The sequence below is a fragment of the Sphingobacterium phlebotomi genome (assembly GCF_008180195.1).
Lineage (GTDB): Bacteria > Bacteroidota > Bacteroidia > Sphingobacteriales > Sphingobacteriaceae > Sphingobacterium > Sphingobacterium phlebotomi.
Genome location: NZ_VTAV01000024.1, coordinates 1 through 44,422, shown reverse-complemented (window position 1 = coordinate 44,422; position 44,422 = coordinate 1). Strand labels below are relative to the sequence as shown.

55 protein-coding genes and 1 pseudogene are annotated in these 44,422 nt (G+C 39.1%); 37 read left to right on the top strand and 19 right to left on the bottom strand.

Features of this window, described 5'->3' with window-relative positions:
* Window positions 1-231: pseudogene (locus FXV77_RS22230) on the top strand (hypothetical protein); the annotation flags it as partial.
* A 249-nt stretch (window positions 232-480) separates the two neighbouring features.
* On the top strand, window positions 481-603 hold the full coding sequence (locus FXV77_RS22590; protein WP_262713636.1) for a hypothetical protein: 123 nt from the start codon (window positions 481-483) through the stop codon (window positions 601-603).
* A gap of 350 nt (window positions 604-953) precedes the next feature.
* Here FXV77_RS22590 and FXV77_RS20920 read toward each other — a convergent pair whose 3' ends face one another.
* The 10 genes from FXV77_RS20920 to FXV77_RS20875 form a co-directional block, all read right to left on the bottom strand.
* Window positions 954-1,679: a superoxide dismutase gene (locus FXV77_RS20920; RefSeq protein WP_148921197.1), complete on the bottom strand. Its 726-nt coding sequence runs from the start codon at window positions 1,677-1,679 to the stop codon at window positions 954-956.
* A gap of 19 nt (window positions 1,680-1,698) precedes the next feature.
* On the bottom strand, window positions 1,699-2,187 hold the full coding sequence (locus tag FXV77_RS20915) for a c-type cytochrome (RefSeq protein ID WP_148921196.1): 489 nt from the start codon (window positions 2,185-2,187) through the stop codon (window positions 1,699-1,701).
* Window positions 2,188-2,210: 23 nt separating this feature from the next.
* Complete coding sequence (locus FXV77_RS20910; protein WP_148921195.1) at window positions 2,211-3,161, bottom strand: transporter family protein; 951 nt, start codon at window positions 3,159-3,161, stop codon at window positions 2,211-2,213.
* A 10-nt stretch (window positions 3,162-3,171) separates the two neighbouring features.
* On the bottom strand, window positions 3,172-4,239 hold the full coding sequence (locus tag FXV77_RS20905) for a cytochrome-c peroxidase (protein ID WP_148921194.1): 1,068 nt from the start codon (window positions 4,237-4,239) through the stop codon (window positions 3,172-3,174).
* Between the two features lie 15 nt (window positions 4,240-4,254).
* Window positions 4,255-5,154, bottom strand: coding sequence for an MbnP family protein (locus tag FXV77_RS20900; RefSeq protein WP_246162546.1), 900 nt, complete (start codon window positions 5,152-5,154; stop codon window positions 4,255-4,257).
* A 5-nt stretch (window positions 5,155-5,159) separates the two neighbouring features.
* Window positions 5,160-6,281 (bottom strand): cytochrome-c peroxidase, encoded by a 1,122-nt coding sequence (locus FXV77_RS20895; RefSeq protein WP_148921193.1) that lies wholly within the window; start codon window positions 6,279-6,281, stop codon window positions 5,160-5,162.
* Window positions 6,281-7,153 carry an MbnP family protein gene (locus FXV77_RS20890; protein ID WP_148921192.1) on the bottom strand — a complete coding sequence of 291 codons (873 nt, stop codon included), beginning with the start codon at window positions 7,151-7,153 and terminating at the stop codon, window positions 6,281-6,283. Before FXV77_RS20890 ends, FXV77_RS20895 begins: the two co-directional genes overlap by 1 nt.
* 32 nt (window positions 7,154-7,185) lie before the next feature.
* The gene (locus tag FXV77_RS20885) at window positions 7,186-8,031 is read right to left on the bottom strand and encodes a FixH family protein (protein WP_148921191.1); all 846 of its coding nucleotides are present in this window, start codon (window positions 8,029-8,031) and stop codon (window positions 7,186-7,188) included.
* Between the two features lie 97 nt (window positions 8,032-8,128).
* The gene (locus tag FXV77_RS20880) at window positions 8,129-8,344 is read right to left on the bottom strand and encodes a hypothetical protein (RefSeq protein WP_148921190.1); all 216 of its coding nucleotides are present in this window, start codon (window positions 8,342-8,344) and stop codon (window positions 8,129-8,131) included.
* A gap of 179 nt (window positions 8,345-8,523) precedes the next feature.
* Entirely contained in the window at window positions 8,524-9,177 is a 654-nt protein-coding gene (locus FXV77_RS20875) for an SCO family protein (protein WP_148921189.1), read from the bottom strand.
* Between the two features lie 133 nt (window positions 9,178-9,310).
* On the opposite strand from FXV77_RS20875, the gene FXV77_RS20870 reads away from it, so the two are divergent.
* From FXV77_RS20870 to FXV77_RS20855, 5 genes are all read left to right on the top strand, one after another.
* A complete protein-coding gene (locus FXV77_RS20870) occupies window positions 9,311-9,988 on the top strand; it encodes an SCO family protein (RefSeq protein WP_148921188.1) in 678 nt (225 codons plus the stop codon).
* Between the two features lie 34 nt (window positions 9,989-10,022).
* On the top strand, window positions 10,023-10,388 hold the full coding sequence (locus FXV77_RS20865; RefSeq protein ID WP_148921187.1) for a hypothetical protein: 366 nt from the start codon (window positions 10,023-10,025) through the stop codon (window positions 10,386-10,388).
* A 39-nt stretch (window positions 10,389-10,427) separates the two neighbouring features.
* Window positions 10,428-11,297 carry a helix-turn-helix domain-containing protein gene (locus FXV77_RS20860; RefSeq protein ID WP_148921186.1) on the top strand — a complete coding sequence of 290 codons (870 nt, stop codon included), beginning with the start codon at window positions 10,428-10,430 and terminating at the stop codon, window positions 11,295-11,297.
* A 272-nt stretch (window positions 11,298-11,569) separates the two neighbouring features.
* The gene (locus FXV77_RS22585; protein ID WP_262713635.1) at window positions 11,570-11,692 is read left to right on the top strand and encodes a hypothetical protein; all 123 of its coding nucleotides are present in this window, start codon (window positions 11,570-11,572) and stop codon (window positions 11,690-11,692) included.
* 60 nt (window positions 11,693-11,752) lie between these two features.
* Window positions 11,753-12,334, top strand: a complete 582-nt coding sequence (locus tag FXV77_RS20855; protein WP_148921185.1) for a lysophospholipid acyltransferase family protein — start codon at window positions 11,753-11,755, stop codon at window positions 12,332-12,334.
* Window positions 12,335-12,374: 40 nt separating this feature from the next.
* Here the strand turns inward: FXV77_RS20855 and FXV77_RS22225 are convergent, their stop codons facing one another.
* From FXV77_RS22225 to FXV77_RS20840, 4 genes are all read right to left on the bottom strand, one after another.
* Window positions 12,375-12,551 carry a hypothetical protein gene (locus tag FXV77_RS22225; RefSeq protein ID WP_187444205.1) on the bottom strand — a complete coding sequence of 59 codons (177 nt, stop codon included), beginning with the start codon at window positions 12,549-12,551 and terminating at the stop codon, window positions 12,375-12,377.
* 32 nt (window positions 12,552-12,583) lie between these two features.
* A complete protein-coding gene (locus FXV77_RS20850; protein ID WP_148921184.1) occupies window positions 12,584-13,030 on the bottom strand; it encodes a DUF6934 family protein in 447 nt (148 codons plus the stop codon).
* A gap of 196 nt (window positions 13,031-13,226) precedes the next feature.
* A complete protein-coding gene (locus tag FXV77_RS20845; RefSeq protein ID WP_148921183.1) occupies window positions 13,227-13,553 on the bottom strand; it encodes a hypothetical protein in 327 nt (108 codons plus the stop codon).
* Window positions 13,554-13,578: 25 nt separating this feature from the next.
* Complete coding sequence (locus FXV77_RS20840) at window positions 13,579-13,866, bottom strand: hypothetical protein (RefSeq protein WP_148921182.1); 288 nt, start codon at window positions 13,864-13,866, stop codon at window positions 13,579-13,581.
* 157 nt (window positions 13,867-14,023) lie between these two features.
* On the opposite strand from FXV77_RS20840, the gene FXV77_RS20835 reads away from it, so the two are divergent.
* The 21 genes from FXV77_RS20835 (at window position 14,024) to FXV77_RS20745 (ending at window position 27,602) form a co-directional block, all read left to right on the top strand.
* Window positions 14,024-15,409 (top strand): serine hydrolase domain-containing protein, encoded by a 1,386-nt coding sequence (locus FXV77_RS20835; protein WP_148921181.1) that lies wholly within the window; start codon window positions 14,024-14,026, stop codon window positions 15,407-15,409.
* A 1-nt stretch (window position 15,410) separates the two neighbouring features.
* Window positions 15,411-15,884, top strand: coding sequence for an RNA polymerase sigma factor (locus tag FXV77_RS20830; RefSeq protein WP_148921180.1), 474 nt, complete (start codon window positions 15,411-15,413; stop codon window positions 15,882-15,884).
* A 4-nt stretch (window positions 15,885-15,888) separates the two neighbouring features.
* Window positions 15,889-16,431, top strand: coding sequence for a hypothetical protein (locus FXV77_RS20825; protein ID WP_148921179.1), 543 nt, complete (start codon window positions 15,889-15,891; stop codon window positions 16,429-16,431).
* 417 nt (window positions 16,432-16,848) lie between these two features.
* Window positions 16,849-17,805: a lysophospholipid acyltransferase family protein gene (locus FXV77_RS20820; protein WP_148921178.1), complete on the top strand. Its 957-nt coding sequence runs from the start codon at window positions 16,849-16,851 to the stop codon at window positions 17,803-17,805.
* Window positions 17,806-17,838: 33 nt separating this feature from the next.
* Window positions 17,839-18,006 (top strand): hypothetical protein, encoded by a 168-nt coding sequence (locus tag FXV77_RS22220; protein ID WP_187444204.1) that lies wholly within the window; start codon window positions 17,839-17,841, stop codon window positions 18,004-18,006.
* Window positions 18,007-18,018: 12 nt separating this feature from the next.
* Complete coding sequence (locus FXV77_RS20815) at window positions 18,019-18,522, top strand: hypothetical protein (protein WP_148921177.1); 504 nt, start codon at window positions 18,019-18,021, stop codon at window positions 18,520-18,522.
* 91 nt (window positions 18,523-18,613) lie between these two features.
* The gene (locus FXV77_RS20810) at window positions 18,614-19,069 is read left to right on the top strand and encodes a helix-turn-helix domain-containing protein (protein WP_148921176.1); all 456 of its coding nucleotides are present in this window, start codon (window positions 18,614-18,616) and stop codon (window positions 19,067-19,069) included.
* Complete coding sequence (locus FXV77_RS20805; protein ID WP_222867841.1) at window positions 19,059-19,319, top strand: hypothetical protein; 261 nt, start codon at window positions 19,059-19,061, stop codon at window positions 19,317-19,319. The genes FXV77_RS20810 and FXV77_RS20805 overlap by 11 nt, the downstream gene beginning before the upstream one ends.
* A gap of 74 nt (window positions 19,320-19,393) precedes the next feature.
* Entirely contained in the window at window positions 19,394-19,726 is a 333-nt protein-coding gene (locus tag FXV77_RS20800; RefSeq protein WP_148921175.1) for an ArsR/SmtB family transcription factor, read from the top strand.
* 60 nt (window positions 19,727-19,786) lie between these two features.
* Complete coding sequence (locus FXV77_RS20795) at window positions 19,787-20,251, top strand: DUF6428 family protein (protein ID WP_148921174.1); 465 nt, start codon at window positions 19,787-19,789, stop codon at window positions 20,249-20,251.
* A gap of 19 nt (window positions 20,252-20,270) precedes the next feature.
* Window positions 20,271-20,885 carry an arsenate-mycothiol transferase ArsC gene (locus FXV77_RS20790; RefSeq protein ID WP_148921173.1) on the top strand — a complete coding sequence of 205 codons (615 nt, stop codon included), beginning with the start codon at window positions 20,271-20,273 and terminating at the stop codon, window positions 20,883-20,885.
* A 3-nt stretch (window positions 20,886-20,888) separates the two neighbouring features.
* Window positions 20,889-21,935, top strand: coding sequence for an ACR3 family arsenite efflux transporter (gene arsB, locus FXV77_RS20785; protein ID WP_148921172.1), 1,047 nt, complete (start codon window positions 20,889-20,891; stop codon window positions 21,933-21,935).
* Between the two features lie 237 nt (window positions 21,936-22,172).
* Window positions 22,173-22,295: a hypothetical protein gene (locus tag FXV77_RS22580; protein ID WP_262713634.1), complete on the top strand. Its 123-nt coding sequence runs from the start codon at window positions 22,173-22,175 to the stop codon at window positions 22,293-22,295.
* 60 nt (window positions 22,296-22,355) lie between these two features.
* Complete coding sequence (locus FXV77_RS20780; RefSeq protein ID WP_148921171.1) at window positions 22,356-22,901, top strand: hypothetical protein; 546 nt, start codon at window positions 22,356-22,358, stop codon at window positions 22,899-22,901.
* On the top strand, window positions 22,852-23,217 hold the full coding sequence (locus FXV77_RS20775; protein WP_148921170.1) for a hypothetical protein: 366 nt from the start codon (window positions 22,852-22,854) through the stop codon (window positions 23,215-23,217). Before FXV77_RS20780 ends, FXV77_RS20775 begins: the two co-directional genes overlap by 50 nt.
* A gap of 37 nt (window positions 23,218-23,254) precedes the next feature.
* On the top strand, window positions 23,255-23,716 hold the full coding sequence (locus FXV77_RS20770; RefSeq protein WP_148921169.1) for a hypothetical protein: 462 nt from the start codon (window positions 23,255-23,257) through the stop codon (window positions 23,714-23,716).
* The gene (locus tag FXV77_RS20765; RefSeq protein ID WP_148921168.1) at window positions 23,716-24,009 is read left to right on the top strand and encodes a hypothetical protein; all 294 of its coding nucleotides are present in this window, start codon (window positions 23,716-23,718) and stop codon (window positions 24,007-24,009) included. Before FXV77_RS20770 ends, FXV77_RS20765 begins: the two co-directional genes overlap by 1 nt.
* A gap of 149 nt (window positions 24,010-24,158) precedes the next feature.
* Complete coding sequence (locus FXV77_RS20760; RefSeq protein ID WP_246162545.1) at window positions 24,159-24,560, top strand: helix-turn-helix domain-containing protein; 402 nt, start codon at window positions 24,159-24,161, stop codon at window positions 24,558-24,560.
* Window positions 24,550-25,113 (top strand): PIN domain-containing protein, encoded by a 564-nt coding sequence (locus FXV77_RS20755; RefSeq protein ID WP_148921166.1) that lies wholly within the window; start codon window positions 24,550-24,552, stop codon window positions 25,111-25,113. The genes FXV77_RS20760 and FXV77_RS20755 overlap by 11 nt, the downstream gene beginning before the upstream one ends.
* 367 nt (window positions 25,114-25,480) lie before the next feature.
* A complete protein-coding gene (locus FXV77_RS20750) occupies window positions 25,481-26,086 on the top strand; it encodes a hypothetical protein (RefSeq protein ID WP_148921165.1) in 606 nt (201 codons plus the stop codon).
* Between the two features lie 229 nt (window positions 26,087-26,315).
* Window positions 26,316-27,602, top strand: a complete 1,287-nt coding sequence (locus FXV77_RS20745; protein WP_148921164.1) for a TlpA family protein disulfide reductase — start codon at window positions 26,316-26,318, stop codon at window positions 27,600-27,602.
* A gap of 139 nt (window positions 27,603-27,741) precedes the next feature.
* Here FXV77_RS20745 and FXV77_RS20740 read toward each other — a convergent pair whose 3' ends face one another.
* Window positions 27,742-28,149: a VOC family protein gene (locus FXV77_RS20740; protein ID WP_148921163.1), complete on the bottom strand. Its 408-nt coding sequence runs from the start codon at window positions 28,147-28,149 to the stop codon at window positions 27,742-27,744.
* Window positions 28,150-28,449: 300 nt separating this feature from the next.
* Window positions 28,450-28,647, bottom strand: coding sequence for a hypothetical protein (locus FXV77_RS20735; protein WP_148921162.1), 198 nt, complete (start codon window positions 28,645-28,647; stop codon window positions 28,450-28,452).
* A gap of 472 nt (window positions 28,648-29,119) precedes the next feature.
* Between FXV77_RS20735 and FXV77_RS20730 the strand changes: the two genes are divergently transcribed.
* The 5 genes from FXV77_RS20730 (at window position 29,120) to FXV77_RS20710 (ending at window position 34,350) form a co-directional block, all read left to right on the top strand.
* Window positions 29,120-30,076 carry a lysophospholipid acyltransferase family protein gene (locus tag FXV77_RS20730; RefSeq protein WP_148921161.1) on the top strand — a complete coding sequence of 319 codons (957 nt, stop codon included), beginning with the start codon at window positions 29,120-29,122 and terminating at the stop codon, window positions 30,074-30,076.
* A 37-nt stretch (window positions 30,077-30,113) separates the two neighbouring features.
* On the top strand, window positions 30,114-30,719 hold the full coding sequence (locus FXV77_RS20725; protein ID WP_148921160.1) for a hypothetical protein: 606 nt from the start codon (window positions 30,114-30,116) through the stop codon (window positions 30,717-30,719).
* A gap of 12 nt (window positions 30,720-30,731) precedes the next feature.
* Window positions 30,732-31,238, top strand: coding sequence for a hypothetical protein (locus FXV77_RS20720; protein ID WP_148921159.1), 507 nt, complete (start codon window positions 30,732-30,734; stop codon window positions 31,236-31,238).
* Between the two features lie 28 nt (window positions 31,239-31,266).
* Window positions 31,267-31,554, top strand: a complete 288-nt coding sequence (locus FXV77_RS20715) for a hypothetical protein (RefSeq protein ID WP_148921158.1) — start codon at window positions 31,267-31,269, stop codon at window positions 31,552-31,554.
* 90 nt (window positions 31,555-31,644) lie between these two features.
* Window positions 31,645-34,350: a S8 family peptidase gene (locus tag FXV77_RS20710; RefSeq protein WP_148921157.1), complete on the top strand. Its 2,706-nt coding sequence runs from the start codon at window positions 31,645-31,647 to the stop codon at window positions 34,348-34,350.
* A 14-nt stretch (window positions 34,351-34,364) separates the two neighbouring features.
* Here FXV77_RS20710 and FXV77_RS20705 read toward each other — a convergent pair whose 3' ends face one another.
* A complete protein-coding gene (locus tag FXV77_RS20705) occupies window positions 34,365-35,390 on the bottom strand; it encodes an AAA family ATPase (RefSeq protein ID WP_148921156.1) in 1,026 nt (341 codons plus the stop codon).
* 244 nt (window positions 35,391-35,634) lie between these two features.
* Between FXV77_RS20705 and FXV77_RS20700 the strand changes: the two genes are divergently transcribed.
* The 4 genes from FXV77_RS20700 to FXV77_RS20685 all read left to right on the top strand — a co-directional run bounded on the left by FXV77_RS20700 (window position 35,635) and on the right by FXV77_RS20685 (window position 42,610).
* Complete coding sequence (locus tag FXV77_RS20700; protein ID WP_148921155.1) at window positions 35,635-36,249, top strand: hypothetical protein; 615 nt, start codon at window positions 35,635-35,637, stop codon at window positions 36,247-36,249.
* Between the two features lie 273 nt (window positions 36,250-36,522).
* Complete coding sequence (locus FXV77_RS20695; RefSeq protein WP_187444202.1) at window positions 36,523-38,412, top strand: AAA family ATPase; 1,890 nt, start codon at window positions 36,523-36,525, stop codon at window positions 38,410-38,412.
* A gap of 56 nt (window positions 38,413-38,468) precedes the next feature.
* On the top strand, window positions 38,469-39,836 hold the full coding sequence (locus FXV77_RS20690) for a hypothetical protein (protein ID WP_148921153.1): 1,368 nt from the start codon (window positions 38,469-38,471) through the stop codon (window positions 39,834-39,836).
* A 278-nt stretch (window positions 39,837-40,114) separates the two neighbouring features.
* Window positions 40,115-42,610, top strand: a complete 2,496-nt coding sequence (locus FXV77_RS20685) for an HD domain-containing protein (protein WP_148921152.1) — start codon at window positions 40,115-40,117, stop codon at window positions 42,608-42,610.
* Between the two features lie 229 nt (window positions 42,611-42,839).
* On the opposite strand, the gene FXV77_RS20680 is transcribed toward FXV77_RS20685, so the two are convergent.
* Both FXV77_RS20680 and FXV77_RS20675 read right to left on the bottom strand, forming a co-directional pair.
* The gene (locus tag FXV77_RS20680; RefSeq protein WP_148921151.1) at window positions 42,840-43,538 is read right to left on the bottom strand and encodes a hypothetical protein; all 699 of its coding nucleotides are present in this window, start codon (window positions 43,536-43,538) and stop codon (window positions 42,840-42,842) included.
* A 29-nt stretch (window positions 43,539-43,567) separates the two neighbouring features.
* A complete protein-coding gene (locus FXV77_RS20675) occupies window positions 43,568-44,236 on the bottom strand; it encodes a hypothetical protein (RefSeq protein ID WP_148921150.1) in 669 nt (222 codons plus the stop codon).
* Between the last annotated feature and the right edge of the window lie 186 nt (window positions 44,237-44,422).

The window sequence follows — 44,422 nt, the reverse complement described above, 5'->3', positions numbered from 1 at the left end:
GCGGAGAGCATTCGGATTACGGCTGTGAGGCAAGGTTTGGAGGAAGGACTTCAGAAAGGACTTCAAAAAGGACTTCAAAAAGGTCTCCAGAAAGGTCGATTAGAAGAACGAGCCAAAGCGGAGGCTGAGAAACTGGAATCCGCATTAAATTTTAAAAAGATGGGCGTTCCGGTAGAAGATATAGCGAAAGGTCTGGGACTCAGCGTTGAACAGGTCGAAAAACTGAAATAGTTTTTTATCCATAAATAATATATAGCACAGGCACTTTCTGATAAAGGAAGTGCCTGCTTTAATTTTCCGCCCAAACCCCCACTTTTCTTCCGTTCAGCCTTTTTCCGCGGGGCCGAAACTGCTGTTTTTCTACTGTTCAACATTTTTTTAGGAATTCTCTATCCTTATACAGCATATTTGCTGCGTGATCACACAGCAATCTATCCAGGATCGATAGGTGCTTTTTATAAACTAAAACATACATTGAACATGGAACAATTTATTCATGAAATCCAACACATAGCAGCGGTAGCCTCGAATGTACTCGATGCAAACGAAGGTCTTGCTTTACTGTCAGACAGTAAAGAAAAATGTAATCTGTATTATCTTTAAATCAAGTTAATTCTACGATAAGGGTGATCCGGACACCCTTTTTAACGAACTAAAACCAACTATGAACAGCACACCAAATACTTTACCGGCAATACCTACGGCAAAAAATGATCACATCCTCTGGAACCAAAGTGTCAAGGCGGCTTCCATGCTATACTGCTGGAAATTAGTAGACCGCTACGAATCCATATTGCGGATCATCAGCATCCATCAACAATATCTTCAACAGGAATATTTCAAACACGACAATACCTTCCTACCACAGCTGGAAGAACAGCTACCCAGGGTGAACGGTACCAAGATATGGGCATGCTTCCATATTGGGCCATATGCATTGATGGCGCATGCACTTATCCGACGCGGACATGGTATTGCGAAACTTGCTCCCAATTCACTACTTCCCACCATTTATGGATATAGTCGGCGCGCTTGTTCTGATAGTTCAGATAATAAGCATGCTCCCACACATCGAGTCCCAAAATAGGAGTTCCTTTAAATGGAGACAAATCCATCAACGGATTTTCCTGATTTGGCGTTCCACCAATTTTTAATTGATTACCATCTTTGACCAACCATGCCCATCCGGAACCAAACTGTCCCATTGCCGCTTTTGAAAATTCTTCCTTAAATGATTCGAACGAACCGAAACTGCTGTCAATAGCCTGAGCAAGTGCTCCGGTCGGCGCATTGTTTTGCGTCGGCTTACGGAGAATAGACCAAAAAAGCTCGTGGTTAAATGCTCCGCCTGCGTTGTTACGGAGTTTGGTAGAATAGTTGGATATCACCGAAAATAAATCCTTTGCATTGCCTGCCGATATGTTTTCTTCCATAATCGCTTCGTTGGCATTCTTAACATAGGTACCATAATGACGCTCATAATGAATCTGCATAGTCGCTGCATCGATGACAGGTTCAAGACCACTAAAAGAATAGGTAAGCTTTGATAACTCGAACCTAAATTTGTTCTTTCCCCTTAATCCTAGAATACTACCTGCGAATGTCTTACTGGTCAGCAATAGGCCTGTAGCGAGTGTTAAACTTCCTTTTACAAAGTTCCTTCTATTTGTTGTTTTCATGATAAATAGATTTTAGTTATTAATTTGTTTTTGCGTCTTCCTGTCTTAAGTATTCCAGTATAGATTTGGCTTCCTGTTCGTTCAGACCCATGCTTACCATCGCGCTTTCATATGTATCCTTCAGAGCTAAGGCATCAGGATCTTTTTCGAACATTTCTTCGGTATTCAGCATAAGATTCAGAATCCATTCAGGCGTCCGCTTTTTTGTAATGCCTTTCAAAGCTGGACCTAGTTTGTCTTCGCCATACTCATGGCACATGGTACACTTCACGATAAAGAGCTTGTTGCCTTCATCTGCGACAGCTTGGTCAAATTCAGGCTGCGTAAACGAGGTAATTGGTCCGATTCCTTTATTACCTTCTTTGAGATAGTCGTGGAGAACCACGTCTTTGGGTTCCTCTGTTTTTATCTCCTGTGGAGTTTCTGAACCGCTGGTCTTCGGATTGTTATTGCAGGCAATCGCGATTGCGAGAAGACTAGCAGTTAATAATACATTTAATCTCTTCATATCTATTTATTTTAGTTTCCAAATTAAAAGGAGAATGACACATGGGTCATAAAACGATTTTCCGCCTTTATACGTCCATCTGCAAGATTTTGGCTGATCGGCGTCTGAAAATTTCCACCGATTGAGATTGCCCCGACATTGATCTCGACACCTGCAATACCCATAGCGGAATGTCCACCGGACTGCGCAATATCAAAGCGGTTGTAAAGCACATCTTTCGGCTGGGTTTCATATAGCACACCTGCATTGGGTGAAATACGGATCTTATTTTTGATATTAAACTTATAGTAGGCCAGTGCATTTACCGTTAATTTGTTGGCATACCGATAGTCGTGCTTGTTTTCTGTATTGATCTTATACGTAGCATTTACATTGAGACCTGCATCCATCAAGCGGATGTCATAAGCGGCATTGACCATAAAATCGGTACTTACCGTGCCCAATTGAAAGTTGTTCGGAGCGCCCATCTCTGCACTGGACTGCTCGCTAGTATCGTATTCACCCGTAGGAGTTTTTATCCCGGCACCAACCCATAGGGACTGCATGAGCAATTTATAAGATGTCGTCGTCCGTGCATCATCAAATACTTTATAATGCCCCATAATAACGACATCGCCGAGACCATTCTTCTTCCCGGTTTCCAGGCCACTGTTTCCGATACTTCTCTCGTTGAAACTGTACGGAACGATCGCCATCGCCCGCCAGCGCTCTCCAAAGTTCCACGCGCCCCACAATTCCATGGTTCGATAGATTTCATTGGTTGAGTTCGGTGTACGGATACCATTAGAGCCCAAATGGGTCTGTAATCTATTCTGCTGATAACGTAACCCAATAAAACGTTTGTTAAAATCCGGCAGGATGCCTAAGTAGTAGCTTCCTACACCGCACCCGCAAACATCACAAGCTGCTGTCTTCGGTATATTCGCTATAAATGCGGCAACGCACAAAATCGATAGTATAATTGTTTTTCTCATATTCAAATAGTTAATTGACTATAAAATCAGAGCCGAACGGTTCTGAAAGTAATTTTTTTGACAGAAAGGCCGGGTCTTCCAATGTTTTCAGAAAGGCCATCAAATCCGTTTTCTCTTCCTCAGTCATGGTAATACCCAATATGCCGGTCGTTTGTCTGAATAATGGGTCTAATGTTGGTGAATCAACCATGTCATGACGGTAATGATCGAGCATACGGCTGACGGTAAGGTAACGCCCATCATGTGTATAGGGCGCCGTAAAGGAGAGATTCCGCAATGAAGGCACCTTAAATTTGTATTCGTCATTCTCGTTTCCGGTTACAATAGCGCGTCCTTTGTCATCACTTCGGTTGGGTCGTATCCCATTGTTTCGGTAGCTCAGATCCGTGAACAAGGGCTCTTTGTGACAACTTCCACAATTATTCTTAAAAAATAAATAGCCGCGTGTCTCCGATTCAGAAAAAGTAGCTCCGTCTTCCTGACGCATCACCTTATCGTATTTGGAATCACTGCTGGTAGCCATAAGCATAAACTGTGACAACGCCTTAAAAAACAACACATCGGTAATCTCCTCCGTGCCGAAAGCTTTCTTGAAAAGTACCGGATATTCCGGGCGTGCTCTTAGTTTCAGCAAAACGTTGGTCACGGTCTCATCCATTTCTACTTCACTGTGTATCGCATTTACCGCAGAAAAATCAAGATCATATACCCCTCCATCCCAAAAGAACTCGCTGTGCCAAGCTAGGTTCATGATGGGCATGGGGTTACGTGTTCCAAGTCGGTCATCGATCCCATGGCTGACGTCATGGCCGTGGTGCGTAAATCCAGCACCCTGTATATGGCAGCTCCCGCAAGCGATGGTGTTGTTTCTCGAAAGTCGCGGCTCATAGAATAACTTTTTTCCCAATTCAAAACCCTCTTTGGTCACCGGATTTCTGGAAAGATCATAGGCGGGTTTAGGAAAGTTCGAAGGCTGCACAAAGCCAACAAATATTTCCTCATCCTCTATAATGTCATTCCCTTTCTTACAGGCCCATATCAGACCAAGAATCAAAGTAAGTACCCATATCTTTTTCATCCCTTCTTTGTTTAATTAATTCGAGGAGAGTTCTTCCTCACTTCGCACATAGTTCTCACTATGGTCGTGCGTAAATAGGGAAGCAAAATTACCAGCGATATGACCACTGTCCTCTTTGTTGAACATCACGTTGGGTTTATCCGCGATACTCAACTTATACGGGCCGTTAAAGATCTGCATCACATCGACCATTAAATGTACATTGCTTCTCAAACCTTCCCGGACATGTGCCAAATGGTCTCCACTTGTCTTCGTTAAGTCTACGGTGATGATCTTAATATTATTCATCGCTTCGGGGTCATCAAAAGGGTAACCGAAACCTCCGATATGATATTTGAATTGCTTGTTTCCTGTCGGATCACCACTTTGATCGTCGGATACCACATCACTGTTTCCCTCCAGTTTGAAGAAGATGTAGCCTTGGCTCCACGTCCAGAACATGCCTGCATGTCCTTCTCCCGGATTGAAAGAGAGTACGCCGGTCCTGCGTTCCATGGGCATCATGTTTCTTTCCTGATCGACCCCGATCATAAACTCAACTTTCGTATAGTCACCTTCTGGTACTTTGACCTTCGTAAAACGAGTGGTCCTGTCTGCTCCATTTACCATAAAGTAACTGTTGTCCTGCGGAACCGTATAGCTGCTTCCGTCTGCTTTGTAAAGTTTGATGTTGCTGATATAGTACATCAGGATGCGAATGCTGAACTGTTCGCCTTTGGCATTTCGGTACAGATAATTGGGATCGATGTAGAACCGGTCTTCTCCGACAATGTGGTCAAATTCAATGGAAAAATCGCCCATTTTATTTTCGTCGATAATATCGTCATCCTTTTTACAGGCAGATAGTAGAAAGCAGCACGCTATAAAAGCGGTTAGCATATTCTTCCAGTTTATTTTTATCTTGATCTCTCTCATATAAGTTAATTAAAGGGATTTGAAAACTCTCTGTTGTTCAAAAATTTATCATCGGTCAACGCATTTAAAAATGCTTTTATGTCTTCAGCTTCCCGGTCTGTCATAGGTATGCCGACCTGTTCACCGTTCTGGTATAATACAGCGACGGTAACAGGGGTGTCTTTGATACCAAAACGATAATGGTTCAGGACTTCATCTATTGTTTTGAAACGTCCGTCATGCATATAGGGCGCGCTCACCATCACGTTGCGCAGCGTGGGTGTTTTGAAAGCCCCTAAATCCAATGGATTGTAGGTAATACGGTATCTGCCCCAATAAATACCCTCATGCGATCCATCACCGAAATCATCATCTATACCGTTGTTATGAAAACTATTATCTGTAAACAGCTCGCCAGCGTGGCAACTGCCACACTTTTGACGAACGAGACTTAGTCCACGAAGCTGATCGGCAGATAGTGCATCGGGCTGTTCCCCCCGACGATATAAGTCGTATGGGGTATCTGCGGAAACCAGTATCCGTTGAAATTGCGATAGTGCCATAGCAGTCCGGTGTTCGCTGGGTAATTCTCCGAACGCTTTTAGAAATAACTCCACGTATGTGGCATCCGCTAGTAAACGCTCTACAAGAACAGGTAAATACATGCCCATCTCATCCACATGTGTCAGCGGACCAAATGCCTGCGACTCCAGATTGGTTGAACCGCCGTCCCAAAAAAAACCTTTGTCGGTCCATGCCAGATTGATCAATGTGGGCGAGTGCCGCTCCAAAGGCTTACCCGATACTCCGGCAGTTGTGATCGCCAGCCCATCGGAAAAGGCCTTGCCCTGATGATGACAGCTCCCACAAGAAACTTGCTTATTGGCTGATAGGATAGGGTCAAAGAAAAGTCTTCGACCCAATTCAACTCCCGCTTTGGTGAGTGGGTTTGAGGGCAGACCCGTTTTCGGATCAACAGCAGATTCGACCGCTTTGGGAAAAAATGTAGGTTGGCGCAAAGTAAAAGGAGTCTTCTCCTCATCGGCAATCACCGGATCATCGTCCTTTGAACAGGAGAATAATCCCAGCAGAAATACCAACACGATGAAGACTCCTTTGCTATATTTATCTTTTCTCGTTACTGACATTAATCAGCTTCAACAGAAACAGAACCCGCTTCTTTGAATGTTAAAGATTTACTTAAGAAAGCGTCACGAAAAGCGATCATCAGATCTTTTTTGTTCTGACCAATGCTGTTGTTGACCCAAGGTAGATCTGTAGCGGAAATCAGCTCTTTTACATCTACGTTAAATAGAACTTTACCTGAATTTTGGGCATCGATTTTCAGCGGTGTTGTCAGCTCCACTGTTTTTTCGGCCCCATCAAACAGTTCATTTGAACCGGTCTCCCAAGATAGCGCTTTCGAATTCGGTGTCCCTTCTGCCCAATAAATGGTGCCGGCCAGGGTTAGGAATTTATAACTGGTAAACCACATCCAGCCATCGCTGACACCCATACCGTTCAGTGATCCGAGTTCACCTGCTGTCAAAGCGATATTATCATTGTATTTTTGATCTACACCGATAGAGAATTTAATGGCTTTATATTCACCCGAAGGAATGTCTTTGATCGTTACTTCCTCGCGCTTAGTTGCCGGATATTTCTCTCCACCGACCAAATGCTGTACAGCAATCTCATTGGTTTCTTCGACCAAGTAATAGGAATCAGGTATGGCGTGCTCCTTGTTATCTTTGTCAACCAGTTTGACATTGCTCACCCAATAGCGTAGACGGCTAAATTCGAACTCCAGGTCATACGTTCCGTTCGAATTGACGAGTTGATGAGGATATTTTTTGTTCAGTTCAAAATCTGCGTCGGCATATCGTGCGTCAAATGACAATGCCAATGTTCCCGCCTGCTCAGCGTAAACGATTTTTTCAACTTCTTTAATTTCGGTTTTTTCACAGGATGTGAAAACCAATGTGGCAGCAGCCACAAAGAATAAATTCTGCTTTTTCATTTCTCTAATTATTGTACGAATTGATTTGTTACTTATTTAACCTCTACAGGAAATACCAGCTCCTCCTGCGATACCTTTTCTCCGTTTTTGAACAGACTCACTTTCATTGTCCAAGAGCCCTTCATGGTAAAATTGACTGTACCTTTATATCTCCCATTCCCCTTGCCTGTGGCGGCTTCGTTGTTAGGCGAGCCATGTCCCATGTCGGGCATGATAGGTTCTACCTCAATTGTATAATTATCCAGAGCAGGAAAAACGTTGTGCTCCATTTTGTGCAACGTAAAGTCAACGGGTTGGCTTCCGGCTTTTACTTCATTAGGTAGCAATAGACTAACGAATACACGTCCGTCATCTTTGGTCCCAACGGGGATAGTCCGTGCATATTTAGCCTCTGAAACGGGGAGTAGAAACGATAAACTATCTTTTTTGTCAAGCACGGCATTCAACATCCAACCCTTGCCCATGTCATCCATATTGGCCATGATGAAGACCACTTCGGCTTTATACACTCCATTGCCCAGATCGACCAACGGGTAATAAAGCCCTCCATGGGACATCATGCCCATGTCCATGATGACATCATAGTCAACGTCGGCATCTGCAACAGGATTTCCTTCGAGATTTGTGACCTGCATATAGATCGTTTCGTTTTTGCTGGTCAGACTGTCCTGCGCAAATACACTGACCTTCATGTCACTTAATGTGGTATCTGCAATTTTGGTTAAAGCGTTCATATCAACAGGGGTACCTGTCGTGTCGATCGTTTTATTTTCCTGTTGGTTCTGTGTATTGTTTCCGCACCCGGTCAAACTGTACACCAATGCCATAGCCGTTACGCTAAAAAGCATAGATGTCTTTCTAAAGTAAAATGGTTTCATTTTCGATTTTATTCAATGCCAAAATCGCTGTATTGCCTACCGACAAGATAAAAGCATCTTCGGCCAGACACAGCACTAGTAATGTTCTAGGAATAAATTAGGCGTTGAATCGAGGAGGGCGAAAGTTATTTTTATAATGTATAAAGCTGTAGTAAGCGTTATAATACGTTATATATTTATTCTCTAAAGGAATAGATATTCCTTCGGGCATGGCCAGCCAGTCCTGGATCACGCAAAGGAACGTTTCGTATTTTACATGCTGGGGTAGATTCTTTTCTGATGATTTCTCTTCCAGCGCTTTGAGTTTTTTCATGAGTACACATTGCCCATTGCAATGCATTTCGGGTCTGGCTCTGTTTTCACAAAGCACTTTCGCAATATAGGATCGGTTGCTTTCAAACCACACAAATATCCCCATACTTCCCAAACATTGGTAAGCCAGTGATAAAAGTAGTATGAATGAAAGGGTCCTTTTCAACGCTATTTAAATTATTATAGTTGTGCCAATAATTTTCGTATATCTTCTATTGCTTTTTTTGCTTCTTCTTCACGGGTGCCATCGTAGACACCCCGAACATGGCCATTGGTATCTACCAAAGTAAAAGCACCGCTATGGTCAAAGCCTCCTGGAATATCAGGGGTTTCCTCAGCATACGAAAAGTAACCGTCTTTTCCAGCTATGTGGTAAACAGCCTCCTGAGGGCCGTTTAAAAACCGCCAGTTTGACGGTGCTCCAAGTTTTTGTGCGTAATCACTTAGCACAGCCGGGGTATCATGTTTCTCATCAATAGTATGTGACAAAATGACAAAACGCTTTTCATCCGCGAACTCCTTTGCAATAATCAGCATGTTTTTGGCGAGCAACGGGCATATTGTAGGGCAACGGGTGAAGAAAAAATCTGCTAGATATATCTTGTCCGCTAAGTCATCATTAGAAACCCAAATACTATCCTGGTCAACAAAACGGAATGCAGGTATGCTATGGTAGATGGTATCGGTCGCGGTCTTACCATCTTTTTCGACCGAAACAATTTCGTTCTCCCCTAATATAGGAAGATCCTTGTCGTTTCCCTGCCCCACACAAGAATAGAGGATAAGGGTACCAAAAAGCAACGACCATGATGTGAAAAATTGAAAAGACTGCATATATTTTTACTTTATATTCGATCGCTTTAAAATCGCATACAAAGTTACCACTCTATATATTTTCAAATATTTACATAAGCGTGTCATTGATTTAGGTTTTCGTGCAAAATGCATCTTACATTACATATCTTGTATGATCATCAAAAGAATTCAGGAGAAGAAATCCTATATTTGGATGAAATTCCATCGTATTTATTCGAGCTTTATGATGACGAGAATCTTTCTACTGTTATGGATAGCGTTCAGTTTAACCTGTTGCCAGGAGAGCAGGTTGCCCTATTTAGGCACTCCTATAGTGCATGGAGATACGACCATTTATCCGGTAATCGATTCGTTTGCGATGCTTAATCAAGATAGTGTGGAAATTTCCAAGAATAGTTTAAAAGGTAAGATTCACGTCGCTTCGTTTATTTTTCTGTCATGTCCCACCATTTGTCCACAGATGAACGTTCAGATGAAAGAAGTGCAGGATAAAACCCAGAACATGGACGATGTGGTTCTGCTTTCCTACAGCATAGATCCAAAACGTGACAGCATTCCCGCCTTAAAAGCTTACGCAAATAGAATTGGAGGTACACGTGACAAATGGCATTTTCTCTATGGAAATCAAGAAGAAGTTATGCGTTTGGCGGAAAAATCCTACTATGCTATTGCACACCCCGACAGTTTGGCTCCCGGCGGTTTTACGCACAGTGGCGGACTTCTTTTAGCAGACAAAGAATTTCATGTCAGGGGTGTATACGATGGAACCCGAGAAGACGAAACAAAAAGACTTTTGAAAGACATCGCCATACTAAGAAAGGAAAATTAAATTTTATTAGATTCGCACAGTTTTGAGAAAATTCATGTACATATCGTTGCTTTTGGCTGTTATCATTCAGTCTACGGGTAGTATATGGATTTATCTGGGCTTTAAGATCAACCACGATTACATCACAAGCCAACTATGTATCAATCGATTTGAGACCATTCCGGTATGTAAAGGGTCCTGTTATCTGGAAGAGAAAATTAAAGAGGAAAAAAATAACAGTGATACACAGATTAAGATTAAGTTGCTCGAGGTTGTTATGGTCTTGCCTGTCTTCGATCTGAACCACAAAAAGTCCACCCAACAGCCTGTTCAGGCTATTTTTGTTACGCCAATTTCTTCTGAACCGCTCTCTGAGGGATTCTGTTTTGGTATTTTCAAACCGCCGGTATTACTTAGCTAATTAATCTATCGATTATTATTAAGTTAAGGTACTACTATTATGGTTGTCAGAACAGAAGAAATCAACGTTTTGACACTGGAGGATTTGGAAAGCTCCAATATAGGGTTTATCATTTCGCCACTTCACAACTTTAACCAACAGTATAGTATCCTGTCCTTACCCCATCAAAGAATGTTCTATACGATCATTTATTTTGAAGACGAAGACGGGAGATTTGCCATCGATCAGTCGATCGTAGAGGTTCAAAAAAGAGAGGCGTTGAGCATTGACCCTTCCAGTGTCTGCACATTTGAAATACATAAGGAAGCGAAAGGTTGGATTTTGCTTTTTACGGACGCGTTTTTTACAAAGCGATACAATGATAACGTTTTGCATGATTTCTCTTTTTTAAAGGGAAGTTCGGTTTACAAACATCTAGAGAATACAATAGATGTACCAAGATGGCGTGTAATGATGGATGCCATGTATGATGAGTTTAAACGCTTGGGAGCAGATTCGAAAACAATCTTACGCTCTTACCTGAACATCGTACTCGGCATGTTGGACCGTTGCACCGATATTAAGGTAGATACACCTTATAATAGAGAACGTGAGAATAAAGTCCGTTTACTCGAACAATTGCTTGAACAGTATTACAAAAGCGAACGGTTCCCTTCATTTTATGCCGAAAAGTTGAACATCTCAACGAATTACCTGAACCGTATCTGTAGGGAAAGAAGAAATAAGAGCGCAGGTGAGTTGATCCGGGACAGGATATTAATGGAAGCAGAGCGACTGCTTTATCACACGTATAAGAACGTATCCGAGATTTCATTTGAATTAGGGTTTGACAGTTCTTCGTACTTCATCACCTTCTTCAAAAAGAAGTATGGTCTCAGTCCAGAGGAATTCCGAAAAAGGCAACGTTAACCCTATTTGCATTGTTTAAAATAATTTAAGCAGTTCTATGGTTTTCTGTTGCACTAGTAAGTCCAAGTTCGATCAAGAGCTTGATTCCCCCCCAAACCCCCACTTTTCTTCCGTTCAGCCTTTTCCCGCGGGGACGAAACTGCTGTTTTTCTACTGTTCAACATTTTTTTTGGAATTCTCCGTTCACATACAGCATATTTGCTAGGTGATCACACAGCAATCTATCCAGGATCGATAGGTGCTTTTTATAAACCAAAATACATACATTGAACATGGAACAATTTATTATTGAAATCCAAAACATAGCAACGGTAGCCTCGAATGTAGTCGATGCAAACGAAGGCCTTGCATTACTGTCTGCCAGTAAGGAAAAATGTAATCTGTATTACCTTTAAAGAAAGTTAATTCCAAATCAAGGGTGATCCGGACACCCTTTTCACGAACTGAAACCAACTATGAACAGCACATCAAATACTTTACCGGCAACACCTGCGGCAAAAGATGACCATATCTTCTGGAACCAGAGTGTCAAACTAGCTTCGATGCTATACCATTGGAAATTAGTGGACAGCTATGAATCCATATTGACGCTCATCAACATCCATCAACAATATCTTCAACAGGCAACGTTTAAGCCCGATCGTATCTTTCTGCCACCACTGGAGGAACAGCTACCCAAGGTGGACGGTCCCCGGATATGGGCATGCTTCCATATTGGGCCTTATGCGTTGATGGCGCGTGCACTTATCCGGCGCGGACATGGTATTGCCATCTTGCTGAAAGACGAGGTGTTCGAAGAGCAATATCCGATGTATATGCAGCAGTTCAAAAAGAGCTTCGGGCGTGAGCCCAAACCTACCGAACTGCAGTTTGTACGCTCCAGCAGCTCAAGATCCCTTATACAGCTAAAGCAACTATTGAAAAAAGGATACCATGTTATCTGTTATGTCGATGGGGAGGAGGGAGGAGAGAAAGGATGGACACAGATCCATGTACATAACTTCGGTATGGTCAGAAAACGACAAAAGCCATTCTAATTCGTGAACGGCTTTTCCTTTAATTTTTTAATAAATTATTTTATCCAACAAGGCTAGAATTCTTATTTTTCTTGTCAAGGAGTTCTTGGGGAAAACCGTGTTTCTCTAAGAAAACTTTCGACTTATTTGCTTTTTTAACAAAATATGGGTCGTTTCCATAATCACTCACTGTATTTTGGATACTGTCCCTGTTTTTTTTATTTTCAAGATTTTTCATATCAAACCTCCTGTTATATACAAAGATAACTATTATTTGCGTGAGACCAAAAAAGCCTCATAATTTACTTTTGTTTCGAAAAGTTGCCACTTTCCGTTCGTATACCCGTACACGTGCAGTATTTCCTGTATTTCATCAATATTTCCGGATATCCCCATTTGGTATAGCCTAGTTCTTGCAGGTGTGCTACCTTGGGCATATACCATCACATCTGGAAAATGTTCGGTAAATACCAATACTATACGTGCAATCGTCGTTAGAATTTTCTCCCTATCCCCATTATTCGATTTTGATAAATCGCTGATAATACCAGTTTCGGTATCAAGATCTCCGAAACCAAGGTTAAAGTAAGTTATTCCGTTTGCATTCTGAGGACTGAAACGGACAATTTTTTTGATTTTACCTTTTGGTCCCACACTTTCGGATTCGAAGTCAAGATGACTATGGTTTGTCTTAAATTGGTAATGTTCTAAATTCATAATCAGTTAGTTGTTGAACAAATATAGTAATCTTATGACAGCAAAAATAATTAAAGTCAAAATAAATTGTATTTTTATATCTGTCAAAAAACGTAGATAACCAATCATTATAAAACGTAGATAATAACATGCTGGAAGCAATTTTTGGGCTTATCGGCGTATTCGTCGGTTCTGCCATTTCATGGTTTCAAACTTCTTAGAACAACAAATTATTTAAAATTGACTCGAATTCCTCTCTAGGCTTGAGCGTACCATTTTGTTGTGCATTTTTTAACGAAAGACATACAATTTCCTTCATGGCGTTAACCATATCTCGTTCTTCATTTAATTGAGCCATGCCTTTAAGCGATTTGGAGTACAGTCTCAACGCACAGATGGATTTGGCGAATAGAAAGTTGGCAGTATACGAATCAATTTCCGCCCCATTTATCAGCCTAAAGCAACTAAGAACAGGTTCCCATGCATTTTGAACTGCTCCAGCTCCAATAAGTATAGCTATTTTATTTTGTTGAATTGCCATCATGATGAAAGTGATTAGCTATTGATAACTATAGCGGTTTCAAAAAGTCCCCGTCTTTTGTTATTTTCTGACTTTCTATGGCATAATTAATAGATTCTAATATTGATCTTCGCATATCCTCCGTTACTCTCGAATAACCGAAGATTTTCGCGATTAAAGGAACAGCACTTTCGGGTTGTATTGCTATCGAGTTCTCTACCACTTTAGCAATAGCAAGATTCATTTCTTCGGGAGCAAGGTAAATTAGTTTTCGTGAATTAGGGTTCAGAAAGCTTCTATCGCGAATAGTGGCTGTATCATTTTTTCGGGATACCATAAGAAGTCATCTTTTCTAATGACTAATCCATTATCGACAGCATATGAGGTTGCATTCGTAATTGCCGCACGAATGCAAGTTAGGATAAAATAAAAAAATCGGGTTGATCTGTAAGTTTTTGGAGATTTCGACTACCTATAATACAAAAAAAGAAAATATGAAAGGATATATAAAACTTCTTTTTGTTGGCTTTTTAAGCGTCTCACAGTATTGCATGGCTCAAATCGTTGATGATAATAATATCAAATTGTTAAAAGAGTATTTAACAATTCAACAGAAAAGAATTGGTTTTAATGGTGTAGTATTAATTGCTAAAAATGATACAATTCTTTTTAATGAAGCTTTTGGCAAATCCTCTTACGAAAACAACACTTCCCTCACTATTGATTCTAAATTCAAAATAGCCTCAATAACGAAGTCTTTCACTGTGATGCTAACTGCTTTGGCGGTAAAAGAAGGAAAGCTGAATTTTGAAGATTCGCTTGCAATGTTCTATCCTGAATTAAAAGATTCATCATGGCGGAAGATAACCATTGAACAAATGCTTTCGCATAGTTCAGGAATCCCTCATAACGAAGGAATAGCTGACTATTGGTCTTCGACGTCATTCTTACCTTTGAATAATCAACAGGCTCTTGATGAGATTTTTAAAATGAAATTAATGTTTGTTCCTGGCACAGACGTCAAATATTCAAGTCCAGGTTATTTTTTGCTGGCGTCTATATTGGAAAATACATACAAGAAGAGCTATACGAATTTACTCGAGGAAAAGATTACAACTCCTTTAGGCATGGGCGAAACAGGAATCTTCAACACTAAAGCAATTATAACTAACATGTCTTATTCATACCATCTTTTGGGAGACAGTTTGATCGTAGCCCCCTACCGGGATTTCTCTTTAATGAAAGGTTCAGGAGATATGTATTCAAATGCACATGACCTGTTTAAGTGGTTAAAAAGTTTCGGAGGTAATATGTGGGCAAAGGAAATTAGAGAGCAAATTTTTACCTCTTATACAAAAGGTCTAAATAATAATGATCATGGCTACGGATACGGCTGGTTTATTCGTCCCGCTAATGATCACCATAAATTAGCATATTACGTTAGAGGTGGAACCTTTGGTTGTTCCGCAATTTCTGCTTGGTATCCTACTGAAGAAATGGCAATCATTATTCTAAGTAATATATCAACATTACCCGTAAATGAACTTTGGAGTGACTTGGAAAAAATCATATTCAATCAATCATTTAAATTGCCCGAAATAAAAAGGGATTTAAAAATAAGTTTCGATCAATTAGAGAACCTAAAAGGAAGTTATATTTCCAGTAATGGTGATGCTAAACTACTCATCATATCGGAAAATGAAAATTTGTACGCAAAACTTGGAAATAATCCGATATTCCAAATTTATAGCGATTCATTTTTAGGGTTTTACGGAAAAAAAGTAAACGTAAAATTTACGTTCCAGCAAAATACCGAAGGTCAAATAATCGGTCTTGTGGCAGAAGGTAGAGGTCAAGTTCTTATCTTTAATAAAGAATAATATGGATGAATCACAATTTTTACTTCTTATTAAAGAGCATCAGGGAATAATTTACAAGATATGTCAACTGTATCGTGATGTAAAAGAGGATCGTGAAGATCTTTTTCAGGAGATTACTTTTCAACTTTGGAAATCACGTCAAACCTTTAAGAGCGACTCAAAAATAAGCACATGGGTATATCGCATTGCCTTGAATACTGCTATAGCTGCTTTTCGTAAAAAAAGACATGCAGTGGAATATCTTCCTCATTTGCCGGATTTTCCAGAAGAAACACCCAACGACGATATGGTTTTAAGGCAAGAGCGCCTATTTGCGGCGTTAAAACAACTTAACGACAGCGATAAGGCCATAGTAACTCTCTATCTTGAAGATTTGAGCTACCAACAAATTGCAGACATAATTGGTATTAGCGAAACCTATGTAGGCGTTAAGTTAAATAGGATAAAGGCAAAAATTCAAAAAATAATATTTTAATAAAATGGAGTTCAACGAATTAAAATCAACTTGGGACGCTGTAAAAACTCCCACTATTTCAGCTATCGAATTTCAAAATATGCTCTCGGAGAATAAGCATCCCGTCTTGAAAGCTTTAAGAAAACAATTTGCTATTGAAATAGCAGGATGGTTCATTTTTTTAGCCTTCTATTATTCTATGCTTGATGGTGCCGAAAAGCCATTGTGGATCAATCTGTTGCTTGTTTTTTCAATTCTATTGCCTTTTGTCCATAACTTAATGGGCTATCGTTTGTCAAAGAACCTTGTATATGGTAGCAATATCTATGAATCGTTAAAAAATTTCCTATCCAAAGTTAAAGCTTACGCTATAGTTTCTATAATTTCAAGACAAATCTATTTAATGGGACTTCTGATATTTTTAACATATGGAACCAACATAGATTCTAATAAATATCTCTCCTTAATTATTATTATCTCATTTTTTCTGCTTCAGCTTGTTGTTTTGTTCAATATTTGGAAAAAACGACTGAAAAGTCTTGAAAATACAATAGCGACGTTTTGTTGATATCCAAAAGAAAGTTATATTAAGAAGCGCCTGTTTTAATTTACTTCTTTCCTCCCAAACCCGCACTTTTCTTCCGTTCAGCCTTTTTCCGCGGGGCCGAAACTGCTGTTTTTCTACTGTTCAACATTTTTTTTGGAATTCTATATCCTTATACAGCATATTTGCTGCGTGATCACACAGCAATCTATCCAGGATCGATAGGTGCTCTTTATAAACCCAAATAATTAATTGAACATGGAACAATTTATTCATGAAATCCAGCACGTAGCTCAAATAGCCACAAACATACTAGATGCGAGAAAAGGTCTGGATCTACTGATCGGCAGCGATCGAAAATGTAATTTTTACTACGTTTAAATCAAGCTAATTCTAGATCAAGGGTGATCCGGACACCCTTTTTACTAACTGAAATCAAATATGAACAGCACTCCAAATATTTTACCGGCAACACCTGCGGCAAAAGATGACCATATCTTCTGGAACCAGAGTGTCAAACTAGCTTCCATGCTGTACCACTGGAAATTGGTAGACAGCTACGAATCCATACTACGGTTGGTACACATTCACCAACGCTATCTTCAACAGGAACATTTCAAACTCGACAATACCTTCCTACCACAATTGGAAGAACAGCTGCCCAAGGTGGAGGGCCCCCGGATATGGGCATGCTTCCATATCGGCCCTTATGCGATCATGGCGCGAGCACTTATCAGGCGAGGATACGGTATCGCCATCTTGCTTAAAGACGACGTGTTCGAAGAGCAATATCCCATGTATATGCAGCAGTTCAAAAGAAGTTTCGGACGGGAGCCGAATGCGAGCGAACTGCAGTTTGTAAGATCCAGCGGCTCAAGATCCCTTATACAGCTAAAGCAACTGTTGAAAAAAGGATACCACGTTATCTGTTATGTCGATGGGGAAGAAGGAGGGAATGGAGAGAGAGGATGGACACAGATCCATGTACATAACAAGCCTTTGGATGTACGCATGGGAATGGCCATACTAAGTCAATTGAGCGGTGTGCCCATCTGTCCGGTTGTTCTTACAACGGAAGGCGAAAAACTGACGGTACGGAGCAGGGGAGACCTATTCGTAAACAACCGGGAGCAATATTCCGCCGCTATGCAATACTGTTACCAAATGTTAGAAGAACTCTCTGCGGAGGAAATCCTGCAGTGGGAATGTATTCCCAGACTAATCGATAAAATTGTACCCGATATGCAACACACTGCTGAAAAGCCCGTATGGTTGCCCGTCTACGCAAAAGAGAAAAATATGCTATTGGATATTGTCTCCGGGAAATATGCAGAAGTTTCCACTAGTCAGTTTAACAAAATGGAAACGCTGAGACGAGAATTCCTTAAGCAGATATAATAACCGTAAATTAAGAATGAGAGTAGAGAGCTTTTGAGCCACTGTGAAGATGGGGATGAAGACAGCACCCCGCTACAAACCTATTCTTTGGACGATTATGATTTCAATGCAATACGAGGACATATCGAGAAATACTTGACCGATGAACTGTCTTATCTGCATGAAAATTTTAAGGTACGGAGTGAAGAGTGGGAAGATTAAATAAACAAAACGATGATGTTCAACTTTTTCAAAAGAAACAACAACAAAGCTACCTCTAGAAAGAAAGACCTAGACAGGGAAGCCATCCAAAAGCGGGGACTGGAACTAGCAGAGGTCACCAAGAAGCGGGATGCGGCCGGCTTTCCACAGCAAGCGAAGTCGCAGGAAGATTTAACGGCCGTGATGTATGTATTTACCGATCAATGGGATTACGCGATAATGAAGATCGGTATTGACGTTCCACTTCTGGACGACGGCAGCCTGCGGCCCAGTTTAAGAAAGAAAGGATTTCTGCCGTTGAATGATAGTATTTATATACATATAAATCAGGTGAGATCTGTCGATCTAGAAGCACTACAGATAGAGATTGTTCCAGAACTGGACCGGAACATGCTGAGAAATCTTAGGGGAGATGATGTTATTGAGAAGCTGCAGCACTGTCGGGAGGAGGATTCCAATATTTTCGATATTGATAGAGCTTGCGTGGATGAGATAAGGGCAATTATTGAGCGATAAGGTTACTGAAGTAATGTTATCAATAAAACATTTTTTTCGTTTATTTCGAATATTTCGTTTATTTTTGTAGTGAAAAAGAAACACGATCGACATGGAAACCTTAGATAGAATTAACAGACCTTCAAAAGCAGAACAGAAAGTTGCCATGGAATCATACGATTCATTGGCATCTGTTATTGAACAGCTAAGTGCAGAAAAGACTGAAATTGAAATAGAAGAGACTAAAGACAAAATAGTGGTGCCTTTACGGGCGCTTAAGCTATTTGGCGGTATTCTGAAAGCTATGTCCGAGGGAAAGCCGATCTCGATTGTGCCGCTCGCTACGGAGGTGACTACGCAAAAGGCTGCCGAAATGCTTGGCTGTTCCCGCCCTCACTTGGTTAAGCTACTTGAAGAAGGGAAGATCCAATATACAAAAGTAGGAAAGCACCGCAGAATAGTTTTCGAAGACGTGGTAGAATACAAAAAGCAGATGAAAGCTGAGCAGAAAAGCCATCTGATCGATATGATGAATCTTGACGAAGATCTTGGGCTCTATGATTCATAGTGTAAGATTTACGGCTGTCCTGGATACGAATGTCATCTATCCGGTCATTATACGTGATCTCTTGCTTTGGTTCGCACACTATGACCTCTATACTCCAAAATGGAGCGCAAATATCTTTGACGAATGGAAAACAGTTATGATGCGGAGAGGTATTTCGGAGGAAGAAGCAGAAAAGAGGGTTCAAGCTCCAAATTTGTTATCCGAACCAGGCTTTTTTATTTCTGCAATTTTACTAACCTTTAGATTATGAATAATGGTAAAGGGTGGAATTCATTTTGATGTTTAAAAATATTATCGTAATATTGCGATATTAAATTAGGAACGATGGGGCTTACTAAAACAGAAATATTTACGGACGAACAGAACAGATTGGCTTCTTTGTTCAAGGTTTTAGGACATCCTGCACGGGTCGCCATTCTCCAATATATCATCAATCAGAAAGCTTGTATCTGCAATGATTTGGTGGATGAATTGGGCTTGGCACAGGCAACCATTTCACAGCACTTAAAAGAGCTAAAGAACATAGGTATCATACAGGGAACAATCGAGGGCAAATCTGTATGTTATTGTATTGATGAAAAACTGTGGAAGCAAATTCAAGCGGAATTTAATGTGTTCTTCAATCAAGAGGTCAAAATAACAGGTTGCTGTTCATAATATTTTTTTGACCCTTATTATCGTAATATTGCAATATATAAATTTTCAAATCTTACTTTTATGAAACTATCACAAATCAAAGAAATCCTGCCAACATTGGGCAATGTTGAATTTCAATTGGAGAACGGAACATTTGTTCCCGAACATTTCCACGTTACGGAAATAGGACAAATCACCAAACATTTTATTGACTGCGGTGGTGTAGTCCGTACAGAGAAAGCGGTAAACTTCCAATTGTGGGATGCCAACGACTACAACCACAGGTTAAAGCCGACCAAGCTATTGAACATTATCAAGCTATCCGAAGAAAAATTGGGCATTGAAGATGCCGAAATCGAAGTGGAATACCAAAGTCAAACGATTGGCAAATTTGACTTGGACTTTGACGGTCAGCATTTCATCCTAAAGAACAAACAGACGGCTTGCTTGGCAAGTGATGCCTGCGGTATTCCTGCGGAGAAACAAAAAGTAAAATTATCGGAGCTGAACAGCACTTGCTGTACACCTCATTCGGGATGTTGCTAAACACTAAAGAGCAATCGCAATGTATAAGAATTTAGTCGAAACCATAAAGGGGATTATTGATGTCCAAAACGTAAGTGAGGAACGCAAAAGGATACTGCAACCGCTGATAGATTATGTACAGCAGAAAGCAAATAGCGGTGCGGATATAGACCTCAATTTTATCTGTACCCATAATTCACGTAGAAGCCATTTAGCACAGGTATGGGCGCAGGTTGCAAGTGCGTATTTCAATATCCCGAACGTACATTGTTATTCGGGCGGTACAGAGGAAACTTCACTATTCCCGAAAGTGGCAGAAACATTGACCAATCAAGGTTTTACTATTTTCAAGATTGCGGAAACCGATAATCCTATATATGCCATAAAATACGGGGATAATGCGTTGCCTATTATTGGGTTTTCCAAACAATATGATAGCCCTTTCAACCCTGCATCGGCATTTGTCGCCATTATGACCTGTTCGCAGGCAGACGGCGGATGCCCTTTTATCGCCGGAGCGGAAAAGAGAATACCCATCACATTTGAAGACCCCAAGATTTCAGACGGATCACCCGAACAGGCACAGGTATATGCCGAAAGAAGTTTACAGATAGCAACAGAGATGTTCTATGTTTTTTCAATGATTAAAAGTTAGCTGATGCAACCTAAACTCAAATTCCTTGACCGTTACCTTACCCTTTGGATATTCCTTGCGATGGCGACAGGCGTAGGCTTGGGATATTTCTTTCCGAACATTTCCAATGCTACCGATGCCCTATCCGTAGGCACGACCAATATTCCTTTGGCGATAGGACTTATATTGATGATGTACCCACCATTGGCTAAGGTGGATTATTCATTGTTGCCCAAAGCTCTTAAAGACACCAAAGTAATCGGCATATCATTAGTACTGAATTGGGTTATCGGCACAATATTGATGTTCGGTTTAGCCGTTCTGTTCCTGCGGAACGAACCCGATTATATGACAGGTCTGATAATGATTGGTTTGGCAAGATGTATCGCAATGGTCATCGTATGGAGTGACTTGGCAAAGGGGAACAGGGAATATACGGCATTATTGGTCGCACTGAACAGTATCTTTCAGATAATAAGTTACAGCTTCTTTGTTTGGCTGTTCATCAATGTATTGCCGAACAAATTAGGCTTAGCCGATTTCAACGTAAGCGTATCCATGAAAGATGTAACCGAAAGTGTTTTGATATACTTGGGTATTCCTTTCTTAGCAGGTTTTATAAGCCGTTATGCACTTGTAAAATCAAAAGGTATAGCATGGTATAATCGAAAATTTGTACCCAAAGTATCACCTATTACATTGTACGCATTATTGTTTACCATTGTCCTGATGTTCAGTCTGAAAGGTGATAAGATATTGGAACTGCCAATGGATGTGGTAAAAATAGCTGTACCGTTAGTTATCTATTTTGTGCTGATGTTTTTCGTGAGTTTTTTTATCAACAAGTCATTGAATGTTCCTTACGACAAGAACGCATCCATCGCCTTTACAGCCACAGGGAATAATTTTGAGTTGGCAATAGCCGTATCGATTGCTGTATTTGGTATTCATTCACCACAGGCATTTGTGGGCGTTATCGGCCCACTTGTGGAAGTGCCAATATTGATACTTCTGGTAAGAGCAAGTTTGTGGTTGAAAAAGAAATGCTACAATCCTAAGTCTTCTATATAGACGGCTTAGATATGCAGGTAAGATCTGTTGGATGCTAATCATACTCTGAAACTTCCGCCCAAACCCCCACTTTTCTTCCGTTCAGCCTTTTCCCGCGGGGACGAAACTGCTGTTTTTCTACTGTTCGACATTTTTTTTGGAAATCTCCGTTCACAGACAGCATATTTGCTGCGTGATCACACGGCAATCTATCCAGGATCGATAGGTGCTTTTTATAAACCAAAACATAAATTGAACATGGAACAATTTATTCATGAAATCCAACACATAGCAGCGGTAGCCTCGAATGTACTCGATGGAAACGAAGGTCTTGCATTGCTGTCTGCCAGTAAGGAAAAATGTAATTTGTATTACCTTTAAATCACGTTAATTCTACGATAAGGGTGATCCGGACACCCTTTTAACTAACTAAAACCAACTATGAACAGCACCCCAAATACTTTACCGGCAATACCTGTCAGAAAGGATGATCACATCCTTTGGAACCAAAGTGTCAAAGCGGCTTCCATGCTGTACTACTGGAAATTGGTAGACAGCTACGAATCCATATTGCGGATCATAAACATTCACCAAAGCTATCTTCAACAGGAAACATTTCAGCCCGACCATACCTTTCTGCCACAACTGGAAGAACAGCTGCCCAAGGTGGACGGCCCGCGTATATGGGCCAGCTTCCATATTGGGCCTTATGCGTTGATGGCACGTGCACTTATCCGGCAAGGATATGGTATTGCGATCTTGCTCAAAGACGAGGTGTTCGAAGAGCAATATCCCATGTATAAGCAGCAGTTCAAAAGCAGTTTCGGACGGGAAGCGAATGCGAACGAACTGCAGTTTGTAAGGTCGAGCGGCTCAAAATCACTTATACAGCTAAAGCAACTGTTGAAAAGAGGCTACCACGTTATCTGTTATGCCGATGGAAAACTTTGTCCCTATCCGTCCGGTTGTTCTCACAACGGAAGGTGACAAACTGACGTTACGGAGTAGGGGAGATCTATATGTAAACGAAAGGGAGCAATATCAAACCAGCATGCAGTATTGTTATAACCTATTGGAAGATCTATCAGCCGAAGAGATCTTGCAGTGGGAGCGTATTGGCAAACTGTACGATAAAACCATTTCAGCCAGAAGCGAAACCCTTGAGTCACCAATATGGCTGCCCGTATATGCAAAAGAGAAAAACATGCTGCTGGATATTGTCTCGGGGAAATATGCAGAAGTTCCTGCCGATCAGTTTGAGAAAATAGACACGCTGAGACGAGAATTCATTAAGCAATTTTAATATCCATAAATTTATATCGCAATAAAAACCTTATACTATGAGTAACAACACCGATTTAAAACAAAAATTTTCAGAAAAAGTGCAGGCCTTCACCGCCAAATGTGATGAACAACATCATGCGATTGCACAGAAGAAAGAACAGGAGCGAAAGAAAGAAGAAGAACAAGCTAAATGCAAGGAAGATGTAGCCAAAAAATTTGATGATACGATATTAAAAGATCTTCGGCACCTTTTCACGGAAATCAAACCGGCATTTTCTTCGCCCTATCTGGAAATCATACTAGATACGCATGATCGACATGAGCACTTTTATATTCTCGACGATGATGAAATTCCAGCTTTTGCCGCCCTTGCGGTAGATGCCAAAGCGAAGGTTGACGGCAATATCTTCGACTGCCCGCGCTACCTACTTTTTGTCACGTCCATATCGAGTAATTCATTTGAATTTTCACTTAATAATGAGTGTGTGTATTTACCGATCAATGGGATTACGCGATAATGAAGATCGGTATTGACGTTCCACTTCTGGACGACGGCAGCCTGCGGCCTAGTTTAAAAAAGAAAGGATTTCTTCCATTGAATGAAAGTGTCTATATACATGTTTCGCAGATACGATCTGTCGATCTAGAAGCACTACAGATAGAGATTGATCCAGAGCTGGATCGGAACATGCGGAAAAATCTTAGGGGAGATGATGTTATTGAGAAGCTTCAGCGCTGCCGGGAGGAGGATTCCAATATTTTCGATATTGACAAAGCTTTTGCAGAGGAGATAAGAGCTATTATTGAGTGATAAGGTTACTGAAGTAATGTTATCAATAAAACATTTTTTTTCGTTTATTTCGAATATTTCGTTTATTTTTGTAGTGAAAAAGAAACACGATCGACATGGAAACCTTAGATAGAATTAACAGACCTTCAAAAGCAGAACAGAAAGTTGCCATGCAATCATACGATTCATTGGCAGCTGTTATTGAACAGCTAAGTGCAGAAAAGACTGAAATTGAAATAGAAGAGACTAAAGACAAAATAGTGGTGCCATTACGGGCGCTTAAGCTATTTGGCGGTATTCTGAAAGCTATGTCCGAGGGTAAGCCGATCTCGATTGTGCCGCTCGCTACGGAGGTGACTACGCAAAAAGCTGCTGAAATGCTTGGCTGCTCCCGCCCTCATCTGGTTAAGCTACTTGAAGAGGGGAAGATTCAGTATACAAAAGTAGGAAAGCACCGCAGAATAGTTTTCGAAGATGTGGTAGAATACAAAAAGCAAATGAAAGCCGAACAGAAAACCCACTTGATCGATATGATGAATCTTGATGAAGATCTTGGGCTCTATGATTCATAGCGTAAGATTTACGGCTGTACTGGATACGAATGTCATCTATCCGGTCATTATACGGGATCTTTTGCTTTGGTTCGCACATTATGACTTGTATACTCCAAAATGGAGCGCAAATATCTTTGACGAATGGAAAACAGTTATGATGCGGAGAGGTATTTCGGAGGAAGAAGCGGAAAAGAGGGCTCAAGCTCCAAATAGAGCTTTTCCCGATGCATTTGTGTTAAATTATGAAGGGATTATACCCAGTCTGACGTTACCTGATCCGAATGATTGTCATGTGTTGGCGGCGGCTATTAAATCGAACGCGAACGTGGTCGTGACCAATAATATAAAAGACTTTCCGAAGGGCTATTTAAATTCCTTTGGCGTGGGTGTAAAAACCGCAGACGATTTTTTAACAGATATTATAGATCTTAATCATGAGGTATCCATACAGGCATTCCGCGAAATGGTTGTGCATAAGAAAAATCCCAAAATGGATGTTTATCAAGTGTTGGATCAACTGCGGAAATCCGGTCTAATCGATACCGCGAATTATTTACATTCTTTATTGTAGAACGGCGATTGTGAAGTTTTTACTGGAGCTGACCCCGAAAAGCGTTTCATTCACATATATTATAGCGATATTCCAGTTGACTATCAATTTTTATATACAAATATTTCTTTGCTTGGTAGTGGGTTGAACGTGGAATTCTCCATCCATATACAGCATATTTGCTGCGTGATCACACAGCAATCTATCCAGGATCGATAGGTGCTTTTTATTAAACTAAAACATAAATTGAACATGGAACAATTTATTCATAAAATCCAACACATAGCAGCGGTAGCTCTGAACGTACTCGATGCAAACAAGGTCTTGCATTACTGTCTGCCGGTAAGGAAATTTACATAAATTTATATCGCAATAAAAACCTTATACTATGAGTAACAACACCTATTTAAAACAAAAAATTTCAGAAATAGTCCAAACATTTACTGCCGAATGTGACAAACAACATCAGGCTATTACCCAAAAGAAAGAAAAGGAGCGAAAAAAAGAGGAAGAAAAAGCTAAACGGAAGGAAGATGTAATCAAAAAATTTGATGATACGATCCTGAAAGATCTTCAGCACCTTTTCACAGAAATCAAACCGGCATTTTCTTCTCCCTATTTGGAGATTCTGTTAGATACCCACAACCAACGTAAACGGTTTTATATATATGATCAAGAAGCCTCACCAGCTTTTGCTTTCTTGGCACTAGATGCCAAATCGAGAGAAGATGAGGATACTTTTGACGATACTCGCTATCTTCTTTTTGCAATATCTGTGACTAGTGGGTCATTTGATTTATTTGTTAAGAATGAGAGTAGAGATTTTTTGAGCCAATGTGAAGATGGGGATGAAGACAGTACCCTGCTACAAACGTATCCTTTCGACGACTATGATTTCAATGAGATTCGGGGACATATCGAGAAATACTTGACCGATGAACTGTTGTATCTTCGGAAAAATTTTAAGGTACGAATAGAGGAGTGGGAGGATTAAATAAACAAAACAATGATGTTCAACTTTTAAGGGCTATTGTTGATCGATAACATTATTAGGTTAGATACTTTGCGGCCAAAGTCAAAACACGTCTCCGCTATATACTAAAATAGATATTAGATGTTTGAAACCAAAAATGCCTCATAATAAATGAGTAAAGGAAATAATTCCTATTATTGTTGTATATTATACCGTTATAAGCTATTAACACTAACTTGAACTTTTGAGAATGAAGAAGATATTCCTGTTACTTTATACCATTTTTAACATAACATTGCTGTTTTCTCAAGAGAAGACTGTTATCGAATTACAAAAAATTGATGGTTACGGACCTCATGGAATTACCTCATTCGGTATAAGTGAGAAACGAGATAGCGAACGAAAAGATTTATATCCTGCTGTCAAAAATATTCCCGAAAACTGGAACGATGTTCGAGAATATTACTATGAATTAAATCCAAAGCAGTTAATCTACCAATCAGCACATCTATTGGATACTATGAGCTCAAGTCTAGCCAAACTACTGGAAACGGAGGATATTGACCTAAAAGACTCGGTGAATTACGCAGAAGAACCTCTGGCTTGCGGGATTAATGTCGTGATAGGGAGAGATAGTCTGGGAATGCATTATATAATCGATAGAAATCAGAATAACGATTTTGGCGATGATGTGGTGAGGCCTGTTGTTGGAAGAAATACTTCATCCTCCGTACCAAATAATCCAGACTATGTTTTTTATCAATACTGGTACGACGGCAAAGTTCATAACGACACCTTAATTATTTCCGTATCGGAGATTAATAACAACGTCTTTTTTTCTTTCCCGCAATTTTATCTATCCACTTTTAAATATAAAAACAATACATATTATTTCTGTAAGAATATCGGCAACAGAGGTGCTTTCGTTGTGCCTGCTATACCTTATTTTTCGACGTTACCTCCAGAGAAGAAAGTTTTAGAAGGACAATATTTTAATTTGGGAGAGGATACGTTCAAACTATCCCGCATTTTGTATGACGGAAAATTTATAGAGATCGAAGGCGATGCTATGTTGACGGATACCATCAAGACAGTAAAAGAGAATCGAAATGTTCATCGCGCTTCCGATCAAGCAGGGTTTTTAGCTCCTGCACTATCCGGACGAGATGTATTAAACGGAGACATGTGGACGTTGGATAGTGTGGATAAGGACAAACTGATTTTTATTTACTTTTGGAGTACGACATGTGGCCCGTGTTTACAAGATTTACCAAATCTAACACGCATTGCGAACAAATATAAGGATAAGGTAGAATTTGTAGGAATCTGTGATGTAAGAACTAATCTCCACGCAGTGTTGAATAAACATAACATAAATTGGACGATGATTAAACTTCAAGATGCCGAAACGGAAGTAAACAAATACAATATATACAAATATCCATCATCATATTTGCTAAACAGCGAGCGGGTCATTCAGCGGGTCGATATGAGATCAGCGCAGTTAGAGGAGTTTATAATAGAGAATATACTTTAAATATTTGTTGGTATAATGAAAAATGACCAGTCACATTTGATAAGATAAATGAATAGGAGCCCCTACAGCGCGCAACACAATGTGGTAAATATTATCCTGAGACTGTAAAATTACGATTATTCGTTTCATTTCGTCAATTCTAATTTTGCTGTGACGGATATACAAGCTCCCACAAATGACCGTCAGGGTCAGAAATATATCCAATATATCCCCCGTATGTTTCATCAACCATAGCTTTTCCCGATACAGCACCTCCGTAGTTTGGTGCATTTTCCAAAGCTGTATCTACATCTTCTTTGGACATCAAGGCACAACTGATGATTGTACCAATATTGTCCTTTTGAAACTGCACCCCACGACCCGCTTTTTTGCTGTATGCTTCAAAAGCACCTTTTTCCATAAAAAATAAAGAAAGGTTTGGAAGTTCAACCGTAATCATTCCCTCTTCAATCTGAATATCAGGAAGTCCAAATATATTTTTGTAAAATGTTAGTGTTTTGTCCAAATTTTGAACGGGAAAACAAACTACTGTACCTCTTATTTTCATCTTATTTAGACTTTGATTATTATATTTTTGCTGTTATAAATTTAAAACCATTCTTTTTTAATCAACTTTGCATAAGACAAGAAATTGAATACTCGTTTTTAAAAGCAATAGGATTATTTTTTAGTATTACAAAAATATCTCAACCGTTGTTTTTATGCCGTTTCGCTTTGTGTGAGGTGCATTCCCTTCAATATTGCTCTCCTTTTGACTTCAAACGCTTTCGGGTATTTTACCATTCCGCTTATGCCTTTAAGTCCGTCAGATATTAATTCAATTCCCATAAAAACAGTGGCTGGCACATCAAAGGGTGCTTTTATATTCCATGTGCCCGATAATTTTGTTGTCAATCGTTGCCACTAACGAAAGTTCGGGAACAAAAGCTGGTGGCAACCGCATATCCCAAACAGAATGACCAAAGAAAATGGTGTCATAATCCTGAATGTTTATATCAACTTTTTTAAAAGGCGGTAATATTTTCCCTTTATTTTGCCTTGACATTTCGTCAATGGTTTCCTGATAGCCTGACGGATAAGGTCTTTAACAAAAAAAAGCTGCGTTATCGTTATGTTTAGTTATGTTCTCCTGTTACTTTTTTCTTACGTTTCCGCCCAAACGCCCACTTTTCTTCCGTTCAGCCTTTTTCCGCGGGGACGAAACTGCCGTTTTTCTACTGTTCAACATTTTTTTTGGAATTCTCTATCCTTATACAGCATATTTGCTGCGTGATCACACAGCAATCTATCCAGGATCGATAGGTGCTTTTTATAAACTAAAACATACATTGAACATGGAACAATTTATTCATGAAATCCAACACATAGCAGCGGTAGCCTCAAATGTACTCGATGCAAACGAAGGTCTTGCGTTACTGTCTGCCAGCAAGGAAAAATGTAATCTTAATTATTTTTAAATCAAGTTAATTCTACGATAAGGGTGATCCGGACACCCTTTTAACTAACTAAAACCAACTATGAACAGCACCCCAAATACTTTACCGGCAATACCTGTCAGAAGGGATGATCACATCCTTTGGAACCAGAGTGTCAAACTAGCATCGATGCTATACCACTGGAAATTGGTAGACAGCTACGAATCCATATTGCGGATCATAAACATTCACCAACGTTATCTTCAACAGGAAACATTTCAGCCCGATCATACCTTCCTACCACAACTGGAAGAACAGCTGCCCAAGGTGGACGGCCCGCGTATATGGGCCAGCTTCCATATCGGCCCTTATGCGATCATGGCGCGAGCACTTATTCGGCTAGGATATGGTATTGCGATCTTGCTTAAAGACGACGTGTTCGAAGAACAATATCCCATGTATATGCAGCAATTCAAAAGAAGTTTCGGGCGGGAGCCGAATGCGAGCGAACTGCAGTTTGTAAGGTCCAGCGGCTCAAAATCTCTTATACAGCTAAAGCAACTGTTGAAAAGAGGCTACCACGTTATCTGTTACGTCGATGGGGAAGAAGGAGACAGTGTAGAGAAAGGATGGACGAAGATCCATGTACATAACAAACCTTTGGATGTACGCATGGGAATGGCCATACTAAGTCAATTGAGCGGCGTCCCCATCCGTCCGGTTGTTCTTACAACGGAAGGCGAGAAACTGACGGTACGGAGCAGGGGAGACCTATACGTAAACAACCGGGAGCAATATTCCGCCGCTATGCAATACTGTTACCAAATGCTGGAAGAACTCTCTGCGGAGGAAATCCTGCAGTGGGAATGTATTCCCAGATTATTCGATAAAATTGTTCCCGATAAGCAACACACTGCTGAAAAACCCATATGGCTGCCCGTCTACACAAAAGAGAAAAATATGCTATTGGATATTGTCTCCGGGAAATATGCAGAAGTTTCCACTAGTCAGTTTAACAAAATGGAAACGCTGAGACGAGAATTCCTTAAGCAGTTTTAATATCCATAAATTTATATCGCAATAAAAACCTTATACTATGAGTAACAACACCGATTTAAAACAAAAATTTTCAGAAAAAGTGCAGGCCTTCACCGCCAAATGTGATGAACAACATCATGCGATTGCACAGAAGAAAGAACAGGAGCGAAAGAAAGAAGAAGAACAAGCTAAATGCAAGGAAGATGTAGCCAAAAAATTTGATGATACGATATTAAAAGATCTTCGGCACCTTTTCACGGAAATCAAACCGGCATTTTCTTCGCCCTATCTGGAAATCATACTAGATACGCATGATCAACATGAACATTTCTATATTCTCGACGATGATGAAATTCCAGCTTTTGCCGCCCTTGCGGTAGATGCCAAATCGAAGGTTGACTCGAATATCTTCGACTGCCCGCGCTATCTGTTTTTTGTCACGTCCATATCGAGTAATTCATTTGCGCTATCACTTAATAATGAGTATCGCGAGGTCTTGCGCTTCGGTGCACACGAAGATGACGAGAGCACCCTGCTACAAACCTATTCTTTCGACGACTATGATTTCAATGAAATACGAGGACATATCGAGAAATACTTGACTGATGAACTGTCTTATCTGCATGAAAATTTTAAGGTACGGAGTGAAGAGTGGGAAGATTAAATAAACAAAACAATGATGTTCAATTTTTTCAAAAGAAACGACAAAAACAAAGCTACCCCTAGAAAAGAAGACCTAGACAGGGAAGCAATACAAAAGCGGGGACTGGAACTAGCAGAGGTCACCAAGAAGCGGCATGCGGCCGGCTTTCCACAGCAAGCGAAGTCGCAGGAAGATTTAACGGCCGTGATGTACGTCTTTACCGATCGATGGGATTACGCGATAATGAAGCTCGGTATTGACGTTCCACTTCTGGACGACGGAAGCCTGCGGCCTAGCTTAAGAAAGAAAGGATTTCTTCCATTGAATGAAAGTGTCTATATACATGTTTCGCAGATACGATCTGTTGATCTAGAAGCACTACAGATAGAGATTGATCCAGAGCTGGATCGGAACATGCGGAGAAATCTTAGGGGAGATGATGTTATGGAGAAGCTTCAGCGCTGCCGGGAGAAGGATTCCGATATTTTCGATATTGACAGAGCTTTTGCGGAGGAGATAAGAGCTATTATTGAGCGATAGAATTACATAGATATAAAACTTATAGGTTATGATTCAGAAGAAAAAATATGTTCGAAAGCTGATCCGGAAAAAAATAATGGGCACATTAACTGCCGAGGAAGAGATTGACCACACGATTGCTTCGGTTCTTTATAAGCGAGAAGAGTTTCAGGAAATGATAGCCGATGTATTGCTAAGTATCCCGGATGAAGAATTAACGGACGTCCCACTTGGAGACTGGAAGCCGGATATTGAGGGCATTATCAAAGGCCGACTGACATCGCGCAATTTCAAATCTGACAGCGAACCGAAAGATGAGGAGGATGGCAAAGAATAGTAAAATTATGTGTCAATCTCAAGTGAGATATGCCTTGTTCTTATTTCAATAAATTTGTATATTCGTTCTAACAACCAATTTGTTAGACATATGAACCATAAGTTACCCCACCTTTATTTAAGAAACCCCTCGGGCTCAATTCACAAGTTCAATAAATCTAGATCAATTACGGATACTAAATTTGAAGATAAAGATCCAGAAGCGTATAGACTCCATAAGCAAAAGCTACATACGTCATTTATTCAGCTGAAGCAAGATAGAATTATACGACTACAGCAGAAGACACTCGTACCAGAAAATCTTGCAATCGTCGAGATTAGGTTGTTGATCCCTTTTAGCGATGGTGCAAACTTTAAAACACGCACCCGTTTCTTGAACGAATTTGGGTTAAGTCCGGTTATGCAAAAAGATTTCAATAGGACAGTTCTATTTGCAATCGTTGATGAAGTCAAATTCACAAAATTCGATAGATTACTTAATCAATATATCCAGAGTGATCATCGTACATCTCCTCAAGGAACACCGTATGCGATAATGACAACGTTATATGATGTGAAGTATCATACTGCTGATGATATCCGCAATTATTGTTCTCAGGACCTTGTTTTTGAGTTCATCAATAATAATGCAGATGTCCATGCTGTTTATGAAGAACAACGTGAGATTTTAGATAATTACCTTAACGGTTTAGTATTAATTGATGAGATATCTTCGTTCACAATCGATCCCTATGATAAGATGGTACAAATCAAAGGTGCAAGTAGGGATGTGATTATAAACATGGCTGAAAACTTTGATATTCTTGCTCAGGCCCATTCTTTACGTGCAGTAAGTGTCAAACCGGATAAATTTAATATGGCACAGTTAACCTGGGATTTAAATATCCGACGCAATGGTCATACGGAAACTATAGTCGGTGTTTTGGATAATGGTATTCGACCAATAGATCCTATCCAAGAGGTTGTTGTGGATGGACTGGATATTACAGCTACTGGTAATGCATTATCCGCAACTCATCAGCATGGCACCATCGTAGCCAGTTTGGCTGCTGTAGGCGAACGCTATTTTACAGGGGAAAATGATTTAATAGCAGATGCACATATATATTCCATTAAGATATTGGAAAATATAGATGGTTATATCGATGTGATTAAAATAGTAGATGCTATCCGAAAAGTCCATCAAACGCAGGGCATCCGTCTGTTCAACCTGTCAGTCTGCGCAGAGAGCAAAGCATATAATGAATCTCCGTCATTATTCGCCTACTTGCTAGATAAGCTCGCCTATGAGGAAGATATATTGATATTTATTGCCGCGGGTAATATGCATTACGATGATCTGGTTGCCATGCAAGAAGAAGTTCATGACTTACACAAATATCCCAACCATTTTTATAACCCGGGCGTTTCATCTGACATACACTCTTGTGAATTTACAAATATTTGTACGCCTGCAGAAAGCATGAACAACATTACAGTAGGATCATTGGCGGACAACTATCGTCCAGAAACGCAGCCAGACCTCAGTCTTGACAAAGATTTGCCGGCCTACTATTCACGCAAAAATCATTATGATTTTAAACAACCGATTAACGGTGGAAAGCTAAGTCCCAATCACGGTAACAAAAATCTTTTTAAACCTGATCTTGTTATGCCAGGAGGTGATCTGTTAAATGATGACGGCGCCATGCAAGTTCTTGGATTTGGAGATACCGGTACGGATTATTACACGTTCGATGCAGGGACGAGCTTAGCGACGCCGTTAGCTTTAAACTTAGCCGCGCAGCTTATCAACCTATATCCAAACATTTCCCTGCAATCTGTCAAAGCTTTAATGATTAATAGTGCCAGTAGCTACTCTCACACCCATTTAGAAGATAGTGTTTCCAATCGGAAGGAAGCCCTATCTCATAGTGTATACCAACGCGCCTTCGAAGATCTTAGTAGTGGAGAAAAGACGAATGTTACAAAACAGGTATTATCAGCAGAAGATATCCACCGTCATCTAGCAGGATATGGGAGGCCAGATCGAGAGAAATTACTTTATTCCAAAGAAGACGAAGTTTCGTTACTGATAGAAGACGTTATTCCTACCGATCACCATAAAGTAGTTTTGGTAAATATTCCAGAATATCTGTTAGATAGTGCCAATTCCAAATGTGTGAATATCCAGGCGACCTTGTGTTTCAAAATAAACCCTGCTTGGGGCAATCATGTTGACTATAATCCCCTGCATATGTCGTTCAATTTTGCCAATAGCGTAATCAAGAATTCCCCAAGCGATCTCGCCGCTATTATAGCTGATCGAGATCATGATTTCTACAAAGATTCTTGGACAGATGAGATCAGAACGCTTCAGCGAAAAAAGTACATGGAAGGACTTTCTTTGTCTGAAAAAGCGAAATTAGCTTCTTTGAAGTTAAAATTAAAAAACCAAGTGCTTGGTGTGAAAACAACGGTAGACTCTTGGTCCGAAGATTTCTTTCCATTGGTTAATAAGCCACTTTCCAATAGGCAACAAATGAGCATCATCTTAGCAAAAAAGGATATCCAAAAAATAGGCAATCAACTCGTTATTGCACTACGTTGCGCTGTGAAGGAAAATTTAGATCATGATTTGCAAGAATGGCTCAGGATAACGCCTGAACATGGTTTTTCCTTGGCTATCCGTGTAGCAGATGAGTCAAAGATAAAAAATAAACCAAGCCTTTACGACGAATTTCAAGCGGTTAATACAATGGAGATAGTTAATAATAATATGGCCGATCTCGACCAAGATATGGAAGCCGAAGCATAAAAAAAAGCCTTGGCTTATTCAATCGCCAAGGCTTCTTTTTCCTGTATCAAAAGATCTTGCCATATTTGCGTATTGATCTTGGGCTTCAGCGTCCGTGTATCTTTCATAGCAAAGAGGCTGCGCTTTACAGCGTTGATCAGTGTCTTCTGTATACTGTAGTAGGAGAGGCCCTGCGCATGCTCAATCAGCTTCTTCATAGATACTTTGCGGTCAAACGTAAATTTTCCCTCTTTCAGTACCAACTGGATCAATTCCTGTATCTGTTGTTGGTCGGGCAGCTCTAAGGAGATGGCTAAATCAAATCGACGTAGCAATGCGTCGTCCAACATATCCTTTTGGTTCGTTGCGCAGATCACCATGCTGCTTTGCGGTAGATAGTCGAAGAGTTGCAGGATGGTATTTACTACCCGCTTCATCTCGCCATGATCTTGGCTGTAGTCGCGTACCTTTCCCAAGGAGTCAAACTCGTCGATAAAGATGATGCAGTCTTCCCGCGCTGCTTTGCGGAATATCTTAGCAAGGTTCTTACTAGTTTCCCCCAATTTAGATGAAACAATAGCACCGAGATTAACCACAATCATCATCTTTTGCAGCTCTCCTGCAATTACATATGATGCTAAGGTCTTGCCACATCCCGATGGGCCGTAAAGCAGAAGTTTGTTAGATATCGGTAATTGATATTTCGATAAGAGATCACTGTTGCGGTGTTCTTCCAAAAAATTAACCAGTTGATCTTTTGCCGATGCGGTGCACACCAAATTGTTCAGACTGTAATCCGAAGTTAATTTCTCTAGGATCAATTCATCTGTCTCACGATCTTGCAGGTTTTGATAGTGTGATGGCGAACCTACCTTTTGCAAGGGGCTGGTTTGCTGCTTGCGTAAACTATCTTTAAGTAGGGACTGCAATTGCAGGGCAAAGTTTACCTTCTTGCTATTTTTGTTGTGCTCGATAAATTCGGTCAACGTAGACAATAGTTTCTCCTGGTCGTTCTCCAACCCAAAACGTGCAATGTCTTTTATATAATCTTGTTGTCCCATTTTATCTATCTGCTAGCAGATTTGCTATTGCAAAGTTACGAATTGTATCTTTTGCTAGCATATTTAAGTTTACTTAGCTAAATATAGGTATTTTTTGTGAAAGTGATAGCAGTTTATAAAGTATCTAAAATCTACTTAACAATAGTTATTCTCTGGACGCTATCTCCCAAGCTTCAAAATATTTTAAAATATTCTTCCTACGCCTGTTAGTAATGTCTATTTTTATGAAAAATTAACCGATAATATGGACAATAAGGATGCAATTTTTGTATTAGTAAATGATAATTACCCTAAGGATTGTTATAATTTTATTGAGGATGATTTTAAAAATTCTCCATTAAACGTTAATATTCAACGGAGAGAAAACGGAGCAATGGCCGGTATCGAGTGGGCGTTGCCGACCGCGATTGTAGTCTATTTATTAAAGCCCTTTTTCGAAGCCTTTCTAAAAGAAGCTGGTAAAGATGCTTATCAAAAAGCCAAGGGAGCAATAAAGAAACTGGTTTCTAAAAATCTTCCTGTCAAAACAAATATTCTATATGCAGGCAAGACTATTGACAAGCAATCTAAAAAATATGATCAATCTCTTACAATCTCTATAAAAGCTGCATTGCACAGTAACCTCACCCTCGTTGTACTTTTTAACAATGAGTTAGTAAATGAAGATTGTGATTTAATGACTGACGGGCTTTTGGAATCAATAGAAAATATGTATAAGTATGTACAACAAGAGTTTCCCGATAAAGACGATAATGATAAGCTTAGTCAGAATCAACTTTATTTAATAGCTAACATGGAGTCCGGCACTTGGGATATTTTAACGCAGCAACAGATGACCGAAAAATATAGAAACAGCTAACACAACAAACTAACCTAAAACGAGGGCAGAACAATATTTCTGCGATTAAGATGACGTATATTCCTATCGGCAATGGGAGGTACTAAAGTCAAAGTATAGAATAGATGAATAATTATGGATATAAGTTTCTCGAAGTATTATAACGATTTAAACATAACCGACACAGAGTTCTACTTCAATGATTCCGTGCTTCGTTTTCTTCCAAATATCCGAAGCCTCAATATAATCGTTGGGCGAAATAATACTAGAAAGAGCAGGTTTTTCAGGATGGTTATGGAGCACGAGGCGTATTATTGTTGGAAGTCAGACACACCATTTGAAGAGATACTATTAAAAATTGAACGGGATATTGAATCTTTCAAAAAAGATTTTGGAAATTTAAGTCTAATCACATTTGGAATTAATAATCAGACTAAACCGGATCTTCGTAATATGATCGAAGACCTAATTTCTGAGAATGGCACCTATAGCAGTAAGCTAATGTATAGCCTTCGAGCTGGGCGACTCTGTACCGGAATTGAATTCATTGTGGAGAAACTGTTAATTTGCCCGTCCGAAAGCGAATTTGAATTGTTACTCGAAAGAATTGAGAAGGTTGTTCGAGTTATAGAAATGCTACATTATCTTTTAAAGGGCTTCTATGAAGGTGACAGCGGGCAACTAATCAATTTTGAGGTGAATGAGCTTAAAAGATCTATATATCGATCGCTATCTCCAAGTAGAAGTCGTGATTTGAAAAAGGAACGTGTAAGTCCGCTCTTAAATAACTTGGCTAGTATCGATGACTCTCTTAATAAACTGAAATCATTCCATTACGAAAGATTAACGCCAAATATCATCTACATACCCGTGCTCCGCACGTCAAGGACTTTATCCGGTATTACCGATGATATATTCGAGAAAACTATCAGAAACCAAATGCCGTCTTTAAGTACTAGAGTATTGATACATACAGGATTAAGTTTAAATGCCAAGATACTTAAATCAAGAAATGGCAGCAAGCAGGATTTTTATGATTTTTTAGCATTCGAAGAATTTATTGGGGGTACTTTTTTTGATGGGCGTGAAATCAATATGATCGCACAATACGGCGAAGATAAAGAGATTAGGATAAGCTTGCCAGATGAACGAACTGACGTTTCATTTAATGATTTGGGAGATGGGGTTAGCGGTATAATTAATTTATTGTATCCGATTTTTACAGCGCCAAAGGATAGTTGGGTATTCATTGAGGAACCGGAGAACAATCTACACCCAGCATATCAATTGATTTTTGTGAAGGCTATATCCGAGAATGTATTCATAAAGGAAAAGAATCTGAAAATCTTCATTAACACACATTCCAATCACATTCTGGTTAATAGTTACTTAAGCCCGGAAGATATCAATGTTATTGTTTTTTCGAAGAGAGACAAAGATACTACGTCCTTAATGAGTTTTAGCGATGATAAAAAGTCAACTCTTGATCTGTTAGGGGTTTTAAATACTTCGGTCTTGGTGAGTAATTGCTTGATTTGGGTAGAAGGTGTTACGGATAGATTGTATGTCCAAGCATTTCTGAAAGCATATATTGATTCTTTAGATTCTGCGTGTGGTGCGAATATAAGAGAAGGTCTAGATTATTGCTTTATTGAATATGGAGGGAAAAATCTTGTACATTATGACTTTAAAACGCTAGAGAGCGACGGCATTGATCGCAATGTTAAAGCTTTCTATAGCAATAATAGAATCTTAGTCTTAGCTGACCATGATAATGATGAAGCAAAAAAAGAACAATTTTCGGCCATAGAAAATAAACACTTTGAATATATAGACACGGGGTTGCCAGAGATCGAAAACATCCTTCCTAAAGAAGTATTAATCGATTTTCTGAGACATCTTGCTGTTACCGAAAAATTGATTAACAACGTGGACTTCAAATTAATTGCGACAAAAAAACTAGGAGAATTGTTCGACGGGGTAAAGAAAAACCGAAGAAAGCTAGCGATTAAAGCAAAACACGGTGGGACACTTTCCAACCCTTATAAAAGAAAACTATCAGAGTTTGTTTTTCAGAAAGTCGCAGAGGGAAGCTATGATTGGAATTTGTTTAGAAAGTCGCATAATATTGAACGAGTTATAGAGAAGATATTTTCCTTTATAAAGTTGTCCAATGGAGGATAGAGAGTAGTTCTGGATTGATGGAATTATAATGCATTTCATATTTAGTAAAATGGTGTATGGAAGATACTGAACAATTTGAATCTAAACTTACTAAAATTTCAGATATCGCTTTTTACAGTGCGAATAAGAGATTCGATGAGCGACTACACTCATTGAAAATTGATGAATTATCTATTCAAGATCGACTATTGTATCGACGGTCCATATTATCTGGGTTTAAAGAGGCACAGAAAATTCTAGTTGACGAAATTTTGATCTATCAAAAAAAGCGAATAAACTATAAGGATAGAATTCGAGAGAAGCAGACGCTAGGCGATAAATCAGGTGTTAAAGATAGCCAATCAAAACAGAAGATAATTGAAAGACGTCTTTTCAATCTGTCTCATGTCGCCGATCGTATTGCCGTCTTAATGTTGGATAGTCAAATGCATATTGCTCGTCGATTATGTTTGGGAGAGAGGGGTAAAAAGGAGCTGTTACATTCCAATCTTAAACATTCTTTGGAAGAAGCAAACAAGATCAACAAAAGCCCAGATAAGTTTGCATTAATAGCTGACATCACCAGCTTTATTCAAATAGGTGACCTTTTGGTAGATGACCCCAGTATTGGACTTTATATAACTGAATTGAAGGAAGGCAAGGTCAACGAACGCATTCGTGAGTTTATAAACCTAACTGAAAGGAAGCATGGCATACCTTGTGGGAAATTTCAGTTGGATTTTAGTGATAAAGAACAACGACAGATGGATCGCATGATGCGCCAAGATACACGCTTGCGTAATATTGAAAAAGTGGTTAATGAAGATCATGGAATTGACGAAGTAACAGGGTTGCCATTGTTTATAAGAACGCCAGCAACCACTCCTATTTATTACGATAATAGGTTTGTCAACATGTTTAAAGAAACTCGTGAAAAGGGTTACAGTTATAGGTTAATTGAAGATTGTATACACATTGGAATGTATGAAGGAGAACTTGGATTACGAATGGCGCCGGGAGCAATCCCTATAATATTAAAAAATAGGGTTAGCAACTACATCCTCATTGATTACATGCAAATCACCGAAGTATTGTCTGAAACTATATTTGCCAAGCCGCTGCCACTAGAATTTCTTATTAGATTAATGATCGGCAGGGCGAGAATTATTTTAGCTCTCGAAATGGACAAACTCATCGAAGTGTTCAACAATAATGGTTTAGCGTCCCGTTGGTTAACTAAAAGAGAAACGGCAAAAGCCAAATATGAATTTAAATCCAAGGGTATTGTTATAATTAACAATAGAGCTATTGCAATCAAAGTTGATGGCCAAACTGAAGGGATTTTGTCTAGCGGAATAATTAATAAGATTTTGTTTGACAATATATTGCCATCGTCTTTGGCAAAATCAATTGTTACTTCATACGGTCCGTCACCGGAAAGATAAAGTTAGTCCTAAATCTAGACAGTTGCCTCAAAACTGAAAGAGTTGCATCTATAATTGTTAAAGACTGTTGCATAGCTAATAATTAATCCATTTATATCGCTGTCCTAAGATCCCACGCGGATAGTAAATATTTTCGCTGCACGATTTGTCTTTTGCATCTCTATGTTTTCTATATATCTTAGCAAGACTTTGCTATACCCTAGAAGTTTTTTGTATTAACGAGCTAGGAAGAGAAAGATCGATCACTAAAAGAGAAATTTATAATCATAAATTGGAATATGGGTAACACAGACTTGTTTAAAAATTCATTTGATAAGCTTCGTTTTCCAAATCACGTGGATTTGATTGACTTATTGTTGGAAGAAATTGGAATCTCTGAAACTAATTTAAAAGTTAACCTCGAACAGATAAGAGAGGATTTTCCGAATCTTACAGATCACTCTTTAGAGCACTCTAGAATGTTATGGAATTATGCGGAATTAATTATCGGAGATAATTTGTTCTTAAATCCGTTGGAAGCGTACGTACTCCATATGTGCTTTTTAGTTCATGATGCGGGAATGTGTTATTCGATTTTGAATAACAAGGCAGAAATCGAAAATATGGATATATTTAAAGATTTTGTCGCTCTGAATTCGGATATCAAGAATGTTGAAGAAGAGGCTCTTTTCTATTGTGTAAGAAAATTGCATGGAGAATTTGCATCTATTATTCCGACCGCGACACTTCCTTCTAGAAAGATGGTAATAAATGATGAAGGCTTGAGAGACGAATTCAGCGAGATTATAGGCAGAGTTTCAAAAAGCCATTCAATGGATATTTCATATATCGAGAATGAACTTTTTGATTATATTAAACCAAGTCATATTGATATTCCGATAGATTGTAAAAAATTAGCCTATATCCTTAGAACCTCGGATGCGGCACATATCGATAATTTAAGAACTCCATTATTGAATAGAGAGATAAAAGAAAATATTAAAGGCGTTTCGCAACATCATTGGATTTTCCAAAAGAAAATTGGGTTTCCGTTTCTTGAAAATGGTTTACTGATATATCGTTCGATCTCGTCCTTCAATCCTGAAGAAAAGAAAGCATGGTGGTTATGCTTTGAAGCACTTAGTGTTCTGAATGACGAATTAAAGAAGGCAGATTTGTTTTTTATAGAAAAAGCTAAGAAGGGCTTTGCTGCTAAAGGGGTTAAAGCTATTGATAATCCATTATTTTTAGGAACTTCCTACATTAGAACTAACGGTTGGCAATCTATTGATACCAAAATAAAAGTTTCAAAACCTAATTTATTGGCTGCGAACATTGGGGGAAAGAGATTATATAGCCATACATACTTCGCAGTTAGAGAACTAATCCAGAATGCCATTGATGCTATTAATCTTCGACAGATAAAAGAAAAATCATTGGTTGGGAACATAATTGTTGAACTTAAAAAAGAAAATAATGACTGGTACCTATTGGTAAGAGACAATGGCATTGGAATGTCGCGGAATATTCTTATTAATCATTTGCTTGACTTCGGCAAGTCATATTGGAAAAGTTATGATTTCTATGATGATTATTTGGGTATCGCACAAAAAAAATTCCGCTCTATTGGTCAATTTGGTATAGGCTTCTATTCTGTATTCATGTTGGGTAATTGTATTAAGATTTACTCTACAAAATATGGGGAAGAGTTAAAGTTTCAGAATATTTTATCATTCGATAATGGACTAATCGAAAATCCACATTTATCAGTAGTTGAAAATAATTCAATTCAAGAAGGCTATGGAACGACGGTCGAAATTAAGCTTTTTTCAGATCCCTATACAACGGGCGGTTTTATTAACGAAATTTCTTTTAAGAAAAATGATCTGTTTGAGTTGGTGAGATTTCTTATTCCAGATGCTGATCATTCCATTGAAATAGTTGAACAGAATTCGAACAAGACTATCGGTGCGAAGACTTTGAGTTCAACCGAGGAATTTAACTTTAACTCATTTATTAACCTAGTGCGATTTGAGAAAAGTAAAGGGTATGATAGCTTCGTGATTAAAGCCTTAAGAGAGATCGATCGAAAGCTGCTTCCTGTTTACCAAGGAGGAAAGAAAGTTGGACAGTTAGCGGCATTACCAAACGTAAATCGAAAAACAGCTCAAAATACAGGTGTGATATTATCAAATGGAATTAGGGTTGCCGATTTATCAGGCAATTTAGCCGGTTATATAGAAGTCCCAGAAGTAGTTAATTTAAACAGAAATCAATTTAAATCAGAGATAACTTTTGAATCAGTTTTTGATTGGGCTTCGAGGTATATAGATTATTTGAGAGATCAAAGTAATTCCAATAACATTCCTGATGCAGATATAGACCGGGAGATAAAAAGCATCCAATATGCGTTGGGTATACTTAATGAAAATGAATATTTATTTGTTTATATAGATACGGTAAATAATAAAAGGATCCCTTTAACAATAGGCACCTTGCGTAATTTTATTAGCAGCAATAATGAATTCAATCATTACCAATTAATGGATACATTCCATGATGGCTTCAGTTATCAAGGAATTTTCGATGTTATAAGACCATTTAGTTTTGGCGGTTTGCTTTGTGATGAGGATAAGAAAAAAATAGTTTCAATTTCTTCGCTAATAGGTGATTTAGTAAATGAAGAATGGGGTGAATATGCAATAAATGAATCACAAGGTTTTCAGGATTTCTGGCATTTAAACGGGGTCAGCTTTCCATATTATTCTAGAACCATATATAAAAGAAAGATATGAATTGCATTTATTTATTGTAGCAGATAGTTTGTGTATGTCGGTTTTTAATTGAAAGATGTTATTGTCCATAAAAGTCTAATTCAGGGTTGTAAAAGCAATAAGGCACTTCGAATTCGATTAATAAATCCTTATCCTCAGTTCCGAAATCAGAAGGGTTACAAAAACCTCAAACGTTTCGATCGTAATAATGTGCTAATGGAAATACCCCGTTACTGTACAGATAGGATTGTTATTCAAAATAGGGGTCACCTAAAGATATTTTTATAAAATTCTCACTAGGCTTTATCACTATTGCTATGATATTTTCGTAAGGATAATTTTTAATGTCTTGATAATGAAATGCAATATTTATCATATAATACCCATCAAACTTTCCATGAAGTTGACTGCCGTTTTGCCATTTATCGATATCTAAGTCAATCTCCAGATCAATTGTTCTTTTATCTTCAGGTAATATGTAATCTTGGAGTGCGTATAAGTAACCTTCATTTAGGTCCGTGATATTAACTATAGTGTGTGACTTGAATCTTAGGAGAATCGGCGAAATAAACTTGGGGTGCTTCAAACTGTTTTGTTGAATACTTATCTTAAAAGATAATTTGAATCCAGTGGAATCATATTTTTGATCGAGTATGTTTAGTATAGGGCGTATCCTTTCACGAAAAATATGTGTCTCGATTTGTGTTATTTCTTGTTGCATTTTTTGTACTTCCATTTGAGATTGCAGAGTTCTATAGAGAAATACAGCAGTAACGACTGTTACCGCGATGATCATCCAATCACTGATAGTCCCCCAAACATCTGCAGTAAATTTTTTTGTGTCAGGAAAGATATCATTGTAGATATAAATGAAAGTACAAATACTAATAATTAGCATTCCCGCAGAAGCACTCAAGACCAAGTTTGTGTGATCATTTTTCTTTTTCATACGCAGTTTTTATGCTCGATACGGTCTTATTAATTTTTCTTCATGTACACCACCCTCGAATTCTCAGTATCTTCCTCCAACGCAAAATCTGTCTCTGCTTTTTTATTGCAAAGTTTTGCCAGTGCGATTTGAATTTCGAGCGGTGTATACCTACTTTTGTACGCTTTCTTTAAATGGAGGTAAATCGTCAACGCAAATTTAGTGTTATCAAAATATCCCGCCGCCACCATTCCCTTTAAAGTATCTAGAAGATCCTTATTGATTTTAGCACGTCCGCCTTTTGTTGCTTCGATCTTCCACCGGAAATTCTTGGAAGAGTCATCGTCATATGTAACAGTAAACTTATAGTAAGTTACTTCACATAGCCTGTCACTATAAAAGTTATACGTACCATCTATATCTAGCGTTTCATTAGGTTTGACGGTGTTCGGAATAATTTGTCGAAAACTTGTAGAGGCAATCGCAGGTAGCATGTCGAGAAATTCTGTTTTGATATGCTCTTTGCCAAAAGGGTTCAGAATCTCAACAAAGTATTTATTGTACTTTCCCAGAAGGAATGAAACCTCCCTTTCGGAAATACCCTTCTTTTTGCAGATACGATAGAAATTAGCAAGTATCTCAAAGTCTATCCGCGACACCTTTTGTCGGGCATGTGGTTCTGTAATCGAGATAATCTTGTTCGTTTCTTGTTCCTGCATTGAATCGGTCAATCTGGCCAATCCAAAAATAAGAAAATTTTCATTTAGGCGGTATAACGACCGTTATCAAGTTTCAATAAACCATCTTGGACCAAGCTGGTTAATACATCTGTACGTCTTCAAACTAAATTAGACACATTAGGATGAAACCTTAAGGAGACTTTCGAGTTATAAATTTATTAATTT

Coding starts and splice junctions, on each gene's coding strand:
- FXV77_RS20775 (WP_148921170.1), top strand. CDS start 22,852: ATGGAAAACTTTGTCCCTATCCGTCCGGTTGTTCTCACAACGGAAGGT.
- FXV77_RS20805 (WP_222867841.1), top strand. CDS start 19,059: ATGATTCATAGTGTAAGATTTACGGCTGTCCTGGATACGAATGTCATC.
- FXV77_RS20770 (WP_148921169.1), top strand. CDS start 23,255: ATGAGTAACAACACCGATTTAAAACAAAAATTTTCAGAAAAAGTGCAG.
- FXV77_RS20910 (WP_148921195.1), bottom strand. CDS start 3,161: ATGAGAAAAACAATTATACTATCGATTTTGTGCGTTGCCGCATTTATA.
- FXV77_RS22585 (WP_262713635.1), top strand. CDS start 11,570: ATGGAACAATTTATTATTGAAATCCAAAACATAGCAACGGTAGCCTCG.
- FXV77_RS20760 (WP_246162545.1), top strand. CDS start 24,159: ATGCAATCATACGATTCATTGGCAGCTGTTATTGAACAGCTAAGTGCA.
- FXV77_RS20740 (WP_148921163.1), bottom strand. CDS start 28,149: ATGAAAATAAGAGGTACAGTAGTTTGTTTTCCCGTTCAAAATTTGGAC.
- FXV77_RS20750 (WP_148921165.1), top strand. CDS start 25,481: ATGAGTAACAACACCTATTTAAAACAAAAAATTTCAGAAATAGTCCAA.
- FXV77_RS20825 (WP_148921179.1), top strand. CDS start 15,889: ATGGAGTTCAACGAATTAAAATCAACTTGGGACGCTGTAAAAACTCCC.
- FXV77_RS20715 (WP_148921158.1), top strand. CDS start 31,267: ATGATTCAGAAGAAAAAATATGTTCGAAAGCTGATCCGGAAAAAAATA.
- FXV77_RS20885 (WP_148921191.1), bottom strand. CDS start 8,031: ATGAAACCATTTTACTTTAGAAAGACATCTATGCTTTTTAGCGTAACG.
- FXV77_RS20745 (WP_148921164.1), top strand. CDS start 26,316: ATGAAGAAGATATTCCTGTTACTTTATACCATTTTTAACATAACATTG.
- arsB (WP_148921172.1), top strand. CDS start 20,889: ATGCAACCTAAACTCAAATTCCTTGACCGTTACCTTACCCTTTGGATA.
- FXV77_RS20700 (WP_148921155.1), top strand. CDS start 35,635: ATGGACAATAAGGATGCAATTTTTGTATTAGTAAATGATAATTACCCT.
- FXV77_RS20835 (WP_148921181.1), top strand. CDS start 14,024: ATGAAAGGATATATAAAACTTCTTTTTGTTGGCTTTTTAAGCGTCTCA.
- FXV77_RS20915 (WP_148921196.1), bottom strand. CDS start 2,187: ATGAAGAGATTAAATGTATTATTAACTGCTAGTCTTCTCGCAATCGCG.
- FXV77_RS20845 (WP_148921183.1), bottom strand. CDS start 13,553: ATGATGGCAATTCAACAAAATAAAATAGCTATACTTATTGGAGCTGGA.
- FXV77_RS20880 (WP_148921190.1), bottom strand. CDS start 8,344: ATGAAAAAACTCAAAGCGCTGGAAGAGAAATCATCAGAAAAGAATCTA.
- FXV77_RS20725 (WP_148921160.1), top strand. CDS start 30,114: ATGAGTAACAACACCGATTTAAAACAAAAATTTTCAGAAAAAGTGCAG.
- FXV77_RS20865 (WP_148921187.1), top strand. CDS start 10,023: ATGTACATATCGTTGCTTTTGGCTGTTATCATTCAGTCTACGGGTAGT.
- FXV77_RS20895 (WP_148921193.1), bottom strand. CDS start 6,281: ATGTCAGTAACGAGAAAAGATAAATATAGCAAAGGAGTCTTCATCGTG.
- FXV77_RS20920 (WP_148921197.1), bottom strand. CDS start 1,679: ATGAAAACAACAAATAGAAGGAACTTTGTAAAAGGAAGTTTAACACTC.
- FXV77_RS20810 (WP_148921176.1), top strand. CDS start 18,614: ATGGAAACCTTAGATAGAATTAACAGACCTTCAAAAGCAGAACAGAAA.
- FXV77_RS22590 (WP_262713636.1), top strand. CDS start 481: ATGGAACAATTTATTCATGAAATCCAACACATAGCAGCGGTAGCCTCG.
- FXV77_RS20860 (WP_148921186.1), top strand. CDS start 10,428: ATGGTTGTCAGAACAGAAGAAATCAACGTTTTGACACTGGAGGATTTG.
- FXV77_RS20680 (WP_148921151.1), bottom strand. CDS start 43,538: ATGAAAAAGAAAAATGATCACACAAACTTGGTCTTGAGTGCTTCTGCG.
- FXV77_RS20685 (WP_148921152.1), top strand. CDS start 40,115: ATGGGTAACACAGACTTGTTTAAAAATTCATTTGATAAGCTTCGTTTT.
- FXV77_RS20710 (WP_148921157.1), top strand. CDS start 31,645: ATGAACCATAAGTTACCCCACCTTTATTTAAGAAACCCCTCGGGCTCA.
- FXV77_RS20690 (WP_148921153.1), top strand. CDS start 38,469: ATGGAAGATACTGAACAATTTGAATCTAAACTTACTAAAATTTCAGAT.
- FXV77_RS20905 (WP_148921194.1), bottom strand. CDS start 4,239: ATGAAAAAGATATGGGTACTTACTTTGATTCTTGGTCTGATATGGGCC.
- FXV77_RS20695 (WP_187444202.1), top strand. CDS start 36,523: ATGGAGCACGAGGCGTATTATTGTTGGAAGTCAGACACACCATTTGAA.
- FXV77_RS20735 (WP_148921162.1), bottom strand. CDS start 28,647: ATGTCAAGGCAAAATAAAGGGAAAATATTACCGCCTTTTAAAAAAGTT.
- FXV77_RS20800 (WP_148921175.1), top strand. CDS start 19,394: ATGGGGCTTACTAAAACAGAAATATTTACGGACGAACAGAACAGATTG.
- FXV77_RS20900 (WP_246162546.1), bottom strand. CDS start 5,154: ATGAGAGAGATCAAGATAAAAATAAACTGGAAGAATATGCTAACCGCT.
- FXV77_RS20755 (WP_148921166.1), top strand. CDS start 24,550: ATGATTCATAGCGTAAGATTTACGGCTGTACTGGATACGAATGTCATC.
- FXV77_RS20705 (WP_148921156.1), bottom strand. CDS start 35,390: ATGGGACAACAAGATTATATAAAAGACATTGCACGTTTTGGGTTGGAG.
- FXV77_RS20675 (WP_148921150.1), bottom strand. CDS start 44,236: ATGCAGGAACAAGAAACGAACAAGATTATCTCGATTACAGAACCACAT.
- FXV77_RS20820 (WP_148921178.1), top strand. CDS start 16,849: ATGAACAGCACTCCAAATATTTTACCGGCAACACCTGCGGCAAAAGAT.
- FXV77_RS20890 (WP_148921192.1), bottom strand. CDS start 7,153: ATGAAAAAGCAGAATTTATTCTTTGTGGCTGCTGCCACATTGGTTTTC.
- FXV77_RS20830 (WP_148921180.1), top strand. CDS start 15,411: ATGGATGAATCACAATTTTTACTTCTTATTAAAGAGCATCAGGGAATA.
- FXV77_RS20815 (WP_148921177.1), top strand. CDS start 18,019: ATGATGTTCAACTTTTTCAAAAGAAACAACAACAAAGCTACCTCTAGA.
- FXV77_RS22225 (WP_187444205.1), bottom strand. CDS start 12,551: ATGAAAAATCTTGAAAATAAAAAAAACAGGGACAGTATCCAAAATACA.
- FXV77_RS20840 (WP_148921182.1), bottom strand. CDS start 13,866: ATGGTATCCCGAAAAAATGATACAGCCACTATTCGCGATAGAAGCTTT.
- FXV77_RS22580 (WP_262713634.1), top strand. CDS start 22,173: ATGGAACAATTTATTCATGAAATCCAACACATAGCAGCGGTAGCCTCG.
- FXV77_RS20870 (WP_148921188.1), top strand. CDS start 9,311: ATGATCATCAAAAGAATTCAGGAGAAGAAATCCTATATTTGGATGAAA.
- FXV77_RS20875 (WP_148921189.1), bottom strand. CDS start 9,177: ATGCAGTCTTTTCAATTTTTCACATCATGGTCGTTGCTTTTTGGTACC.
- FXV77_RS20765 (WP_148921168.1), top strand. CDS start 23,716: ATGAAGATCGGTATTGACGTTCCACTTCTGGACGACGGCAGCCTGCGG.
- FXV77_RS20730 (WP_148921161.1), top strand. CDS start 29,120: ATGAACAGCACCCCAAATACTTTACCGGCAATACCTGTCAGAAGGGAT.
- FXV77_RS20790 (WP_148921173.1), top strand. CDS start 20,271: ATGTATAAGAATTTAGTCGAAACCATAAAGGGGATTATTGATGTCCAA.
- FXV77_RS20720 (WP_148921159.1), top strand. CDS start 30,732: ATGATGTTCAATTTTTTCAAAAGAAACGACAAAAACAAAGCTACCCCT.
- FXV77_RS20855 (WP_148921185.1), top strand. CDS start 11,753: ATGAACAGCACATCAAATACTTTACCGGCAACACCTGCGGCAAAAGAT.
- FXV77_RS20795 (WP_148921174.1), top strand. CDS start 19,787: ATGAAACTATCACAAATCAAAGAAATCCTGCCAACATTGGGCAATGTT.
- FXV77_RS20780 (WP_148921171.1), top strand. CDS start 22,356: ATGAACAGCACCCCAAATACTTTACCGGCAATACCTGTCAGAAAGGAT.
- FXV77_RS20850 (WP_148921184.1), bottom strand. CDS start 13,030: ATGAATTTAGAACATTACCAATTTAAGACAAACCATAGTCATCTTGAC.